At 63.9% G+C, this 47,871-nt stretch carries 35 protein-coding genes and 1 pseudogene; 14 read left to right on the top strand and 22 right to left on the bottom strand.

From position 1 onward, the window contains the following. Nucleotides 1-116: 116 nt before the first annotated feature. The 5 genes from MST27_RS21560 to MST27_RS21540 all read right to left on the bottom strand — a co-directional run bounded on the left by MST27_RS21560 (nucleotide 117) and on the right by MST27_RS21540 (nucleotide 4,631). On the bottom strand, nucleotides 117-1,061 hold the full coding sequence (locus MST27_RS21560) for a phosphatidate cytidylyltransferase (protein ID WP_243607939.1): 945 nt from the start codon (nucleotides 1,059-1,061) through the stop codon (nucleotides 117-119). Continuing rightward, on the bottom strand, nucleotides 1,058-1,657 hold the full coding sequence (locus MST27_RS21555; protein WP_243607938.1) for a lysophospholipid acyltransferase family protein: 600 nt from the start codon (nucleotides 1,655-1,657) through the stop codon (nucleotides 1,058-1,060). Before MST27_RS21555 ends, MST27_RS21560 begins: the two co-directional genes overlap by 4 nt. After that, entirely contained in the window at nucleotides 1,657-2,229 is a 573-nt protein-coding gene (locus MST27_RS21550; RefSeq protein ID WP_243607937.1) for a CDP-alcohol phosphatidyltransferase family protein, read from the bottom strand. The genes MST27_RS21555 and MST27_RS21550 overlap by 1 nt, the downstream gene beginning before the upstream one ends. Before the next feature lie 192 nt (nucleotides 2,230-2,421). Then, the gene (locus MST27_RS21545) at nucleotides 2,422-3,078 is read right to left on the bottom strand and encodes a DUF2931 family protein (protein WP_243607942.1); all 657 of its coding nucleotides are present in this window, start codon (nucleotides 3,076-3,078) and stop codon (nucleotides 2,422-2,424) included. Beyond that, entirely contained in the window at nucleotides 3,078-4,631 is a 1,554-nt protein-coding gene (locus MST27_RS21540; RefSeq protein WP_243607936.1) for a phospholipase effector Tle1 domain-containing protein, read from the bottom strand. Before MST27_RS21540 ends, MST27_RS21545 begins: the two co-directional genes overlap by 1 nt. Before the next feature lie 450 nt (nucleotides 4,632-5,081). Between MST27_RS21540 and MST27_RS21535 the strand changes: the two genes are divergently transcribed. The 3 genes from MST27_RS21535 to MST27_RS21525 all read left to right on the top strand — a co-directional run bounded on the left by MST27_RS21535 (nucleotide 5,082) and on the right by MST27_RS21525 (nucleotide 9,265). Next, nucleotides 5,082-5,660, top strand: a complete 579-nt coding sequence (locus tag MST27_RS21535) for an antibiotic biosynthesis monooxygenase (protein WP_243607935.1) — start codon at nucleotides 5,082-5,084, stop codon at nucleotides 5,658-5,660. A 160-nt stretch (nucleotides 5,661-5,820) separates the two neighbouring features. Next, nucleotides 5,821-6,906: a polyamine ABC transporter substrate-binding protein gene (locus MST27_RS21530; RefSeq protein ID WP_243607934.1), complete on the top strand. Its 1,086-nt coding sequence runs from the start codon at nucleotides 5,821-5,823 to the stop codon at nucleotides 6,904-6,906. Beyond that, the gene (locus MST27_RS21525) at nucleotides 6,893-9,265 is read left to right on the top strand and encodes a putative bifunctional diguanylate cyclase/phosphodiesterase (RefSeq protein ID WP_243607933.1); all 2,373 of its coding nucleotides are present in this window, start codon (nucleotides 6,893-6,895) and stop codon (nucleotides 9,263-9,265) included. The genes MST27_RS21530 and MST27_RS21525 overlap by 14 nt, the downstream gene beginning before the upstream one ends. 335 nt (nucleotides 9,266-9,600) lie before the next feature. On the opposite strand, the gene MST27_RS21520 is transcribed toward MST27_RS21525, so the two are convergent. Continuing rightward, entirely contained in the window at nucleotides 9,601-11,001 is a 1,401-nt protein-coding gene (locus MST27_RS21520) for a sigma-54-dependent transcriptional regulator (protein WP_243607932.1), read from the bottom strand. Then, nucleotides 10,994-12,481, bottom strand: a complete 1,488-nt coding sequence (locus MST27_RS21515) for a sensor histidine kinase (protein WP_243607931.1) — start codon at nucleotides 12,479-12,481, stop codon at nucleotides 10,994-10,996. The genes MST27_RS21520 and MST27_RS21515 overlap by 8 nt, the downstream gene beginning before the upstream one ends. Before the next feature lie 149 nt (nucleotides 12,482-12,630). Here MST27_RS21515 and MST27_RS21510 point away from each other — a divergent pair, with 149 nt between their 5' ends. Beyond that, complete coding sequence (locus tag MST27_RS21510) at nucleotides 12,631-13,023, top strand: DUF4168 domain-containing protein (RefSeq protein WP_243607930.1); 393 nt, start codon at nucleotides 12,631-12,633, stop codon at nucleotides 13,021-13,023. 63 nt (nucleotides 13,024-13,086) lie between these two features. Here MST27_RS21510 and MST27_RS21505 read toward each other — a convergent pair whose 3' ends face one another. From MST27_RS21505 to MST27_RS21495, 3 genes are all read right to left on the bottom strand, one after another. Further along, on the bottom strand, nucleotides 13,087-13,545 hold the full coding sequence (locus MST27_RS21505) for a YehS family protein (RefSeq protein ID WP_243607929.1): 459 nt from the start codon (nucleotides 13,543-13,545) through the stop codon (nucleotides 13,087-13,089). Nucleotides 13,546-13,677: 132 nt separating this feature from the next. Continuing rightward, on the bottom strand, nucleotides 13,678-14,016 hold the full coding sequence (locus MST27_RS21500) for a c-type cytochrome (RefSeq protein ID WP_243607928.1): 339 nt from the start codon (nucleotides 14,014-14,016) through the stop codon (nucleotides 13,678-13,680). Nucleotides 14,017-14,084: 68 nt separating this feature from the next. Beyond that, nucleotides 14,085-15,359 carry a PQQ-dependent sugar dehydrogenase gene (locus MST27_RS21495; RefSeq protein WP_243607927.1) on the bottom strand — a complete coding sequence of 425 codons (1,275 nt, stop codon included), beginning with the start codon at nucleotides 15,357-15,359 and terminating at the stop codon, nucleotides 14,085-14,087. A 300-nt stretch (nucleotides 15,360-15,659) separates the two neighbouring features. Here MST27_RS21495 and MST27_RS21490 point away from each other — a divergent pair, with 300 nt between their 5' ends. The 3 genes from MST27_RS21490 (at nucleotide 15,660) to MST27_RS22530 (ending at nucleotide 21,195) form a co-directional block, all read left to right on the top strand. Next, the gene (locus tag MST27_RS21490; RefSeq protein ID WP_243607926.1) at nucleotides 15,660-16,391 is read left to right on the top strand and encodes a carbonic anhydrase; all 732 of its coding nucleotides are present in this window, start codon (nucleotides 15,660-15,662) and stop codon (nucleotides 16,389-16,391) included. 163 nt (nucleotides 16,392-16,554) lie between these two features. Next, nucleotides 16,555-18,174: an NAD(P)/FAD-dependent oxidoreductase gene (locus MST27_RS21485; protein WP_243607925.1), complete on the top strand. Its 1,620-nt coding sequence runs from the start codon at nucleotides 16,555-16,557 to the stop codon at nucleotides 18,172-18,174. Nucleotides 18,175-18,393: 219 nt separating this feature from the next. After that, nucleotides 18,394-21,195, top strand: a complete 2,802-nt coding sequence (locus MST27_RS22530) for an AsmA family protein (protein ID WP_243607924.1) — start codon at nucleotides 18,394-18,396, stop codon at nucleotides 21,193-21,195. Between the two features lie 21 nt (nucleotides 21,196-21,216). Here the strand turns inward: MST27_RS22530 and MST27_RS21475 are convergent, their stop codons facing one another. From MST27_RS21475 to MST27_RS21455, 5 genes are all read right to left on the bottom strand, one after another. Then, nucleotides 21,217-21,942 carry a substrate-binding periplasmic protein gene (locus MST27_RS21475; RefSeq protein ID WP_243607923.1) on the bottom strand — a complete coding sequence of 242 codons (726 nt, stop codon included), beginning with the start codon at nucleotides 21,940-21,942 and terminating at the stop codon, nucleotides 21,217-21,219. 20 nt (nucleotides 21,943-21,962) lie between these two features. Further along, on the bottom strand, nucleotides 21,963-23,306 hold the full coding sequence (locus MST27_RS21470; protein ID WP_243607922.1) for a GGDEF domain-containing protein: 1,344 nt from the start codon (nucleotides 23,304-23,306) through the stop codon (nucleotides 21,963-21,965). Beyond that, complete coding sequence (locus MST27_RS21465; RefSeq protein WP_243607921.1) at nucleotides 23,303-24,070, bottom strand: substrate-binding periplasmic protein; 768 nt, start codon at nucleotides 24,068-24,070, stop codon at nucleotides 23,303-23,305. The genes MST27_RS21470 and MST27_RS21465 overlap by 4 nt, the downstream gene beginning before the upstream one ends. A gap of 256 nt (nucleotides 24,071-24,326) precedes the next feature. Further along, entirely contained in the window at nucleotides 24,327-24,650 is a 324-nt protein-coding gene (locus tag MST27_RS21460) for a hypothetical protein (protein ID WP_243607920.1), read from the bottom strand. 126 nt (nucleotides 24,651-24,776) lie between these two features. Next, the gene (locus MST27_RS21455; protein ID WP_243607919.1) at nucleotides 24,777-25,595 is read right to left on the bottom strand and encodes an HDOD domain-containing protein; all 819 of its coding nucleotides are present in this window, start codon (nucleotides 25,593-25,595) and stop codon (nucleotides 24,777-24,779) included. Nucleotides 25,596-26,149: 554 nt separating this feature from the next. Between MST27_RS21455 and MST27_RS21450 the strand changes: the two genes are divergently transcribed. From MST27_RS21450 to MST27_RS21435, 3 genes and pseudogenes are all read left to right on the top strand, one after another. Beyond that, nucleotides 26,150-26,596 (top strand): DUF2147 domain-containing protein, encoded by a 447-nt coding sequence (locus MST27_RS21450; protein ID WP_243607918.1) that lies wholly within the window; start codon nucleotides 26,150-26,152, stop codon nucleotides 26,594-26,596. Between the two features lie 1,740 nt (nucleotides 26,597-28,336). Continuing rightward, nucleotides 28,337-29,472, top strand: a pseudogene (locus MST27_RS22715) (serine hydrolase domain-containing protein). A 147-nt stretch (nucleotides 29,473-29,619) separates the two neighbouring features. Further along, nucleotides 29,620-30,333, top strand: a complete 714-nt coding sequence (locus MST27_RS21435) for an NADPH-dependent F420 reductase (RefSeq protein ID WP_243607915.1) — start codon at nucleotides 29,620-29,622, stop codon at nucleotides 30,331-30,333. 958 nt (nucleotides 30,334-31,291) lie between these two features. On the opposite strand, the gene MST27_RS21430 is transcribed toward MST27_RS21435, so the two are convergent. Next, on the bottom strand, nucleotides 31,292-32,023 hold the full coding sequence (locus tag MST27_RS21430; protein WP_243607914.1) for a response regulator: 732 nt from the start codon (nucleotides 32,021-32,023) through the stop codon (nucleotides 31,292-31,294). Further along, the gene (gene dcuS, locus MST27_RS21425) at nucleotides 32,020-33,615 is read right to left on the bottom strand and encodes a DcuS/MalK family sensor histidine kinase (RefSeq protein WP_243607913.1); all 1,596 of its coding nucleotides are present in this window, start codon (nucleotides 33,613-33,615) and stop codon (nucleotides 32,020-32,022) included. Before dcuS ends, MST27_RS21430 begins: the two co-directional genes overlap by 4 nt. 287 nt (nucleotides 33,616-33,902) lie before the next feature. Here dcuS and MST27_RS21420 point away from each other — a divergent pair, with 287 nt between their 5' ends. Then, nucleotides 33,903-35,216, top strand: coding sequence for a 2-hydroxycarboxylate transporter family protein (locus tag MST27_RS21420; RefSeq protein WP_243607912.1), 1,314 nt, complete (start codon nucleotides 33,903-33,905; stop codon nucleotides 35,214-35,216). A 72-nt stretch (nucleotides 35,217-35,288) separates the two neighbouring features. Here the strand turns inward: MST27_RS21420 and MST27_RS21415 are convergent, their stop codons facing one another. Beyond that, the gene (locus tag MST27_RS21415; RefSeq protein WP_243607911.1) at nucleotides 35,289-37,520 is read right to left on the bottom strand and encodes a TonB-dependent siderophore receptor; all 2,232 of its coding nucleotides are present in this window, start codon (nucleotides 37,518-37,520) and stop codon (nucleotides 35,289-35,291) included. A 278-nt stretch (nucleotides 37,521-37,798) separates the two neighbouring features. Next, nucleotides 37,799-38,263 carry a hypothetical protein gene (locus MST27_RS21410; protein ID WP_243607910.1) on the bottom strand — a complete coding sequence of 155 codons (465 nt, stop codon included), beginning with the start codon at nucleotides 38,261-38,263 and terminating at the stop codon, nucleotides 37,799-37,801. A 324-nt stretch (nucleotides 38,264-38,587) separates the two neighbouring features. Between MST27_RS21410 and MST27_RS21405 the strand changes: the two genes are divergently transcribed. Next, nucleotides 38,588-39,139 carry an MFS transporter permease gene (locus tag MST27_RS21405; RefSeq protein WP_243607909.1) on the top strand — a complete coding sequence of 184 codons (552 nt, stop codon included), beginning with the start codon at nucleotides 38,588-38,590 and terminating at the stop codon, nucleotides 39,137-39,139. Nucleotides 39,140-39,193: 54 nt separating this feature from the next. On the opposite strand, the gene MST27_RS21400 is transcribed toward MST27_RS21405, so the two are convergent. After that, nucleotides 39,194-43,210: a DUF998 domain-containing protein gene (locus MST27_RS21400; RefSeq protein ID WP_243607908.1), complete on the bottom strand. Its 4,017-nt coding sequence runs from the start codon at nucleotides 43,208-43,210 to the stop codon at nucleotides 39,194-39,196. Between the two features lie 320 nt (nucleotides 43,211-43,530). Further along, entirely contained in the window at nucleotides 43,531-45,168 is a 1,638-nt protein-coding gene (locus MST27_RS22830) for a methyl-accepting chemotaxis protein (RefSeq protein WP_243607907.1), read from the bottom strand. A 275-nt stretch (nucleotides 45,169-45,443) separates the two neighbouring features. On the opposite strand from MST27_RS22830, the gene MST27_RS21390 reads away from it, so the two are divergent. Beyond that, nucleotides 45,444-45,638: a hypothetical protein gene (locus MST27_RS21390; protein WP_243607906.1), complete on the top strand. Its 195-nt coding sequence runs from the start codon at nucleotides 45,444-45,446 to the stop codon at nucleotides 45,636-45,638. Beyond that, nucleotides 45,631-46,215 carry an autotransporter outer membrane beta-barrel domain-containing protein gene (locus MST27_RS21385; protein ID WP_275973351.1) on the top strand — a complete coding sequence of 195 codons (585 nt, stop codon included), beginning with the start codon at nucleotides 45,631-45,633 and terminating at the stop codon, nucleotides 46,213-46,215. Before MST27_RS21390 ends, MST27_RS21385 begins: the two co-directional genes overlap by 8 nt. A 122-nt stretch (nucleotides 46,216-46,337) precedes the next feature. Here MST27_RS21385 and MST27_RS21380 read toward each other — a convergent pair whose 3' ends face one another. Continuing rightward, nucleotides 46,338-47,225, bottom strand: coding sequence for a prohibitin family protein (locus tag MST27_RS21380; RefSeq protein ID WP_243607940.1), 888 nt, complete (start codon nucleotides 47,223-47,225; stop codon nucleotides 46,338-46,340). Nucleotides 47,226-47,871: the final 646 nt, after the last annotated feature.

Genomic DNA, 47,871 nt, shown 5'->3' with positions numbered 1-47,871 from the left:
GCGCTGGCGGCTTTTGGGGACCGGTTGAGTTGAAGCGAGGCCGCCTGGTGGGGCATTTCGATCGTTGAACGATGCCAAAGCGGACCACCATTTCTTCCGATCACGACCCGAGGGCGTCACGCCGAAAAGAAGTAGCGGGTGAGATGGAAGAATACCGGCGCCGCGAAACACACCGAGTCCATCCTATCCAGCATGCCGCCGTGGCCTTTGATCATGGTGCCCCAGTCCTTCGCCTGCAGGCTTCGCTTGATCGCCGAGAGCGTCAGGCCACCCAGAAAGCCCATCACCACGATCACGAATGACATGGCCAACGACTGATAGATGCTGAACGGTGTAAGCCAGAACATGCAGCCTCCAGCCAGCACCGCCGCCAGGCCGCCGCCAACCAGCCCTTCGACCGTCTTTGAGGGACTGACGATAGGTGCCACCTTCGTTTTTCCGAACAGTTTCCCGAACACGTACTGCAGAACGTCGCTGATCTGGACGACGAACATCAGGTAGAACAGCAACAACGCGTTCTGCCCCTCGAACCCCTCCAGATCGAGAATCAGCAACGCAGGTGCGTGGCTGATGCAATACACCGTAATCATGACGCCCCACTGAATCTTGGCGACCCGCTCGAGAAAGGCATCGGTTTCCTGTGACAGCACGGCAATCGACGGCAGGAACAGAAACGCATAAACCGGAATCAGCAGCGTCACCATCGAATACCAATGGATGCCGATGAATATGTATTGCAAGGGAATGAGGATAAAGAACGCCGCGAACAGCGCGTTGTGATCGCCAAGCCTGGTTGGGGTGAGTGTGATGAACTCTCGCAGCGCAAAGAGCGAAACGAACGCGAACAGCACCACCGTTGCCGTGCTACCCAACAGGTACGAGGCGACAAAGATCGCGATCATCGACCACCAGGCGTTGGTTCTCAGGTTCAGGTTTTCGACCGTCGCAATCGCACCGTCTGTCCTGACGAAGCGCTTTAGCATCAGTCCTGTGACGGTGGCCACCGTGAGCAGGGAAACGACCCCAGCCATCAACAGATAGAACTTGTTTTCGATCATCATTCGGCGAGCCTCACTACCGCTTCGCGGGCCCGGCTCAAGAAGGGGCCGACCTCTTCGTTCTCGATGACTTCAAGCGGGTCACCGATCCGAATGGTGCAGATAATCGGCAGCGGCACATGCTTCCCTTTCGGCATCGAGCGATACAGGTTGTCCAGGTAGATGGGAACCAGCCGCGCCTGTGGAAAGGCCTTATGAAGCCGGTAAAGCCCGGATTTGAACTCGCCAGGAAGCGCCTGAAACCTGCGTGTCCCTTCTGGGAAAATGATGACCGAAGCCCCCTGAGTCATCACCTGATGCACCGGCGCCAGAGCATCTTCGCCTTCCTTGGGTTTGCGCTCGATCAGCACCGAGTTGAGCCCACGCGTCGCGATGTATCTCAGGAATCGGTTCTTACCCCAGTAATCAGCTGCGGCAAGGGGCTTGGTGTTGAGCCTGGCCTCCCTGGGCAGAGCCGCCATGATCGCCAGCGTGTCGATATGACTCGTGTGGTTGGCGAAATAGATGCGCTGACCGGACAGGTCCGGCGTGCTTTCGAAACGAGCGCTAGCACCCAGCAGTAGCCGCAGAACAGAGATCAACAGGGTGGAGAGCCACATCAGACGGTCCCCTTCAACTGGCGCGCAATAATTCGGGTGCGGGTAACGCAGGTTAAAACGGACCCAGCCGCGATAGCGACCAGCGCGAAGTACAAGGAATAGTGCGTCGCGAAGAGCAAAGACTCCGGAATATTCAACGCCAGGCCAGCCGTTATTACTGCCATCCGGTGCTGCTTGGCCATGGGCCCGACAAAGGTTTGCTGGAGCCCGAGTGATCCGCCGAAGACTCGAATATAAGCGGTCAACGCTGCGACAAGCGCGGCAAACCATCCAAGCGCCGGGGCGCCAACCGCGTAACCGAGCGCCACGATCAACAGACTGTCTGCGATGCGATCTGGAAACTCGTTATACAGGCTGCCCAAAGGTGACTGCTTTTCGCCTTCGATGGCCACCATACCGTCAAGTAGGTTGCAAATCAGCCTGAGCTGGATAAACAGAATGGCCACAACAGTAGCGAGCACACCCGCAGAGGCCACCATACTTGCAGCCGCTGCGGCTGCAAATCCGATACTGGCCACTGAAATCTGGTTAGGCGAGATATTACGCTTGATTAAAAGCGTGGTTAGTTCCATTGCCCAGCGTTTAGATCGGGATGCAATGGGTCTTCGGTTGTCTTGCATGGCGTTCCCTTACCTAGTTGTTTATCCATTTTTCAAATTAGCACCAAGGGTATCCCCGGCTTCTCTTGAACGACAGTTTACGCTCTGCCCAGCTCGTTATTTCAAGCAGTTTGGCGCGTACTTTTGTTACGCACCCCCAAGACATCACCAACTTCCGTAGGGAATGCCGTATCTTTCGATATAGCGCTTCGACTCAATGGACAACGGATAATAGCTGCCACCTGACTTTCCAAGATGTGGGCCAAGCGGTTCTATCTCCGCTTGAGCCCGGGCGACTGCGACTGGCTTGTTGCATTCATTACGAGTCCAGACTTGGATGACGCCACCCGGTGCCAGTCCTACATGTAATGCAGCTAGGTATAGAGCCGGTACCTCCGGCGTTTCCGGACAGCGTCGATGGGTGGATGTGTGCATGAGCTGCCGGGCAGCTTCAGGGATATCTATCCATGCCCGATAGGTCTGCGGCTCCACTACCGACTGCCACCGCACATAGACGCGCCTCGGTAGGTCCGCACCCGCTACAGTATGAATTCCACCCGATTTTCCACGTGGCCAACCTCTTGCGAAGTCTGCTTCTAAATTGTCGATGCCAGTCCCGACGATTCCGCCGGTGCCGTGGTTGAACACTTTACCCTGGATATCTTCAACCAGACTCGCCTCGACCCACCCCACCATGTAGAGCGGCGAGAAGAATTCCAAACTCCACCATTTGTCCTTCGGGTCCTTTTCCCCGGATAGAGGGTCAGCAGTCTGGCAGCCACTCAGAATAAATATACCCAGCAGGGTGATGACATGCTTTATCAAGGAACATTCCATTCAGCAATGTGAGGATGAAATTGGCGGGCTTCGCCAACATTGGGCGCATTAATATATACCAGCTTTAAACTGCTGGGCGCATGCTTCTTTAACGGACTATTCCAATTCGCAGAAACATGAATATAGCGCAGTCTCAACAACCGGTCTTCAGCGGGCGGGACCTGATAATTACCGTTGCTAAATCGTTCATGCAGAGCGGTTAAATCGCTTGGAACAGAATAGCTTGGATCCTTTTCATCGATTTCGTTTAACCTAACCCCATGTTTCTTGGCGAGGCTATGCATAAGCCGCAAATAGACGCGTGACAGCCCGCTACTCACCCGACGTTTGAGCTGCAGCCCGGCAAATACCTTCTTTTGCCGAGGTGCTAGACGATCACGCGGGTCAACAGGCAGTAACTGCGACTCTGGGGTGACGATTTCCAGCATGGCCGCAGGCCAGCCCGCGTCAATCATTCGCTGCCGGGCATCGGCGGCATCTTGGTAGATAGAAGTTGTCGCCACATCGACACGCTGCCCAACCACCAGCGCCTGCATGGGGCTGACCAGAACTCGCTCCTCGGCCTCGTCCAGGTAGCCGCCGCCGATGTCCGAGTGAGCACCCGGAAGGATGATTTCAGTATGGTCCGGGCTGACCTCACTCAATGGAAAATTGGCACGTGTTTCGTCGCGCGCCACTAGCTGGACCACATCCTTGAAGTATTTGCGTGGCAGGTAGAGATTCAGCCCCGGTGTCGTGGCGCTTCGGACATTACCCAGATTCGCCAAACCACCAACTGAAGCGACGGTATCGAACAGGCCGATAAAACCGACGTTGATGTCCCTTCCGTAGCGCTCGACGAAACTATGATCAAACGCGCTCGCGTGGCTCCGCAAAGCCGCTCCGAGAGGGCCCTGGTTGCCTTTGACGACTTCATTGGCGAAATGCCTCGCCGCTGCAGCACCGCGACTAAAACCGAAGACATCAAAGGTCAGGGAAATAATCTCGCCGCCGGGATTTCCCTCCTTCGCGCGCCCAACAGCTGCACCGATCATGGTGAATGCACGCTGAACACACTGTTGAACACCGGTAGCGCCCCGCCCCATGGCATACCCCAAGGCGTTGTCTTCCTCACCGTTTTGGGTACCGATACCCTCGACATAAATCCTCAATGCGACTTGACGTTGCGGGCCCGAACCCTCGGCATCAGCCCGATCGACATGGAGGCTCATCAGCTTCCGCACATTGGTCAGATCATTCCCATAACTGCTATCCGGCTCGGCCATATAGGGTTTGCAATTGGCGTCCAGATCTTCGGCCGTGATGGGATGGTGCGCGCCACATGCCAGGCCAAGCGCGGCGTTGGTGGCGTTGTTGAGCGTGCCATCGAAGAACACGCCGATACGCAAGGCCAGCTTGACCTTCTCGGGCGATCCGGCCGGCTGATTGCTGTAGCGCTCGTATTCAGCCCAGCGCTCGGCATGGATTTCGACGGGCTGAACGCCCTTGAGCTCGGCTTCGCGCTTGGCTCGAGGAATATTGGGTACGTAACCGCTCATGGTTCCACCATCCTTGGTTGGAAATCATTGTCTGTGCAAAGGCTCATGTAGGTATGCACGTCACGTGCAGTGCCCGGATGGTTAGTAACGGCGAGCGTCGGGATGGTTTCAAGCGCGCCGTTCACATTGCGCGCACCTTGCGCCTTGGTTTTGTGCCCTGACCCAAGAGACGGCAATTGGCGAGCCGCTGCTCACCCGGAAATGTCAGACGGGGATCGCAAACCCGGCCTGATGGCGGCTGGCGCAGCGCAACCGGGCCGCTGCCCCTTTCAAGTGCACCGAATCCCCGTATAGTGCGCATCGTCCTCCGCTTGCGCTGGCCTCACCGGGTCTGGCGCAGCCCGACGACCAAGGCATGAACCTTGCGTTATTCGTTGCGCAGCCCATCACCCCGGCGCTGCGTTTGCCGAATGCCCTACCCGGGTGGCCGGCCAGAACTGGAGATACACGATGTCTACCGAACCCGTCACCCTGATGGTGGCCCGCCGTGTGCGCGACGGCCGCTACCACGATCTGCTCGCCTGGCTGCATGAGGGCGAACAACTGGCCGCGGACTTTCCCGGCTACCTCGGCTCCGGCGTACTGGCGCCGCCGCCCGGCGATGATGAATTCCAGATCGTCTTCCGTTTCGCCGACGAACAGACCCTCGACAGCTGGGAGCACTCGGCGTCGCGCCGTGCCTGGCTGCAACGCGGTGGCGAACTCTTCGGTCACCCCCATGAACACCGTGCCCGCGGCCTGGACGCCTGGTTCGGTGACAGTACCCGCAGCCCGGCACCACCACGCTGGAAGCAGAGCGTGGCGATCTGGCTGGCGTTCTTTCCGGTATCGCTGGCGTTCAATCTGCTATTTGGCGGATGGCTTGCCGAGTTCGGGCTGGTCACGCGCATCCTGCTCAGCACCCTGGCGCTCACCCCGCTGATGACCTACCTGTTCATTCCGCTCTCCACGCGCTTGCTGGCGCCCTGGCTCAACAGCCCGACCCGGCCGCGGCTGCGTCACGCCAAGCAGGTGATCGGCGCCCGTTGATCGGAACGCCAGGGGGAGACCCTACAAAAGCATTGCTGTCATTCCTCTGGCGCCATTAAAGTGCCACCAATTGGCGCCGATACCTCAGGGTCGGCGTCGAGCGGTGTGTGCCAGAGCGCCGCCCGCGACCAGACGGACATTGCCAGCGGATGGACAACCGATGACCCCGAAAACGACCCCTGCCCCCTGGCGTTCGCGCAGCCTGATCCTGCTGGCGCTCGGACTGCTGTTTCCTTCGACCAGTCTGCATGCCGCCGAGCAGACCCTGACCCTGCTGACCTGGGAGGAATACCTCAGCGAAGCGGTCATCGAACGTTGGCAGGCGGAAACCGGCGTGCGCATCGAACAGATCTACTTCGACAGCGGCGACAAACGCGACGAGATCCTCGCCAAGCCCGACCATCAGATCGACGTCGTGCTTACCGAGCTGATCAGCTCCTCGCGCTTCGGCGCACGCGGCTTGCTGGACCCCCTCGACGAAAAAAGCCTACCCGGGCTCAGCCACCTTTCACCGCGCTGGCGCGACAGCTGCGGCCCTTATAGCGTGCCCTACCTGTGGGGCACGCTCGGCATCGCCTACCGCAGCGACCGCCTCGACCAGGCACCGCACTCCTGGGCGGACCTGCTCAAGCCGGCCCCTCACGATGCGCCCCACATCATCATGATGGAGGATCACGAGGACATCCTCGCCAGTCCGCTGATCCTCCAGCAGCACTCGATCAACACCTCCGACAACGACGAACTGAAGGCCGCCTACGAACTGCTTCTGGCGCAGGCGCCCGCGGTATTGACCTACGAATACGTGATCACCTCGCTGCGCAGCCAGCGCTACCTGGACCAGGCCGACATGGCGCTGGCCTACAGCGGTGACCAGCAGGTGCTCAACGAAGTCGAGGGCATCGACGGCGAGCCCTGGCGCTACGTGGTGCCCGCAGAGGGCACGCTGCTCTGGGTCGACTGCCTGTCGGTGCCGAGCATCACGCCGGACAAGGCGCTGGCGTATCGCTTCCTCGAGTTTCTCAACCAGCCCGACATTGCGGCGCTGAACGCCGCCGACCTGGGTGTAGCGACGCCGAACCGGGCCGCGCGCGAACTGCTGCCGGACGACATCCGCCAGGATCCGACTATCTATCCGCCGGAGGAGGTCCTGGCGCGCAGCCAGGTCTACGAGCCGAGGCCGCTGGAGGCTACACAGACCCGCCGCCGCATCATCAGCGCCTTGATCAACGCTCATGACGCTCGGTAAACGCGCCCTGCTGGTGATCTTCCCGGTCATTCTGATCATCCAGCTGATCGCCGCGACCACGGCCTACCTGACCCAGCGTGCCTCGCTGCTGGGGCTGGAACAGGCGCGCCTGGCGCAGCAGCTCTCGGCGCTCAAGTCGGCCTACCTCGATTACGAAGCCTTCAACCGCAGCGTGCTCTACTCGATCATCGACAGCGAAGCGTTGCTGCTTTTCCTGCGCGAATCCGACACGGCGTTTCGCAACGAGACGCTGGGGCTGCGCATCCAGCAGAGCATCCGCTCGCTGTCCAACACCAAGCTGACCTTCGTCTCCTTTGCCATCGTCCAGCCGGACGGCACGCCCGCCTATTACTTCGAAAGCAGCCTGTCGCCCTTCGCCACGATGAACGCGACCCAGCAAAGGATCGTCAGGGAGGCCCGACAGTCCTCAGCCGTCAGCGGGATGGTCTATGTGGAGGAGGCCGAGGGCGGCCCGCTCCTGCTCGACACCGATTTCATCCTGCCGGCGTCGAGCAGCCGGCCCCTGCCCAGCCAGCGCGCGGAAGCCTTCACACTGCAGCTGGCGGTACGCCCGGAGCGCTTCATCAAGCTCAAGCGCAGCCTTGAGCAGGAATACGGCGCGCCGGTGGAGATCGCGCCACAGTTGGCCCCCATCGAGCCCGGGCTGTCCGCGGACATGCTGCTCTCCCGCTCCCTCTACGCGCGCCTGACCCCGGCGCCGGAATACATTGCCGAGCGCCTGCGCACCCTGGGGCTGGCCTTTCTTGCCGGTGGCTCGCTGATGTGCCTGATCTCCATCGCCCTGCTGCTCTGGCTGATCCGCCGTTACGTCACCGGCCCTATCAGCGAACTCGACGACCAGCTCACCGACTTGCTCCTGTGCCGGCGCGCCGCGCTCGACGAACCCAGCGAGGGCGGCGAAATCGGCCGCCTGACGGTCAATATGAAGACGCTGCACGAGCGCAACACCGCCGCCCTGCAGCGCATCCAGGAAATCTCCTGGACCGACAGCCTGACCCAGATCAGCAACCGGGCTCACTTCGGGATACTTGCCAGCAGCCTGTACGAGCAGTCCATCGAGCAGCACAAGCGCCTGGCGCTGCTGTTTCTCGATCTGGACAACTTCAAGCAGGTCAACGACCAGCACGGGCACGATGCCGGAGACGCGCTGTTGCGAATGTTCGCCCGGCGCGTCCAGGGTCTGCTTCGCCAGCATCGTGTCCATCATCCGGACAGCGAGACCGCCTTCGCGCGGTTGTCCGGCGACGAGTTCGCCATTCTCCTGCAGACCGGCACAGGCGACGGCGGGCTGCCTGCACTTTGCGAGGCGCTGCTGGAGCTGTGCCGCGGCGGTTTCAGCCTGGACGATCGGGTCTATCCGGTCAGCGTGAGCATTGGCACGGCCTGGTACCCAGACGACGCCGATTCCATCACCCAGCTGCTCACCCGCGCCGACACCGCGATGTATCAGGCCAAGGCGGAGGGCAAGAGCACCGTGGTGGCCTTCAGCGCTGCACTCGAACAGCACAACGACCGCATGCGCCTGATCGAGGACGAGCTGCGCGCCCTCGATGGCGAGGCCCAGTGGCGTCTGGTCTACATGCCGGCGCTCGACCGCGAGGGTGCGGTGGTGAGTTGCGAGGTGCTGTTACGTTGGCATTCGCCGCTGCTGGGGACCGTCTCCCCTGGCGAGTTCATCCCGATTGCCGAGCGCGCCGGGCTGTTCCCGAAAATCGACAGCTGGGTCATCGATCACGCCCTGGCCGACTACCCGCGGCTGGTCGAGTTGTTCGGCCGGCAGGTGATCCTGGCCATCAATGTCTCTTCCGCCCAGCTGACCGACGACCGCATCTGCCGCTACCTCATCGAACGCGCCGCGCACCACGGCGTGGAGCCAGGGCGGATCGAGATCGAGTTGACCGAAACCTATGCGGCCGAACTGTCCAGCGACACCATGGACGTGGTCCAGGCGATCCGTCAGGCGGGTTTTCGGGTCGCCATCGACGACTTCGGTGTGGGTTACACCTCGATCCAGCAGTTGCTCGAATACCCGGCCGATACCATCAAGCTCGACATGGCGATCATCCGCCGCCTGACCCGGCCGGACATGCAGGAAAGCCTCAACGCGCTCGTCGCGTTCTGCCAGGCGCAAGGCAAGCGGGTCAATGCCGAAGGGGTCGACAGCCTGGAGAAACAGTCCGCCCTGCTGCAGGCCGGCTGCGATCTGTTCCAGGGCTACCTCATCTCCCCGCCACGGTCGCTGGCCGCGCTACGGGACTGGATGGCCGTGCGCAACCGCGCCGAAGGCGCGCTGCGCCTGGAGCAACTACCGCCTCGAGCAGAGGTGCTGGCGGGCTAGCGACAAGGGCTTGGCTGAACGGTCCACGGGCGAATGAATTCGCCCCTACAGAAGCGGGATCGGCGTTGCGGCGGGGCGGCCGTAGGGCGAATGAATTCGCCGCTACAGAGGCGGGATCGGCGTTGCGACGGGGCGGCCATGGGCGAATGAATTCGCCCCTGCGGGAGCGGGTTCGGTATCGCGGTGGGGCGGCATGGGCGAATAAATTCGCCCCTACAGGTGCGGGGTCGGCGTTGCGGCGGGGCGACATGGGTGAATGACGGGGTTCTCGGTGCGGATGTAGGGGCGAATTTCATTCGCCCATCGCGGCACGCTCGCTGCTTGCCCTATGCCGGTCAGCCTTCATCACCGTCCTGCTCCTTCTCGCCTAGGCGGCGATACAGGGTACGACGACCAATACCGAGCAGGGCCGCGGCGCGGCGTTTGTTGCCATCGACCTGCTCCAGCACGTGCTGGATGTAACGCCACTCGAGCTCCTCCAGCGTGGGCAGCAAGGGCCCGTCGACCATGCGCTCGAGCAAGGTGTCCGCCTTGGCCTGTGCGGGCCGCTCCTGGTAATGGGCGATACGTGTGGGCAGATGCTCCAGCTCGATGCTGCGGCCATGGCAGAAGGTCACGGCGCGCTCCATGGCGTTCTGCAGTTCACGCACGTTGCCCGGGAAGGGATAGCGCCTGAGCTGCTCCAGCGCCGCGGGCGACAGGCCGCGCACCGGGCGGCCATCACGCGCGGCGAAGTGCGCGACGAAGCCGGCCGCTAGCAACTCGCGGTCTTCTTCGCGATCGCGAAGCGGAGGCACCTGCAGAATGAACGTCTCCAGGCGGAAATAGAGGTCCTCGCGAAACGACTCGCGCCCGGCGGCCGTCTCCAGCGGACGGTTGCTGGCGGCGATGATGCGCACGTCCACACTGAGCTCACGCTCGCCACCGACCGGTCGGATGGTGCCTTCCTGCAGCACGCGCAGGAGTTTCGCCTGCAGCGGCATCGGCATTTCACCGATCTCATCGAGAAACAGGGTGCCGCCATCGGCCTGCTGGAAGAGCCCTTTGTGCGCGCGACTGGCACCGGTGAACGCCCCGGCGGCATGACCGAAGAACTCGCTTTCGAGCAGCTCGGCCGGCAACCCGGCGCAGTTGATCGCCAGGAAGGGCCGCCCGGCACGATCGCTCTCGGCGTGTACCGCGCGGGCGACCAGCTCCTTGCCGGTACCGCTCTCGCCGATCACCAGCACCGGGCCGGCCGCGCGCGCCAGCTGCCGGATCTGATCGAACAGCGCGCGCATGACCCGGCTGCGCCCGAGCATGCCGTGAAAGCGATCGTCGCTGAGCAGTTGCTGAAAGCGGCGCACCTCATCGCGCAGGTGCCGGGTTTCCAAGGCCCGCGACACGGCCAGGCCGAGGTGGTCCAGGTCCAGCGGCTTGGTCAGGAATTCATCGGCGCCTTCCTTCAACGCCGCCACCGCCTGCTGAATGCTGCCAAAGGCGGTGATGACGAGAAACGCCGGCGCCGCCTGCATGGCCTTGACACGCCGCAGCAGCGCCATGCCATCGGCACCCGGCAGCCGCAGATCGCTGATGACCAGGTCAGGCTCCCAGCTTTCCAGCAGCGCGACGGCGTCCTCGGCGCTGGAAACCGCACGCACCGACAGCGCACGGTCCTCCAGTTCTTCGGCCAACAATTGGCGCAGACCCTCATCGTCTTCCACCACGAGCACCCGTTGCGGGGTGCTGTCATCCATTTGCATCGTCCGGGTCCTCTTCGGCCAGCGCCAGGGAAATTCGAAACGCGGCGCCACCCAGCGGGCTTTCCACCAGCTCGATACGGCCGCCGCTCTCGGCGACCACGCCATGTGCCACCGCCAGGCCCAGGCCGCTGCCCTTGCCCACGGGTTTGGTGGTGAAGAAGGGTTCGAACAGGGCGGCGCGGTCCTGCTCGGCAACACCCGGGCCGTCATCCTCGACCTGGAACAGCAGGCAGCCCGCCTCCCGCCACCAGCGCAACCTGACCTGCCCGCCGGGGCTGGCCTGGGCAGCGTTGCGCAGCAGGTTGGTCAACGCCTGCTCGAAGCGCGGCGGGTCGACCGCGCAGTGCAGCGTCTCGGACGGCGCATCGAGCTGCAGATTCACCCGCAGCTCAGCCAGTTCGTCGGCGACCGCGGCGGCAGCCGAATGCGCGAGCACATCGGCGGGCATACGCCGCACCGGCTGCCCGGCGGCACGCCCGAACTCCAGTAGCTGACGAACGATGCCGCTGAGACGCTGCACCTGGCTGCGGATCTGCAGCAGGCCCTTGCGCTGGGCATCTTCCAGGCTTTCGCTGCGCAAAACGCGCTGGGCCTTGCCATCGATGACGCTGAGCGGGCTGCCCAGCTCATGCGCGACACCGGCCGCCAGTCGGCCTACCGCCGCCAGTTGCTGTGAGCGTCGCAGCCGCGCTTCCAGCTCCGCCTCGCGCGCCTTTTGCTCAGCCATCTGATGCTCGGCCTCGGCGATGCTGTCGAGCATCCGGTTGAGCGACTGCCCAAGCGCGGCGATTTCCTCCGGCCCGCTGTGCGGCGCGCGGTGCTCACGGTTCCCCGCGGCGACGCGGGCCATGCTCTGGGTCAGCTGCTGGAGATGGCGCCCGATGGCCGACCAGTGCCCGAGCAGAACGATTACCACGGCGACCAGTGAGAGCAGGCCGGACGAAATGCCGGCGATGAATCGCAGGCGCCGGGTGTCTCGCTCGAAGTCGCTCCAGCGCCGGGTAACCTGGAGCAGACCGTTGATACGCCCGCCGCTCTGTTCCAGCGGCAGGAAATAGGAGTACACCTCCTGCCCCCGGATGCGCTGGTAGCCGCCCTGCCGTCGGCCGTCCGCCGTGAGCGCCTGAATCGACGACTGATCCTGGTCCGGCTGCACGGCGCCGGCATAGGCCACCAGCTCGCCCTCGTCGTCATAAAGGTAGGCGCCGTAGACGCGACCAACACCCAGCACGGATTCGAGCACCTGCTGCATGGTGCGATCGTGCTTGCGTTCCAGGCTATCGCTCAGCGGCAGGCGAACCGCCCGCGCCACCAGCTCCACCTCCTCTTGCAGGCGCCGCTCACTGTTGCGCTCGACCGTCCAGAGCACCACGTAACTGAAGCCGAACATGATCGCCACCAGGGGGACCACGACCTTCAGTACCAGGGCGCCGCGCAGGGTCGGCAATCTCTGCCAAAGTGCTACATGTGTCATATTGGCACTCTAACCCAGCCGCCTGCAGAGGTCGACTTGTCCAGGACGGACGGATAAATCTTCGTGAAATCAGTTAGTTGCAGTAAACGCGCTTTCTGGCACGACCGATGCAAAGACCCTTGGCGAATTCTCAAGCGAAGGACATGACCATGACCAAGCTCCACACCCGCCTCGTCTCTTCCAGCCTTCTGGCCCTGTTCATGGCCGCTGGTGCCTCGCAGGTCTCGGCACAGCAGGCCACCCCGGCGCCCGCTACCCAGCCCGCCCCAGCCATGCAGGCCTCGGATATCAGCGACAAGCAGCTGGAGAGCTTCGCTGATTCGCTGGGCGAAATCATGGAGATCCGTCAGGACTTCACCGCCAAGCTGGAGAAGACCGGTGACCCTGCCGAAGCGCAGCAGCTGCAGCAGGAAGCCAACGAGAAGATGATGAACACCGTGCAGGACAACGACCTGAGCATCGAGGAGTACAACGCGATCAACCAGGCCGTGCAGAACGATCCGAAGCTGCGCGACAAGGTCATTTCGATGATCCAGAGCTAAGGCTCGTCGAAACGCAAAAGCCCGGCTCTTCAGCCGGGCTTTTTCATGTCTAGCTAGCGCGTGTCAGTGGCTGCGCTGCGCCAGCCCCTTGAGGAAATTACGCAACAGCTGATCGCCGCAAACCCGGTAATTGCTGTGCCCGGCTTTGCGGAAAAGCGCGTTGAGCTCCGGCTTGGACACCGGGAAATCCACCGACTTGAGGATGGCGTGCATGTCGTCTTCCTTGAGTTCGAAGGCCACGCGCAGCTTCTTCAGCACCGTATTGTTGGTCACCGGCAGCTCGATCGGTGGGGTCGGCCGGCTCTCGTCCCTGCCGCGCTTGTAGATCACCAGACCGTCGAGGAAGTGCGCCATGATCCGGTCCGGGCAGGGTTTGAACCCGGCCTCGTCGTCTTTCTTGAGGTAGGCGAACGCCTCGCTATCCGGGATATCGCAACCGGTCAACCGGGTAATCTCGGCAATCTTCGCGTCGTTGACGTTGAGGATGTAGCGCAGGCTGCGCATCACATCGTTGTTGAGCATGGAAGTTCCTTCGGTGAGCGGGCGCCGCAGCGACGCCGGATCGCGATGACGGGATGGCCGGCATGCGCGCCAGGCCTCGATGGCGCGCGAGTATAAGGCGTTGCGGCCGATGGGTGAAAAGCGCCGGTCGCGCTACTGCGGCACTTGCACCTTGACCTTGATGGCCGAATACCAGGCCGTGACCGCTGCGATATCGTCATCGCTGAGGCCGGCGGCGATGACTGTCATTTGCGGATGCTTGCGCTCGCCGGAGCGGAACGCCTCGAGCTGCCGCGCCAGGTAGAGCTGGCCGTTACCGGCCAGGTTCGGCGCATCGGCGACCTTGCTCAAGCCATCGAGCCCGTGACAAGCCGCGCACATCTTCGCCTTTGCGCGACCTGCCTCGAGGTCCGCGGCCCTCGCCTCCCCCGCGAAAACCAGACCGATCAGAGCAATCCACGGGACCAGGCGACGGCGGGTGTCTCTGCGCATGCGAACACTCCTCTCGATTGCTGGCGGGACAGTCGAGGCCGGGCACCGAGACCCGACCTGCATGCCAATCAGTTTGCACCCCCCTGGTAGGAGATGCGGTAGATCGCCCCGGCGGTGTCGTCGCTGACCAGCAGCGAGCCGTCCTTGAGCTGGGCGACATCGACGATGCGGCCGTAGTACTCGCCGGTATCCTCGTCCAGCCAGCCTTCGGCAAACGGAACGGTTTCCCCGGACGGGCCACTGCCATCGGCGGCAAATGGCGTGAACATCACGCGCGCGCCAGCCGGCACCGTGCGGTTCCAGCTACCGCGCTGGGCGCTGAACAGGCCGCCGCGGTACTGCTCGGGAAACTGCTTGCCCGTGTAGAAGGTCAGGCCCATGTCGGCAGCGTGGGCGATGGTTTCCACCACCGGCGGGGTCAGGCCCTCGGGCGGCGTCTCGTCGGCGTACTCGTTGGTGCGCACCTGGCCACCGCCGTACCAGGGCATGCCGAACTTCATTCCGGCCTTGGGCGCATGGTTGATCTCCCCCGGCGGGATGTCGTCGCCCATGCCGTCGACCTGGTTGTCGGTGAACCACAGCTCCTTCGTCGTCGGGTGATAGGTGATGCCCACCGAGTTGCGCACGCCAGTGGCATAGACCTCGCGCTTGCTGCCGTCGCGCTCCATGCGCACGATGCCGCCGATGCCGTGCTGCTCGTAGAGCTCCAGCTTGTCCTTGGGCGGCACGTTGTGCGGCTGACCGAGGGAGATGGTGAGCTTGTTGTCCGGGCCGACGGCACAGACCCGCGCGCCGTGGTTGTAGCTTTCCTCGTCCTTGGGGATCAGCTCGCCGGTCGGCACCACGATGTCGGCGGCCACGTCCGGCCCCTCGTAGAAGAACTCGGCGGCCGGGAACACGAGTACCCGGTTGTGCTCGGCGACGAAGAGAAAGCCGTCCGGGCTGAAGCAGGGTCCGGGCTGGGTGAAATCGATGGCCGGCGCGAAGCGCTTCACTTCGTCGGCCTTGCGGTTCTTGGTGCGGTCGGTGACCGCCCACAGGTCGGTCTTGCGCGTGCCGACGAAGACCACCCCACTGGACGGCCCTACCGCCATGTGCCGCGCGTCGGGCACCACGGCGTACAGTTCGATCTTGAACCCTTCCGGCAACCGGATCCGTGAGAGATTGGCGCGAATCGCATCGGCCACTTCGCCGGTCTGCGCGACGGTTTCCATCTCCAGCGACTGGCCTGTCGTTTTCATCGAGCGCATGCGTTCGAGCGCTTCGTCACTGGTGGGCGCGGCCAGGGCCGGCCCGGACAGGCACATGACCAACGCACTCAAGGCAAAGGGAACGTATTTCATAGGCACCGACCTCATGAAGAATCGTCTCGCGGACGACCTTTATTGTTGTTGTGCTCGACCACGCCTTTGCGGCTGCGCAAAAGTGCCTGAGTCCCCACTCAGCGTAGCGTCATACCGCGTCTTTACCAGACGACTGGCGCGCCGTTGCGCCGCCTGCTCACCGGCCGGTTTGTTCAAATCTCGACTGGCCCTCATTAATCATTCGGCCAAGCCCGCAAGATTGTGTTTCAAATTATTACTCCACAGCCTGCGCATGGGTTGCCCTACCCCGCCGGTTAACCACGCACCGAGGAGACGACTGTGAAACGCACTGCATTTGCCATCGGCACCCTGTTCGCCTGCGCCAACGCCTGGGCCGTCACACCCGGGACGCACTGGGATTATTCAGGCGACGTCGGGCCAGAGAACTGGGCGAAGCTCACCCCGGAATTCCATTCATGCGCCGGTCAGAACCAATCCCCGGTCAACCTGGACGGCTTCATCGAGGCCGAGCTCGCCCCCTTGGAGCTCGACTACCGTGCCGGCGCCAGCGAAGTGGCCAACAACGGCCATACCGTCCAGGTCGCCTATGAACCCGGCAGTACCCTCAGCCTGGACGGCAAGACGTTTCAGCTGATCCAGTTCCACTTCCACATGCCCAGCGAAAACCAGATCAAGGGACAGTCCTACCCGCTGGAAGGGCATCTGGTGCATGCCGATGAGTCCGGCAACCTGGCCGTACTGGCGTTGATGTTCAAGGAGGGCGAACGGAACACGGTGCTGGCCAGCCTGTGGAACGCGCCGCCGGCGGTGGGCAAGAAGCAGCCGGTATCGCCGAGCATCAACGTTCGCGACATGCTTCCGGCGGAACTGGACTACTACCGTTTCAACGGCTCGCTGACCACACCGCCCTGCTCCGAGGGGGTCCGCTGGCTGGTGCTCAAGCAGCCCATCGTCGCCTCGCATGCTCAAATCGAGGCCCTGACCCAGGCCGTCGGCCATGCCAACAATCGCCCGTTACAGCCGGTGAACGCGCGCATCATCCTGCAATAAGTCGGCGTGACGGACCGGCCGTCGCCTGCGAGGCGGCCGGCTCCAGGCGGCCTTTCCCAGTTCATGACAGTCCACAGCGGCGCCGCTACACTGCGCGCCGCGACCGCCCACGGCGGCGCGGACCGCCTCCCACCTCTGCCGGGGTCACCGGCCAGGACCTGTCATGATTCGCATCAACGAACTGCAACTGCCGCTCGATCACCCTGCCGAGGCCCTGCGCCAAGCCGTCGTTGCGCGCCTGAAAATCGCCGATACCGAGCTGCTCGATTTCAACGTTTTCAAGCGCAGCTATGACGCGCGCAAGAAGAACAGCGAGATCACCTTCGTCTACATCATCGACGCTACCGTGGCGGACGAGGCGAAGACCCTGGCGCGCCTGGCCGACGACCGCCACATCCGCGTCTCGCCGGACACCGGCTATTACCCGGTCGCCCAGGCACCGGAGGACCTGACCGAACGCCCGCTGGTGATCGGCTTCGGCCCGTGCGGGCTGTTCGCCGCGCTGACGCTGGCGCAGATGGGTTTCAAGCCGATTGTGCTCGAGCGCGGGCGCGACGTGCGCCGCCGCACCAAGGACACCTGGGCGCTCTGGCGCAAGAAGGTGCTGAGCCCCGAATCCAACGTGCAGTTCGGCGAAGGCGGCGCCGGGCTGTTCTCCGACGGCAAGCTCTACAGCCAGATCAAGGATCCGAAGTTCTACGGCCGCAAGGTCATGCATGAGTTCGTCCGCGCCGGCGCACCGGAAGAAATCATGTTCGTCAGCAAGCCGCACATCGGCACCTTTCGCCTGACCGGCGTGGTCTCGACCATGCGCGAGGAAATCAAGGCGCTGGGCGGCGAGGTGCGTTTCGAAAGCCGTGTCGTCGACCTGATCATCGACGAGGGCCGCATCCAGGGCGTGCGCCTGGCCGACGGCCAGGAACTGCGCAGCCGCTATGTGGTGCTCGCCCTCGGCCACAGCTCGCGCGACACCTTCCGCATGCTTCACCAGCGCGGCGTCTACATCGAGGCCAAGCCCTTCGCCGTGGGCTTTCGGATCGAGCACCCGCAATCGCTGATCGACCAGGCGCGCCTGGGCAAATATGCCGGCCACCCGGAACTGGGCGCCGCCGACTACAAGCTGGTCTACCACGCCAGCAACGGCCGTGCGGTCTACAGCTTCTGCATGTGCCCGGGCGGCACGGTGGTGGCGGCCACGTCCGAGCCGGAGCGCGTGGTGACCAACGGCATGAGCCAGTACTCGCGCAACGAGCGCAACGCCAATGCCGGCATCGTGGTCGGCATCAACCCCGACGAGGACTTCCCCGGAGGTCCGCTGGCCGGGGTCGAGCTGCAGGAACACCTCGAATCGCGGGCCTTCGAGCTGGGCGGACGCGATTACTGTGCGCCGGGGCAACTGGTCGGCGACTTCATCCGCGGCACGCCGTCGAGCGCCTTCGGCGAGGTCGAGCCGTCCTACAAGCCCGGCGTGCGCCTGGGGGATCTGGCACCATCGCTGCCGGACTACGTGATCGAGGCCATCCGCGAGGCCTTGCCGGCCTTCGGCAAGCAGATCCGCGGGTTCGACCGCGCCGATGCGGTACTCACCGGTATCGAGACACGCACTTCTTCGCCGGTGCGGATCAAGCGCGACAACGAGTCGTTACAGAGCATCAACACCCGCGGCCTCTTCCCCGCCGGCGAAGGCGCCGGATACGCGGGCGGCATCCTCTCGGCCGGTGTCGACGGCATCAAGGTCGCCGAAGCGGTGGCGACGGCGATGCTGGCCGATTTCACGAAATGACCGCCACGGGCGAATGGCGATGCCATTCGTCCGTTTTCGACCGATGCCTGCCTTGCCGCCAACGCCAGCACTCGCCTGTTTCAGGCGCCATCCGAAGTATCCGCCCCGCACATAACGCAGTGATCGTTTCCAGCCGAGGCATGTCGACAACCTCATAGGCATGCCGGCACGTCCAACGACAATTAGTTCGCGGAAACGAGACGGAACGGGAGGCGAAAGGTGGCGAAAGCAGCAAAGATCCTTGGGATCGTGCTTGCAGTGCTTCTGCTGTTTCTGGCTGGGGCGGCAATGCTAATCCAGACGCAATGGGCCCGTAATCAGCTCGAAGATCAGTTGAGTCAGCGGTTGGACGGTCGGTCAGTAGACATTGGCAGCCTCGACATCGACTGGGGCTCGCCGCTGGTCATCCGCGCCAGCGATATCAAGATCGCCAACCCCGAGTGGGCAGAGCAACCCCACCTACTCGAACTCGACGCGCTGAAAGCCGAGCTTGCCGTCGGCGAGCTGTTGACCGGGAATCCAGGGTTGCAACTGGTCGCGCTGGACAAACCGCAGGTCCACCTCTCCCGGCGAGCCGACGGTCAGTCCAACTGGTCGGCGCTGATGAGCGAGACTGATTCCCAGGACAAGCAGCCCTCTCTCCAACCGGACACCATCCAGATCGACAACGGCAAGCTGACCTATCGCGACGAGGCGCTGAATGTCGATCTGGCCTTCGATATCTCAACGCGGGATGACGGAGCCGAAGGTGCCTTGGCGGTCGACGGCAGCGGACAGGTACAAGGCAAACCCCTCGAGCTGACCCTGACAGGCGCGCCACCGGCCAAAGCATTGGCCAAAGACAGGTCGTATGCCGTAACGCTGAACGGCCGGCTGGGCGATATCCGCGCACGTTTCGAAGGCGAGGCTGAGCAGGTTCCGCAACTGGACGGCCTGAACGGTGAGCTGAGCCTGAGCGCGCCGGACTCCGCGGAACTGATCAGCTTCGACAATCCCGCTCTTGACGTTCCGGGATTCGAACTCACCGCAACGCTGCGGCGCGACCGCCAGCGCTGGGCGCTGGACGATATCGAGCTGCGAACCGGCGACGATCGGCTTCGTGGTTCCATAGCGGCCGAGCTGGGAGAGTCCCCGGCACTGGACCTGCAGCTCCACGGCGATCAACTCGACCTCAATCGCTGGGGAGTCATGCGCCTGCTGGAGGCCGAGCGAAGCGGCACCGCCACCCGCGAAACGAATGAAACCTTCGAACAGCAGGCGCATGACCTGTTTCAGCCACTGCGCCGCTACCGGGGCGAGGTCGACATCAGTCTGGATCGGCTTCGATATGGCGACACCTCGTTGTCCGACCTGGCGCTCAGGGGCTCGCTGGACGGGCAACAGCTGGAACTGGAGCAGCTGCGTGCCACTCAGGCCAACGGCGCCATCAGCGCCAGCGGCACGCTCGATCTCGGTTCGGACTCGCTCAGTGGAGAACTCGATTTGAAACTGGACAGGTTCGACCTCGGCCAGGCCCTCGGTCCACTGGGGTATCCAAGGCTCGGTACGCTGGATGGAGAGCTGCATGCGCAATTGGCCGATGCAGCCACTCGGCTGAGCGACACGCAGCTGCGCTACGACGCCCCTGCGCAAGATCTGCGAATCGAACTCGACGCCGAATCGACCGACTCGGGCCTGCACCTGACGGGCGACGCCTGGCGCAACCAGGTGCCGCTGCAGTTCGAATTGAATCCGGGCTCGCTGCAGAGCCTTTTCCAGGAAGAGACCTTTTCCGTCGAAGGCACGCTGCGCTCAGGCGAGAGCCAACTGACCCTCGACGGCCACATTCGGGATCCTATGCAGTTCAAGGCGGCAGAAGCGAGGGTATCGCTAGAAGGCCCCGACCTGGCCCGCCTCGACCCGCTCACCGGTTTGAATCTTCCCTCACTTGGCCGGTACTCGCTGAGCGGCCAGCTGAGCTGGGAAGATCGCCAGCTGCGCCTGCAGTCGCTCGATGGGCGCTGGGGCGAAAGCGACGTCAGTGGCGATGTCCGCCTGAGCCTCGTGGGTCGGCCGATGCTATGGGCCAACCTGCACTCCAACACGCTGCGCCTCCGCGATCTCAAATCACCCGATACGCCGGACGACTCATCAGGTGAACAATTCTTTTCAAGCGAGCCTCTCGGGCTCGACGCGCTGCGCGGCCGAGACGCGATCATCCGCTACGAAGCTGAAGAAGTGATTGCCAGAGACGTCCCGCTTAACGCGGTTGCCATGAAGGCCGAACTGGACGATGGGGTGCTGGTGATCGAGCCGCTGCAACTGGCTATCGGCCAGGGCGCCGCGGAGGGCCGGCTGAGCATCGATGCACGCCCAGAGCGGCCAACCGGCGAGCTGCGCCTGTCGCTCAACGGCGTCAATCTCACCCCGGTCCTCAAGCATGCAGACCTGTCGCAGGTCGCACAGGACTCGGCTGGCACCCTCGGCGGCAAACTGGACGTCGCGTTCGCCGGCTCATCCTTGGGCGCGATGATGGCGGACCTGCGCGGCAAGTTCGAGCTGGCGATGTCAGGCGGCCGGCTCGATTGGTTGGCGGTGGAGCTGCTCGGCCTCGATGCTGGCCAATCGGTGGTTGCCGCGCTGGCCGACACCGACCAGGTCGAGATGAACTGTGCCTACCTGCGCCTCGACGCGAACCAGGGCATAGCCACACTCACACACTTCTTCGTGAATACGACAGACAGCAACATCACCGGGGGAGGCGAGATCGGGCTCGGCACCGAGGCGCTGGATCTCGCATTCGAAACCCACGCCAAGGATTTCAGCCTGCTATCCGGAAACGCACCCGTGCAGTTGAAGGGCACGCTCAGCAATCCTCAGGTCAGCGTCGTAACCGACCAGCTTGTCGCCAAGACCGTGGCGAGTGTCGTAGGCGCCGTAGTGGCCCCTCCGCTGGCGATCCTGCCTTGGGTCGAACTCGGACTGGGCGAAGGCTCGGGCATGGGCTGTCGAAAAGCACTCAAGGAATTCGAGCGCAACTGAGCAAGAAACCTTTCGCGCCGCTCATCGCGGCTCGCTCATCAACTTCGCTACGGTGCCGTCGGCCTGCAGCTGCTCGAAGGCGGCCTGGGTCCGCAGCACGGTGTCGTCGTCGGTTTGCCGACTGTAGGCCATGTAGAGTCGCGTCGCGGTGTCAGGGGTGAAGACCTTCACCACCCGCGCCGGGTCGATGCCCGCCTCCTGACAGAGGATGATCATGTCCTGCTCGGGCATGGGCACCAGGTCGACCTGGCCGTTCAGCAAGCGCCGGAAGTTTTCGTTGTTGTGCGCCGCCACCACGATCTTGTCGAAACCGTTGGCCTGCAGGTACTGGTGGCGGACGTCTTCACGCAGCACGCCGATCCGGTAGGCCTTGGCCGTCTCGAGATCGGCGATCTGGATGTCTTCGCGCTCGCGCAGCCTGTAGAAGTGGTACTCGATGCGCATGATCTCGCCGACCCAACGAAACAGCGCCTCGCGTTCGGAGGTGCGAGCGATCAGATAGATGAGCACCCCCGGGTCGCGCAGCGCCATGTCGTAGGCGCGCGCCCAGGGGTAGAGACCGATCTGGTAGTGCTCCAGGCCCGCGCGCTGCAAGGTGGCTTCGACGACCGTCGTCGCGGTGCCGGCGATCCGGCCATCACGCAGGTAGCTGTAGGCGGTTTCTTCGGTCACCACCCGCAACTGGCTAGCCTGCGCAGCACTGCAAAGCAGGCCAAGGGAAAGGGCGATCCAGGCAATCGGGTGCATCGTGCAGTCCTCGCAGGCAATCAGTCGGAAACGCAGTCACGGCCTCGGGTCTTGGCCCGATAGAGGGCCTCGTCGGCGCGCCGCAGCAATTGATCGAAGTGGTCCATGGCCTGCAGGTCGAAGGCTGCCAGGCCGATGCTCAACGTCACCTGAGACGATACGGCCGATGCGGCATGCGGCAGCTCCCGTTCGGCCAGGCGTTTCTGCAGGTGCACCGCCGAGCGGTACGCCGACTCGGCCTCGACACCGGGGAGCAACACCACGAACTCTTCACCCCCAAGCCGCGCCACCACCTCACCGGCACGCGCGAACACCGATCGCAGGGTGTCGGCGACGGCACGCAGGCACGCGTCGCCCTGGGCATGGCCGTAGTGATCGTTGTAGCGCTTGAAGAAGTCGACGTCGCACATCAACACCGTGAGTGGCTGGCCGAGCCGCATGGCCCGGCGGAATTCGACGTCCTTGAGTTCGTCGAAATGGCGGCGATTGGACAGGCCGGTGAGCGGATCGCTACGCGACAGTTCTTCGAGCAGCACATTGGCCGCGCGCAGCTCGGCGGTGCGTTCTTCCACCAGCTCGGCCAGCCGGTCGCGGTGCGCAGCCAGCGCCTGCTCATCCTGATGCTGGCGCTCAAGGTATGCTGACAGCTTGGCCTGCAGGCTGTTGACGCCCTCTTCGAGCAGGCTCAGCTCGTCACGGCGCCTGGGCGAGCGATCCAGCCGCAGGCGCTGGTCGAGGTTTTCCGGCGCCAGCGCGGTCAGGTGGCGGGCGATCCGGCGCACATGCAGCGTCACGCTGCGGTTGAACATCCACATGATCAGCCCCGCCAGCAACAGTGACTGGATGACCTGGGTGATGACGATATCGGTGACCTCGGCGAGCATCCGCTCCCAGAGCACGCCTTCGTGCCCTTCCAGCGTCAGCTCGCCAACCGTTTCGCGTGCACCGGCGTAGGGCTCGTAGGTCAGCGGATGCCGCAGCCGCGGCGCGCGATGGTCGCCCGGCTGAACGGCCCGCTGCCGCTCGATGATTTCCGGAGCACGCCCGGCGCGAATGATCTGCAGCTCCACACGCCCGATGGGCGCGGCCCTGGCGACGCTGTCGAGCTGGGTCTGCAGCGCGTCGCTGTCCATTTCCCAGATGGCTTTCGCCAGGTTGCTCTGGAACACCTGATCGATCAGCACCAGCTCGGCATTCATCGCCGCCAGGCTCTTGTGCCAAGCCGACCAGGTGCGTACGCCGACGGTCACCAGCGTGAACAGCAGGCAGAATCCCAACGTAGCCAGCACCAGCCGGCGGCCCAGCGAGCCGGTCTGCCGCCGCACGCGCGCGCTATCGGCAGTGCCAGGCGCCCTCGCGTTCACGGCAGCCACTTGGCGGCGATGGCGTCGTAACGCCCGTCAGCCTTGACGCGCACCAGGGCCTTGCGGAAGCGCTCGACCAACTCATCGGGGGTGTTGCGGCTGAAGGCCATGCACAGGCCATCGGCGCCGCCCAAGTCATCCAGACTCAACTGCGGCACGGCGGTTTCGTCAGGGTTGTCGCTGCCCTGGCGCACGAGATAGTGGGCGTTGAGCTCGTTGGAGATCCACAGGTCCACGCGCCCGGCCTTGAGTTTCTCGTAGTTGTGCTCGTACTTGTTGCTGGACTGCAGGTTCTGGCCGATCACGAAGCCCTTGTCGACCAGGTACTGCTCGCCAACGTCTTCCTTCACCGTGGCGATCTGGTATTGGCGGGCATCGTCCAGGTTCTTCAGGTCGAAGTGCGTACCCGGCAGCGAAAAGAGGAACCAGCGTGTCGGTGCGATCACCCCGACCCACTTGAACAGCGCCTCGCGCTGGGGCGTGCGGGCGATGGAGTAGATCAGCACGTTTTCCGAATTCAGCGCGATGTCATACGCGCGCGCCCAGGGCATCGACTGAATGTGTGCCTGCTCGCCGACCTCGGCCAGCACGGCCTGGACGACCTCGGTTCCCATGCCGGTCAGCTTGCCGTCCAGGGTCATGTTGTAGGGCGGCAGCTCCTCGGTCACCACCGTAAGGGCATGGGCAGACGCCAAGGCGGCATAGCCCGTCGAGGCCAGCAAGGCCAGGGCGACGCTCAGACGGCGGAGCAGGCGTGAACTCATGGGCAACCTCGAGGGGTTTCGAAAACCCGGGCGTGCAACCTGGATGCTGGCCACCATACTGCCATCATTCGGATTTGCTTCATCAGTCTTTTTTCGGCGCCACCTATGCGGACTTGAACCCGGTGCGACCGCTTTTGCCGCAGTCCGACGTACGGCATGTCTACAGGCACGCCGGCGGTGCGGTGGCACCTCGCGCACGAGTTGAAAAGAGGGGAACGGCACCCCGGCACAAGAGGCCGGTGCCGGCCGGAACGACTCAGGGGCGCTGACGCTTGTGCTCGAAGGCCTCGACGCAGGCGGGCAGGTCGTAGAAGCGTGGCGTTCCGCCGGCACGGTTGCCGTTTTCCCCAGCGGTCTTGCGGCGGCACTCGCTCTCGGCGCGGCTGTTGCGCGTGGTTCTCATGCAGTCCTGAAACGCGGCTTCGCGCAGCGGCGCCAGCTTTGCCTCACGGGCCGACTCGCAGCGCAGGTCGAGCTCCGTCTGACGCTTGTCGAACGCCTCCCTGTCCTTCTGGAAACCCGCTTGCGTCTGCGTCGCCAACAACGCCAGCAACATCGCAGCCACACGTTTCAGCTTCATCGAATCGCTCCCTTTCGATACCGGTGGCGAGCATGGCGCGACCACCAATCGCCGGGCAATGCGCTCCGCGAAAAAAAGAAAGCGCCACGAGGACGCTTTCCTGTCTGCCGTGCGACATGTCGCTGATCAGACCATCTCGACGAAGGCCTTTGCCGTCTCGATAGCGCCCGGCAGGGATTTGCTCAGCGCCGTGCGGTCCATGTTGTCGGCCAGCGGCCCCCTGACGGATTCGAGTGCAAGCCCGATGTCACCGTTGCTCGCCTGCAGCGCCTGCGCCAGGGCGACGCTCTGCGCGACGACATAGGGCAGCGTGCTGCCGTTGGGCGCTTGCAGCGGTCGGGCCTGGTAGGCGATGGCCTCCTGCAGCACCTTCGGCAATTGCCAGCGGCGTGCCAGTTCGGCGCCCACTTCCGGGTAGCCGAAGCCGAGCTGCAGGGTCTCGTTGGCGGCGCGACCCGGGCTGGAGGTGGCACCTCCTTCGAGAGATTCGGCCAGGTGCGGCGCGCCGGTCTGGATCAGCAGCTCGCCGATGTCATGCAACATGCCGCAGGTGAAGGCGGTTTCGACGTCGGCACCCACCTGCTTGGCCAGCAGCCGGCTGATGCTGGCGACAAGAAAGCTGTGGTACCAGAACGCCTTGAGGTCGAAGCCGGCGTGCAGTTTGAACGCCGAGGTGAAAGCCGAAGCCAGCACCAGCGTACGCAGGGTGTTGAAGCCCAGGCGCAGTGCTGCGTCCTCGATGCTGGTCGATTCACGCGCGCCGCGAAAACGCGACGAGTTCGCCAGGCGCAGAACACGCGCGGAGATCACCGGATCGCAGGCGATGTTGCGCGCGACGGACTCGACGGACGTGTTCGGGTTGTCGAATTGCTGGATCAGGTCCTGGGCGACCTTGGGTACGTTGGGAAGCTGGTGAAGATTGGCGAACAGATCGTCGAGTTGCATGGGCGGCTCCTGGGGGAATGACGTCTCCATACACATCGGGTTACAAGTGCTTTTTCTGCAGCGCCGGCTGTCGGCCAGTCGGTTCGCAAGACCGTCCTGTGCCGGCGCTCACATCCGCGCGTGCATCTTCCCCGGGCTGATGCCGAACTACCGCTTGAAGACCGTGGCGACGTTGGCCGCGCTGCTGCCTCGGTGACGCTCGCGCCTTCGCGCTTCACTCCAGCGCTTTACTCGCGGCCTGCAGGGGGGTTTCGTGGCGCATTCGAACAGGCGGAACGGGCGCTGCAAGGTGGTGGCGTTGACGCCGAGCTCCCGGGCTATGCGCTCCGCCGTCCAGTCGTCTGCTTCTCCGCTGTCGAACAAGGCAGCTAGCTCCTGCAACCGCCGACGCGCTTGCGGCCCGGCGCGATCGAGCCCGCATCCGCCGCTTCGCACGCCCCGAGCGGGGCGACTGAGGCGCCCGGACGAGAACCGGCCAGTCAGCCATTCCGGGCCTCGCGACGGCGGGCGGCGGTGGTAGAGTCGGCGCTGCCTCTTTGACCACCGGAGAAACCATGCGCCCACTGTTCAACGCCCTGTTGCTGGCCCTGCCGCTTGCGCTCTCGTCACTGGCCTCCGCCGCCGACTCGCCCGCCGGGCGCTGGCAGACCATCGACGACGAAACCGGCAAGCCCAAGTCCATCGTCGAGATCCAGCAGGCTGCCGACGGTACCCTGAGCGGGAAGGTGGCGGAAATCCTCCAGTCGGACCATGGCCCCAATCCGCTGTGCACCGAGTGCGAAGGCGAGCGCAAGGACCAGCCCATCACCGGCATGACCATCCTCTGGGACCTCAAGCCGGACGGCGAGCAGGTCTGGAGCAACGGCAGCATCCTCGACCCGGCCAAGGGCAAGACCTACCGCGCCAAGGCGACGCTGCTCGACGGCGGCGACAAGCTGGAAGTGCGCGGCTATATCGGCATCGAAGCCCTCGGCCGCAGCCAGACCTGGATCCGCCAGTAAACTGCCCCGGAGGCTCTCGCCACCGCAAAGCACACAGCACATCTCGTAGGGGCGAATTTATTCGCCCAGCGCCCTTCCGCCGCCCCCTCGGGCGAATAAATTCGCCCCTACATGGATGGCGTCGATCCGCGACGCCCGAGCCAGCCGCAACGGCCCCGGTCACCTCTTCCCGGCGCAAATACCCGGCACCTCTCGTTGGGGCCAATTTATTCGCCCAGCGCCCCTCCGCCGCTCCCTTCGGGCGAATGAATTCGCCCCTACATGGATGGCGTCGAGCCGCGACGCCCGAGCCAGCCGCAACGGCCCCGTTCACCTCTTCCCGGCGCAAATACACGGCACCTCTCGTTGGGGCCAATTTATTCGCCCGGCGCCCCTCCGCCGCTCCCTTCGGGCGAATAAATTCGCCCCTACATGGATGGCGTCGATCCTGATGCCTGAGGCGGCCGCAACGGCCCCGACCACCTCGCCCAACCGCAAACAAACGGCACCTCTCGTAGGGGCGAATTTATTCGCCCAGCGCCCCTCCGCCGCTCCCTTCGGGCGAATGAATTCGCCCCTACATGGATGGCATCGATCCGCGACGCCCGAGCGGGCCGCAACGGCCCCGTTCACCTCGTCCCACCGCAGACACACGACACCTCTCGTTGGGGCGAATTTATTCGCCCTGCGCCCCTCCGCCGCTCCCTTCGGGCGAATGAATTCGCCCCTACATGGATGGCGTCGATCCGCGACGCCCGAGCGCGCCGCAACGGCCCCGTTCACCTCGTCCCACCGCAGACACACGACACCTCTCGTTGGGGCGAATTTATTTGCCCTGCGCCCTTCCGCCGCTCCCTTCGGGCGAATGAATTCGCCCCTACATGGATGGCGTCGATCCGCGACGCCCGAGCCAGCCGCAACGGCCCCGTTCACCTCTTCCCGGCGCATACACACGCCACCTCTCGTTGGGGCGAATTTATTGGCCCGGCGCCCTTCCGCCGCTCCCTTCGGGCGACTAAATTCGCCCCTACATGGATGGCGTCAATCCTGATGCCCGAGCCGGCCGCACCGGCCCCGAACACCTCGTCCTCCCCGCAAACACACGGCACCACGTAGGGCGAATATATTCGTCCAGTGCCCTACCGCCGCTCCCTTCGGGCGAATAAATACGCCCCTACATGGATGGCTTCGATCCTGAACCCTGAGGCGGCCGCAACGGCCCCGAACACCTCGTCCTACCCGCAAACACACGGCACCTCGTAGGGCGAATTTATTCGTCCAGTGCCCTTCCGCCGCTCCCTTCGGGCGAATAAATTCGCCCCTACATGGAGGGCGTCAATCCTGATGCCCGAGCCGGCCGCACCGGCCCCGAACACCTCGTCCTACCCGCAAACACACGGCACCTCGGAGGGCGAATTTATTCGTCCAGTGCCCTTCCGCCGCGCCCTTCGGGCGAATGAATTCGCCCCTACATGGTTGACGTCGATCCTGACACCGAGCCGGCCGCAACGGCCCCGAACACCTCGTCCTACCCGCAAACACACGGCACCTCGTTGGGCGAATTTATTCGTCCAGTGCCCTTCCGCCGCTCCCTTCGGGCGAATGACTTCGCCCCTACATGGTTGACGTCGATCCTGACCCCGAGCCGGCCGCAACGGCCCCGAACACCTCGTCCCACCCGCAAACACACGGCGCCTCTCGTAGGGGCGAATTTATTCGCCCGATGCCTTCCGCCGAGCCCGATGCCTTCCGCCGAGCCCGATGTCGTTCCGGCGTAGGCCGGCGCATTGCACCGCGCCGTCGACTCAAGGTCGAAACCCTATGGCCTCGACACCTCCGTATCGATTCACCTACTTCATCCATCTGCTCCATATGGCGTATCTGCTCGTCCTCAGTCCGCTGGCCACAGCCGACGCGGGCCTGAAGGAGGTGCTCGACCGGGCCGAACGTCTGGCACCGCTGGAAACCCTGATCATCGCCCGGCAAGGCGAGGTCATCCTCGAGCGCGGTTTTCGTGGCCACCGCACCACTACACCGACCAACATCAAGTCAGCTTCCAAATCGGTGATCTCCGCGCTGGTCGGCATCGCCATCGACAAGGGTGTTCTCGAAGGCGTCGATCAGCCCATCGCTGCGCTGCTGAAAGCCGACTTGCCGAGCAACCCCGACCCGCGCCTGAAGCAAGTGACGGTAGGCCACTTGCTCAGCATGCAGGCCGGGCTCGGCGCGACCTCCGGCCGCCACTACGGCGCCTGGGTGGCGAGCCGCAACTGGGTCCGCGCGGCACTGGCACGGCCGTTCGAAGGCGAACCCGGCGGGCCGATGATCTACTCTACCGGCTCCAGCCATTTGCTCTCGGCAATCCTCACGCGCCAGACCGGGCAGTCCAGCCTTCAGCTGGCGCGGCAATGGCTGGCGCCGCTCGACGGCTTTGCCATCAGTGCCTGACGCGTGACCCGCAGGGCATCTACCTCGGCGGCAACGAGATGGCGATGACGCCGCGCTCGCTGCTGGCCTTCGGCGAGCTCTACCGTCGCGGCGGGCTCACCGCGGCCGGCGAGCGACTGCTATCGCAGGACTGGATCGAGGCATCCTGGACGCCACGCACGCGCTCGCGGTACACGGGCCACGGTTATGGCTACGGCTGGTTCATCACCGAACTGGGCGGCGAAGCCGTGCGCTACGGTTGGGGCTATGGCGGGCAGATGGTCTATGTGGTGCCGGGCCTCGAAATGACGGTTGTGATGACGTCCGATACACGCCAGCCGTCGAGCGGAGCCATGGGCCATCGCGATGCGCTGCATCGGTTGCTCGGCCAGATCATCGAAGCGATCAAGCAGGCGGATGACACCCAGGCCGGGGCCGCGAACCGCCCCTGGCGCGGTGCTCAAGGCTGACGGACCGGACATGGCGCAGACACAGGTGCTTACTTTTTCGCGGCGCAGGCCCGGGGCGGCTGGTCTATAGAAGGGCGACGAAGCCCGCCCTGGCCCGAGGTGCCGTGTGGCTGGGGCTGCGATGCGCAAACGAAACGGAGGCCTTTCATGCACGCTTCGCTACGCCGTCTCATCGTCAAGGTGCTGTGTGGCCTGTTGCTGCTCGCCAGCACGGCCAGCCTGGCTCAAGATCAACCGCCCCTGCGCATCGGGATCATCGGCACGGGCGCCATGGGCAGTGCGCTTGCCCGCCTATGGGTGGAGGCTGGCCATGAGGTGATGATGTCTTCGCGTCATCCCGAGCAACTGCAATCGTTGGCAGACGAACTGGGTGAGCGCGCCCGCATCGGCACTCCCGCGCAGGCGGCGGATTACGGTGACGTCATCCTGCTGACCGTGCCCTACGGCGCGACGCCGCAGGTTGGACGGGATCACGGCACGCTGATGGCAGGCAAGGTCTTACTGGACGCCGGCAACCCGCGACCGGAACGCGACGGCCCGATGGCTGAGCAAGCGCGCTCGCTTGGCTCGGGCCTGGCCTCGCAGCGTTTCCTGGCCGGGACGCGGCTGGTCAAGGCCTTCAATGCCATATCGGCCTACCGCCTGCGCAGCGAGGCGCACCGGGACGGAGACCGGCTGGCCATCCCCCTCGCCTCGGACGACGAACAGGCGCTGGAGGTCGCCGCGCAGCTGGTCGAGGATGCCGGGTTCGATCCGGTGATCGTCGGTCCGCTCGCCAGCGCCAAACGCTTCGACTTCCAGACGGGCATCTCCGCCCGGTCACTGACGGCCCCGCAACTACGCGAAGCACTTGGGCTCTGACGCGCCTATGAGACGCGTCCACACGACCTGGACGGCGAACTCCTTCGCCCATCGAGCCCACACCACGCTCCGAAACGACGCCCCCCCGCACGGCTTCCAACCCGCATACCCGAGGCCAACCCCAATGCACGTCTGTAGGAGCGAATTCATTCGCCCAGCGCGCCCGCACCGCACTCCGAAACGACACCGGCTCGCCCGGCCTCCAACCCGCATGTCCGAGGCCAACCCCAAGGCACGTCTGTCGGGGCGAATTCATTCGCCCGTCGAGCCCGCACCGCACTCCGAAACGACACCGGCTCGCGCGGCCTCCAACCCGCATGTCCGAGGCCAACCCCAATGCACGTCTGTCGGGGCGAATTCATTCGCCCATCGAGCCCGCACCGCACTCCGAAACGACGCCACCCCGAACGGCTTCCAACCCGCATGCCCGAGGCCAACCCCGGTGCACGTCTGTAGGGGCGAATTCATTCGCCCACCGAGCCCGCACCGCACTCCGAAACGAAGCCACCCCGCACGGCTTCCAACCCGCATGCCCGAGGCCAACCCCGGTGGACGTCTGTAGGGGCGAATTCATTCGCCCATCGAGCCCGCACCGCACTCCGAAACGACGCCACCCCGAACGGCTTCCAACCCGCATGCCCGAGGCCAACCCCGGTGCACGTCTGTAGGGGCGAATTCATTCGCCCATCGAGCCCGCACCGCACTCCGAAACGAAGCCACCCCGAACGGCTTCCAACCCGCATGCCCGAGGCCAACCCCGGTGGACGTCTGTAGGGGCGAATTCATTCGCCCGTCGAGCCCGCACCGCACTCCGAAACGACGCCACCCCGAACGGCTTCCAACCCGCATACCCGAGGCCAACCCCGGTGCATGTCTGTAGGGGCGAATTTATTCGCCCATGGAGCCGCACCGCCCTGAGGGAAACGACGCAGACCTCCGCGACCTGAGCGAGGCGACTTTAATGGCCGGCTTTAGCCAACCGCTCCAACGCGGGGCGATCCAGGCAGCGGTAGCGGAACGAGGGACGACCGATCTGACCATAGTGAAAGGATTCTTCGAGCAGTTGCGCGTCGCTCAGGTGCTTGAGGTACTTGCGTACCGAGACACGCGACATGCCGGTGGTGGGCATCAGGGTTTCGCTGGTGAAGCTGCCATCATCCAGCGCCAGGATCGCCTGGGCGACCTGCGCCAACGACGCCGGGGTCAGGCCCTTGGGCAGGTCACCCGGTCGGCGGACTTCCTCCGGCGCCGGCTGGCTGAACAAGCGGTCAATGTCGCCCTGGCCGAGCTGTTCCGGCAGCCGCGACAGCGCTTCGCGGGCACGCCGGCAACTCTCCACGGCATCGCGAAAGCGCTCGAAGCTGAACGGCTTGACCAGATAATCCCGCGCACCAAGGCGCTGGGCAGCACGCACCGTCGCGATCTCCGACGCGGCGGTGATCAGCACCACATCGGTGTTGCGGTCCTGCGCGCGCACATGGCGCAACACCTCCAGGCCGGAGCGGTTGCGCAGGTAGACGTCGAGCAGCAGCAGGTCCACCGCCTCGCGCTCCAGCAACTCGAGCGAGGCCGGCACGCTTTCGCACTGACCAACCAGCTCGACGCCGTCGAGACGGGCGAGGTAATCCACATTGAGCCGCATGACCATCGGGTCGTCCTCGACGATCAGCACACGCATGGCAGTTTTCATGGGCGCTTCCCTTCCGCAGCGGTCCGATAGGGCATTTCGACCTCGAACAGGCTGCCGCGGCCTACTTCGGAATAGACCGCCAGGCTGCCACCCCATGCCTCGACCTGTTCCTGCACGGCGGCCAACCCGATGCCGCGCCGCTCGCCCTTGGTCGATACGCCCCGCTCGAAGATCTGTTCACGCATGGCGGCCTCGATACCGGCGCCGCTGTCCTGCACGTGCAGCGAGAGCAACGCCTCGTCGTAGTTCAGCGTCAGGCTGACGCGGCGCTCGTCCTGCTCGGCCACCGCCTCGAAGGCATTCTCCAGGAGGTTGCCGAGCACGGTTACCAAACCATGCACCTGGTCGGGCGCAGCGGCCGGCAGCGGATGTTCGACATCCACCTGGAACAGGATGCCGCGCTCACGCGCTTCGCTCTGCTTGCCCAGCAGAAAACCCGCCAGCACCGGCTCGCCGATGCCGTCGACCAGTGTCGTCGCGGGGGCGAGCTGGTGATCGGCGAGGTCGCGCAGGTAGGTCCGCAGGGCGTTCAGATCCCCCATCTGCGCCAGGCCGAGCAGCACGTGCAGCTTGTTCTTGAATTCATGGGTCGTCGCCCGCAGCGCTTCGGCATAGCGGCTGACACCGGTCAGCTGTTCGGCGAGGGCGTTGACTTCGCTCTTGTCACGAAAGGTCGCGATGGCCCCGATCACCTGGCCTTCATGACGGATTGGCGCACGATTGGCGAGGATTGCCAGGCCATTGAGGCTGAATTCGCGGTCGCGTTGCTCGGTGGCGCTGCTCAGAACTTCCGGCAGCCCGCTGTTGGGCAGGTATTCGGCGATCGGCCGGCCCAGGGGCGGCTTGCCCAGCCCGGTACTGGCGAGCAGCCGTTCCGCCGCCGGATTGACCAGCGTGATGCGAGCCTGATCGTCCACCGCTAGCACCCCTTCGCGTACCGAGGCGAGCATCGCCTGCCGCTCTTCCACCAGACGTGTGATCTCGTAGGGCTCCAGCCCCAGCAGTACGCGTTTGATGTAGCGCGCCAGCAAGTGCGCGGCGAACGCCGCCACCAGCATCAGCGCCAGCACGCCCAGCACCACGTCGCGGCGATGCTCGGCCAGCAGCTCGCCGAGCGAGGCCAGGGTAACGCCGACCGAGACGGCGCCAAGCACGCGCCCCGCTTCGTCCATGACCGGCGCGAACCCCCGAATGCTGGTGCCCAGGCTGCCGACCGCCCGCGAGGCATAGGTTTCGCCGCCCAGCGCGCGGTCCTCGTCACCGCCGCGGAAGGCGCGTCCGATACGCGTGGGGTCCGGGTGGGTCAGGCGCAGGCCGCGGCGATCCAGCACCACGATGAAGTCGACCCCGAGTTGCTCACGCAAGGCATCGATGTCTGCCTGTAGCGACCCGCCGTCGTCCACCGCCGATAAGGCGCGGCGCACGTCGACGCGCGCCGCGACGGTCTGTGCCAGGTTGGTCACCCGCGACGCCTGCCCCTCTTCGAGGGTGGCGCGCAGCTGCACGTTGAACAGCCAGAGCGCCATCGCGAGCGCCAGTACCACCATGACGGCGACCAGCAATGAAATCAGGGTGTTCAGGCGCAGGCGCAAGGGGGTCTCCTGAAGTTGGACGCGGGGCGCCGGGGTAGACGCCGGATCGAGCCAGCGCGCCGGCGCCGGGTCAAGCACGCGCTCGCTTTTTTTAGTTTCGTAAAGCTTTTTTAACTTCGCCAAACATTGGTACGGAAGCGTCCCTGCTTAAGCTCGCCCGGCACCTGCCCCCGCTATCCGTTCGCTTGCGTACGGTGGGCCGGCTGGCTAGCGCCCGACACGGGCAATTCCGCGAATCACCACCCGTACGTGCGCCCCCGGGCCGCCACGTTCGAAGGAGTACAACAATGAGCCGGACCACGCTGAGCGCTGCCATGCCTGACGGCAGCCCGAGCCCTTCGCTGCTTTCCCAGCGCATCTTCCATCTGCCGTTGCCGCTGTTCGCCATTGCGTTGATCGTCATGGCCGGCGCCATAGCCACCGACACCCTGCCCAGCGGCATGATCGGCGCGCTGCTGGTGATGATGCTGCTTGGCGAGCTGCTTGGTTTCGCCGGCGACCGCCTGCCGATCGTCAAGACCTACCTGGGCGGCGGCGCGATCCTGGCGCTGTTCGGTGCCGCGGCGATGGTGTATTTCGGCTGGTTGCCCGCTGCGGTTGCGGACGACGTGGCGACCTTCATGAAAGGCGGCGGTTTCCTCGACTTCTATATCGCCGCGCTGATCACCGGCAGCATCCTCGGCATGGATGCCAAGGTGCTGGTCAAGGTCGGCTCGCGCTATGCGCTGCCGCTGCTCTGCTCGGTGCTGTTCGCCGCGCTCTTCGCCATGGCCGTCGGCGCGCTGCTCGGGTTCTCCGCGCAGGACGCCGTGGTGGTCATCGCCATGCCGATCATGGGCGGCGGCATGGGCGCCGGGGCGGTGCCGATGAGCCAGATCTACGAGCAGCTGCTCGGCCAGCCGGCGAGCTACTACATCTCGATTCTGGTGCCGGCGCTGGCACTGGGTAATGTCTTCGCGATCATCATCGCCGGCCTGCTCAATGGCCTCGGCAACCGCTACCCGTCGCTGACCGGCAACGGCCAGATGATGCCCGGTGTCGACGTCGATGAGAAGGAAGGCGCCGTCACGCTTCCCGCGCTGGGGGTCGGCCTGGTCGCCGCGCTGAGCTTCTTCGTCGCCGGGCAGATTCTCGGCGAGTTCGTGCCGCTGCATCCCTATGCGCTGATGATCGTGCTGGTGGCGCTGCTGAAGGTGACCAACCTGGTGCCCGAGTCGATCAATGACGCCGCGGCGCAGTGGTTCCGCTTCGTCGCGCGCAACTGGACCTTCGCCCTGCTGTTCGGCATCGGCGTGGCCTTCACCGACCTCGGCCAGGTGATCGACGCCATCTCGCTGACCTACGTGCTGATCGTTTTCGCCGTGGTTGCCGGTGCGGCGTTCGGCGCCGGACTCGTGGGCAAGCTGGTGGGCTTCTATCCGATCGAATCGGCCATCACCGCCGGGCTGTGCATGGCCAACATGGGCGGCACCGGCGACGTCGCGGTGCTCTCCGCCGCCCGGCGCATGTCGCTGATGCCCTTCGCGCAGATCTCCTCGCGCCTGGGCGGGGCGCTGATCCTGCTGATCTCCAGCGTCGTGGTACCGGTGTTCTTTACCTGAGCCCTGCGTATCCGAACGCAAAAGCCCCGGCCTATACAGCCGGGGCTTTTCTGTTTCTGCCTCGCGATCCCGTCAGAAGCGGTACTTGGCAGACGCCGTCACGCTGCGCGGGGCACCGTAGGTCAACGCACCGTAGGCTTCGAACATGTCGAAGTATTCCTTGTCCGTCAGGTTGTCGACGTTCAGCTGCGCGGTGAGATTCTCGGTGACTTCGTAGCGCGCCATCAGGTTAACCAGCGCATAGGCCTCCTGCTCGATCTTCTCCAGATTGCCGGCCGGGTTGCTCGCGTAGGTGTAGATGCTGTCCTGCCAGTTCACCCCGCCACCGATGGTCAGCTTGTTGAAGGCGCCCGGCAGCCGGTAGGTGGTGAAGGCGCGCAGCAACTTGGTCGGGTAGCGGGTATTGACGTCATCGCCTTCGGCATCCCGCACCTTGAACTGGGTGTAGCCCGCCGCGACGCTCCAGCCTTCGGTGACTTCACCCGACACCTCCAGTTCGAAGCCCTTGCTGGTGGCGCCTTCGCTGGCCTCGTAGGCAAACTCGCCCAGGGTGCCGGGGATGACCACGCCGGTGCTCTGGCCGAGGCCGTCCTGCTTGATCTTGAAGATCGCTGCGGAGGCATTCAGTCGGCCTTCGAAGAACTCGGCTTTCAGGCCGGTTTCGTAGCTTTCGCCCACGATCGGGTCGAGCTGCTGCCCGTTGATGTCGCGCTCCGATTGCGGCAGGAATATCTCGGTGTAGCTGGCATAGGCGGACAGCTTGTCGGTCAGGTCGTAGACGATGCCGCCATAGGGCGTCAGCTCATGCTTCACGTCGATGTACGACGGCGTCCTCGAGTAGATGTCGTCGCTGGTCTTTTCATAGTTGCTGTCACGGGCCCCGATGATCACCTTGAGCGCATCGGTCACGTTCAGTCGCGTCATGCCATAGAGCCCCTTTTGCGTCACCTCGCCATAGCCGTACTCGGTCAGGGCACCCCATACCGGCGCCGGGAAATCACCGTTGTACGCATCGAAATTGGCAACGCCGCCGAAGCCGGTCTGGGCAAGCCGCGTATCGGCGTCGAAGTCCTGCTGGCTATGGACGTAGCCGAAGGCGACTTCATGCTCGCGCTCGAACAGCATCACCGGCCCGCCGAGGCGGACGCTGTAGTCGTCCTGCACGGTCCTGGTCTTGTAGGAGCCCGGAAAGGACGACATGGCCGAGCTGCCGTCGCGGCCCGGATTGCCGGAGAGATACAGAAGGTAGGAATCGGAATTGCGCTCGCCACGGTTGTAGCTCAGGCTCAGTTCCCAGGCGTTGGCAAAGCGGTGGTCGAGGTTGACGAAGTAGGTTTCGTAGGTGCTGTCCCACTTGCTCCAATCGGCGGAGGTGGTCTTGGAGCGGCTCCAATTGGTGCGGCTGCCGTCGGCATACCAAATCGGCAAACCACCCCATATGGGGGAGTCGGACTCGTTATCCTGGCGGCTCAGGCCGAACCACAGGGTGGTGTCGGGCGTCAGGTCGACGTCCAGGGTGCCGTAGAAGGTTTCGCGCTGCTTGGCCTTGCTGTCGATCCAGCTGTCACCTTCGTTGAATTCCCCCACCAGCCGCGCGCGTACCGTGCCGGCCTCGTTGAGCGCAAATGACAGATCGCCCAGGGTGCCATAGGTATCCCAGCTGCCGCCGCTGACTTCCACCGAGCCGGTCAGCTCGCGGCTGTTGGCGCGCTTGCGGACCAGATTCAGCGAGGCCGACGGTTCCCCGGCACCGGCCATCAGACCGTTGGCGCCGCGCACCACTTCCACACGGTCGTACATCGCCAGACTGCTGAAGATCTCACCGGAGCTCCAGGGCTGCTCCCAGATGGTCGGCACGCCGTCGATCATCAGCGAGTTGATATCGAAACCGCGAGCATTGAATTGCGCGCGATCCGTCTCGTAGCGGTTCACTGACACGCCGACGGTGTTGTTGACCAGGTCGAGGATCGTCTGCAGGTCCTGGTCTTCCATGCGCTGCTGGGTTATCACGCTGACCGACTGCGGCGTCTCGCGCAGCGACATGCTCAGGGGCGTCGCGGTACGCGCGGCACCGGTCGTGTAAGAGCCGGTGCCTTCTGTCACGTCAGTGACGGCCTCCCCCGTCACGGTGACGGCTTCGAGCGTGGCGGCCTGCTCGTCGGCCGTTGTGACGGCGTCCTGAGCGTTAGCCGGCAGGCCGGCGAACAGTGCACCAATGGACAGCAGGCGGATGGCGACCGACAGTGGGCGCAGCGCGGTCGGGCGAACGGCCAGGGTATCCGCCTGGCGGGGCGTGAGGGACATCGAGTGGCTTCCTTGTGATGATAGCGATTGCGAATCGTTATCATTATAGATAGCCAGCCCTCACAACCGGAAGCCCATTTGAGAATGAGTTTCGATACCGCCGAGGCTCGCGAGGGGCGATTCCTTTCCGGGGCAACCTCGCCTCACTCGTCGCAAGCTGAAGGCCGTCGGAGCGCAGCTGAAGTCCCGCGTTCGGCCCGGCCATGAAAAAGGCGCCTATCGGCGCCTTTCATATCGGACCTGATCCGGGCGCAGCACATCGCGCAAGACGGCTCTGGTCAGTTATTGGCGCGCTGCTTGGTCGAATCCAGCTCGGCCTTCTTGCCGGTAGTGACTTCGGTGATCTTCGCGGACTTTTCGATGGCGAAGTCGAAGACGTCCTGCATCCTGGCGATGGCTTCGGTGGACGTGCCGTTCAGGCCGCCGTCGGCAGCCCAGTCGAAGTTCCAGACGCCGGAGAGGCTGTCGGCGCCAGCGACATCGTGGGTCTCGATGGCGGTGAAGACATCCGGGTGGCGCTGCAGGTACTGGGCCGCCGCCGAGACGTCTGCCGGGACCTGGCCCGATCCGTTCTCGGCCAGCTTCGCCAGCTCCTGTCCGGTGATGGCAGATTTGCCTTCCTGGCGAAGATAATCGGCGAGGATCTTGCTCGACTTGGCGATATTCAGCTTGTCGTCGAACAGCGAGGTGGTGGTGTTCTGAGGCGTCGTGTTGCCGTGGGTGGGCGTTACGGTCGTAGACATCGGCTCTGCTTCCTGTTGAGGTTAGACACACCGCAAATGACAAGTCCTACGCGTCTGACCCTAGCACGCGGCCATTGGCCACCGTGGCCAGACACCACAGCATTTCGCAACAGCCGTCAGATTTCACAGCGTTTCACACGCCGCATCGCGACCCCGCCTGTACGGGTTCAGCCGGCTTGCCGCCCGGCCGGTTATCGATCCCGTCCGACGAAGCGCCGTTAACCCCATCACATCCGCTGCACCGTCAGGCGCGGGCCCCTTCAACACCGAAACGCGCTGCGCGATAGTCGCGCCTCACCACCGCTTTTCATCAAGGAAGATGCCATGGACAACGTCTACCAGACGCCCGCCGCCGAACTCGTCGAAGCGCCCGCTTCGCATCCATTCTTTGTCACCTCGACGCGCAAGATGCTTGTCCTGCACTTCGCGACTTTCGGCCTCTACACGCTGTACTGGTTCTACCGGCACTGGAAGGCGCAACGCGACGCGACCGGTGACGATCTCTGGCCCTGGGCCCGCGCTTTTTTCCAGATTTTCTTCACCCACTCACTGTGTCGGGCGATAGCCAACCGGCTGACCCGGGACGGACACGAGTCCTGGGACTACAGCGCGGTCGCGACCGTCTACGTCGTCGCCGCCGTGGCAGCGCATGTTCTGGGGCGGTTCACCAACGGATCGGTTGCCTTGGACCTGCTGACGATCGCCATCGGCCTGCTCAACGTCTTCCCGCTGATCGCCATGCAGCGCAAGGCGAATCTCGCCTGCGGTGATGAGCAGGGGCAGAGCAATGCGCGCTTCACGCCCGCCAACCTGATCTGGCTGCTCCTCGGTCTCGTCTGGTGGTCGCTCGCGATGTTCGGCTTCACCATGCAGTAAAGGCTCGGCCTGGCAGGTCCGGGACGTGATTTCCGCCCCGCCTGCCGCGACCGCTCAACCCCGCATTACCCGCCAGGCGGGCGTGTTGTCGTTGGGGTTGTAGGTCAGCTCGCTCTTGTCGAGCTTCTCCACCCCAATTGCGGTGAGCCAGGTGTCGAGATCGCCCGTGCTTATCTTGCCGTCGCGCCTGTCGTTCTTGGCCAGGTTGTCGAGCTGGTCGAAAAAGCCGCTGTTGTCGAGCAGAAAGCGTGCGGCCGCCTTCTCCTCGTCGCTGCCATCGCCATTGGCGATCTTCCCCAGATCCTTTTTGCTGACGATGGCGTCCTTGCCGTTCCAGTCGTCCCAACGCTCGCGAATGAAGTCGATCACGTCCTGATGCTCGTCGTAATAGGCCCGATCGAACTGCTCCTCGTGCGCGCCGACCATCTTCAGCCAGGTGTTGAGGTCGTTGGTGCTGACCTTGCCGTCGTGCCCTCCCTTGCCCCACTGGGTATCGAGCTGGGCGAAAAACTCGCTGTTGTCCAGCAGGAACTGCGCGGCCTGCTTTTCCTCTTCGCTGCCGTCGCCGCTGGCGATCTTCTCGAGGTCTTTCTTGCTGACGATCGCGTCCTTGCCGTTCCAGTCGTCCCAGCGCTCGCGGATGGTATGGATGACGTCACGGTGCTCCTCGTAGAAGGCCTTGTCGTATTTGGCCAGGTGCAGGTCATCGTCCAGGCGGTTGACCGAAGAGCCACCTTCCTGCGGCGTGTTCCTGAAGTTCTCCCATTCGTCTTTCTGGTAGTCGTAGATGCTCTGCCCCGGCGGTGCGTCGCGGCCTTCGTATTCGTAGAAGCTGTATCGGGCGTACTCGAGCTTGTCGCCCCAGTCGTCCTGAGCCAGCCCCAGCTCCGCCAAATCCTTGAACCACTGGCCTTCCTTGTCGGTGGCTTTCTGCTTCTTCTCGTGGTCGACGAAGATACCGATGATGCCGGTGATCAGCCCCAGGCCCGCCGTGATCAGGAACAGCGGGCCGGTCGCCCCGGCCAGCGCCCCGATGCTGGCGAACAGCCCGACGGTGCCGATGACCCCCGCTGTGGTGCCGGCTACGCCACTGATGATCTGCAGCGCCCCGTTGGCCTTGCCCAGGTCGCTGCCGTTGGCGATGGCGTCCTTGATGGTGAAGCCGCCGAGCACGATGTCGGCCACGCCCAGGATGTCCGGCGCCACGCCCAGGACCTTGGTCACGGTGCCCGCAACCCGTGCGACGGTGCCGGGCTTCACCGACGGAGTATCGGGCGTGTTGCCGGACAGCGCGTCCTGCACCGTGGTGGTGTCGATCAGGCTCGGCGCCGGTGTGGCGTTGCGGATCGAGTCATTGACCTGGCGGATGGCGTCATCGGCGATGTCGTCGGCCGGCGGGGTGCGGTTGTCGTGCGCATACATCTCGTCGAGCGCTTCGCGGTCGAGCTCGAAGTTCTCGGAGAAGCCATCGAAAAGGTCGCTGCCAGCCGGGGTGGAGCCGCCCGAACCGGCGCCGCGCATGCGCTCTTCGACCACCGCATCGAAGGCCTCGCGGCTGGGCGGCGTGATATTGCGCTCCTCGAGGTATTCCACCGCGTCCTCGTAGATGGTCGACAGCGCGTCGGTGTAGGTCGAATAGCCGGATGAGGTGATCGAGGGCGGCAGGCTGCGGTTGGCGGCGTCGTTCAGGTAGTCGCTGAAGTCACCGACGGCCTGTTCAGGCACAACGCCCAGTCCACTGGCCGCGCGCTGCTCGTTGATGCTCTGGTCGATGGCGTCCTGCGTGATGGTCAGGTTCTGCTCATCGGCAATCTGCTGCAGGCTGCTGTAGCGCGAGTAGTCGTCCGGCGGCGTTCCGCCGGAGCGGCTGATGATATCGTCGAGCAGGCGCTCGCTGGCCGCGTCGTCCAGCGTGGCGATACCCGAGGCCTCGGCGGACAACCTCACCTGATCCACCGCGTCGCCACCCCCACCGCTGTTCAGCGAGGCCAGTTCCAGCGCGCTGTTGGCGCGGCTTTGCACCTCATCAGGCAGCCCGGAGATGCCACGCTCACGCAGGAAGGCTTCGATCTTCTTGCCGAACTCACTCTCCTTGCCCCATATCTCGGGCAACGTCTTGCTCAGGCCCAGCAGTTCGGCCGTGTTGGTTTTGGTGAAGAGGTCGAAGATGCCGGTCTTGGTGAATTGCGCCCCTCCGCTGAGAAAGGTTACGAAGTCCTTGATGATGACCATGCGCTCGAGCGGCTCGTCGGACAGCTGGCCGTTTTTCGCCGACAGCATGTAGATGGCCCCGCCCAACGAGCCGAAGGCCGAAATGGTGCCCAACACGCCGTACTGGTTCAGCGTGCCGATCGCGCGGGTGAAGTCATCCTTGCTGACCTCGGCGGGGATGTACTGGGTCTTGAGCTTCTCATCGAACTCGGCCTGGGTCAGGGTGCCGTTGTTGAGCTTTTCGCTGAGCTCGACGAAGTCCGCCATCTTGGTCTTGTCGTTGAGCAGCTCGTTGTAGAACTTCTCGATGGTTTCCTGAACCCGACGCGGGATGTCGGCAGACTTGAGCACGGTCTTGATCAGCGAGCCCATGTCCCGATAGGCCATTTCCTTGTACTCGTCGGGGATCGCGTCCGGGTCGCCGACGAGCGTGTCGATCTCGACCATGATGCTGTTCTGCTTGAGCGCCGACTCGGCCTTGCGCGCACGCTCGGGGTCGAGCATCTCCAGGCTGGAAGCCAGGCGCGCCACTTCGGCCTGCGCCTCGGCACCCATGCCCTGCTTCTTCATATCCTCAAGGTATTTGACGAAGTCGAGGCTCGTCAGGGTGTCGTACAGGGTATCGGCCAGCGCGTCCTTGTCCTCGCCGCTGATTTTCTCGATGGCCTTGTCGATCTCGGCCTGAAACTCCTTGCCGATCTTGTCGTGCTCACCCTGCCCGGTGGTGAACATCTCGTTGAGCAGCTTTTCCACTTCATTGCCGTCGAGGATGTCCTGCATGTCCTCGCTGCTCAGCGTTTCGCCGTCGGTGTCGAACCGGCGCCACGTCGTGTCGCCGCCGCGGGGGTCTTCGATGTAGGGAGTGATCGAATGCCCACTCTCCATGGCCGCCTTGGCCTCGATGGCCTTGACCAGCTTGTAGATGTCGCTGTCCTTGCCGACCTTGCCGTCGTCGATGAGCTTCTTGTACTTGTCGAGCAGGTTCTTGGTGGCCAGCTCAACGACGCTCAGCGACTGCTCGTCGTCCTCGTCCGCCTTCTCGCCGCTGCTCTGGCCCAGCAGATCGAGCGTGTCGAGATCGGGCAGATCGTACGTGTCGCGCAGAGTCTGGATGCGGTCGCCGCCCTTGAGATGGTCGCTCCACATCTGCGCGACGCGGTCGTACATCTCCTTGTTCTCGAACTCGGAGACGACGTACTTCTTGCCATCCTTGGTTTCGAACTGGATGACACCGTGGCCGAACTCCTCCGGCCAGCCGAAGAAGGCGATGTCGTGCTCGGCCACATAGGTATCGGCGCCGGCCACTTCGCGACCATCGTCCGCCCGTTGCTCCAGGGTGTAACGCGACAGGCCGATCTCCTGCACCGACGCGAAGAGCTCCGGGGTGATCGCCTTGGACACCGTGACCTTCTCGCCGTCGGCGGTGGTGTAGGTCACCACCTCGGCGTCTTCCAGATTGCCTTGCCACTCGAAGCGGCGGTACTCGCTCCAGGGCAGGACCTCGGTGTTGCGATCGGCGATCGCGTTGCCTGCATCCAGAGCAGAGACGACCTGCGCCTTTTGCCCCGGCGACTGGCTGAGCTCGTGCAGGCTGACCAGAAACTTGTACAGCTCGGGGTTGACCGCACGTTCGACCAGCACACCCTGCCCGTCGAGTTCGTAGCGGATCTTGCCGTCCCGCGGCGCCTCGACGCGGGTCTCGTCGATGGGCGGCCATTTCTCGTTATCGGTCGCGGTGCGGTCGGGTTTGGGCTGCTTCTTGCCGTCCGCATTCGCACTGTTGCGCAGGATGGCGTCGAACTTGAGAGCGTCGTCACCGCCCCGGTCGACGAAAAGACTGGTCAGGTATTTCACGTTCACGGTCGTGTCCTCGCAGGAAATGGCGGCGGCGAACCCGACATCTGCGCGAGGGTAATCTCACGCCAGCGGCTGCGATCCGCGATGCGACATGCATTCTTGATCGAATGTCTTCATCCGGACGTTACGCCCAACGTTCCGTTGATGAGCGTGAAACCTTGTGAAAATGACTGAATGTCTCGCAGGGGCCTTCGGCTGGGCGGTGCGGTGATCATGCCGATCTCAAGCCCCACGGTGCCGCTGTCGTACCGAGTGCCATAAGGCCCGAAAATGAAAAGCCCCGGCCTTGCGGTCGGGGCTTTTTCGGTAGCCCTTGGGCTGGGTCAACCGCGGAAGTAGTTGACCTTGCGGTTCAGCTCTTCGGCCAGCAGGGTCAGGTCCTGGCTGGAGGACGCCACCTGATTCGACGCCGCCGAGCTGGCAACGGTCGAGTCGTGGATGCGCGTAACGCTCTGGTTGACTTCCTCCGCTACCGCGCTCTGCTCCTCGGAAGCCGTCGCGATCTGTGCATTCATCTCGTTGATCGAGCCCACCTCCTGCCGAATCTTGGTCAGCGCGTTTTCGGCCTGCAGCGTCTGCTCGACGGTCTGCTGCGCCAGCAGCTTGCTCGACTGCATCACCTCCACCGCCCTGCCAGCGCCGGCCTGCAGCGAGGCGATCATCTCGCTGATTTCGCTCGATGACAGCTGCGTGCGGTTGGCCAGCGAGCGCACCTCGTCAGCCACCACCGCGAAGCCGCGACCATGTTCGCCGGCACGCGCCGCCTCGATGGCGGCGTTGAGGGCGAGCAGGTTGGTCTGCTCGGCGATGGCGGTGATGACCTGCAGGATCTTTTCGATATCGCCGCTTTGCGCCGAGACCTGGTTGACGGTTTCGGTCGCGCTTTCCAGTACCTTGGCCAGGTTATGGATGGAGACGGCCGTTTCGCCGACGATCCGCGTACCGGTCTCGACCTGCTCGTCGGCGCTCCTCGCCGCTGCGGCGGCACGGGCAGCGAAGCTCGCCACCTCGTTCACCGTCGTGGCCATCTGGTTGATCGCCGTGGCGACCTGTTCGGCCTCGGCCGACTGGTGCTGGATCTGCTGGTTGCTGTTCGCCGAGGAGGTACGCAGTTCACCCGAGGCGACGCCGACGCCATCGGCGGCAGCGCGCACCTCGGCAATGATCGCGGTGAGGCGGCTGGCCATCTTCGCGGTCGCGCCCATGACGCTGTCCGGGTACGGGGTGACGATTACCTGGCCGAGATCGCCGTTGGCCAGATTGCCGATCACACGGGCCACCTCGTCCGGCTCGGCACCGAGGGTGGAACGCAGCTTGCGGATGATCACCACGGCGATGGCCACGCCCAGCAGAACCGCCACGCCGGTCACCGCGACGATGAGCGCGAGGAAGCCGCTGGCGGTCTCGCGGACCACGGTCACGTCCTGACTGATGCTCGATTCCTGGTGGTCGATGAATGCATTGATCAGCCGCAGCCATTCGGTATAGGCCCCGGCGACATTGTCCAAGAGGAATTCGTGGGCACGCGCCGAACCCTCGCTGAAGCGCAGTTCGACCACCTGCCGGGTCAGCGCATTGGTCTTCGCCTCGATGGTCTCGATCTGCTGCATCAGCTGCTTTTCTACGGTATCGGCGGAGGGCTGCGCGAGCATCGTCTTCATCGGCGCCGCCGAGTCGGCGTACAGCTGCGCCAGGCGCTCGATCTCCGCCACCTGCTCTCGGGCAAACGCGGGATCGGCCGCACTGACCGCATCGCGCACGGCAATGGCACGGTCGTGCACGCTGCCACGGAAGTTGATCGCATAGCGTTGTTTCAGACCAGCCTGGGAGCTGATCTGGCTCATGCTTCGGTCGATGACGTCGACTTTTAGCGCGCTGACCACGGCGACCGCCACCATCAGCGCCAAAATCACGAAAAATCCCAGGCCCAGGCGCATGGAAACCGACATCTGCTTGTTCATCGAACACCTCTTGCGGGGCTGCGCGGCAGCCAATCGGTCAGTCACTGCTGGCCCGGCATCTTCCGGGCAGGCCAAAACTTGTACAGCACAATGGCACATTGCCATTATCTGTACAACTTTATTCACTTTTGTCTGAACGCGCATGGAGTGGGCGCGCCTCAGTGCTCTTGCACGAACGCCTTGGCGCAGGCGGTGAGCGCAGACGGAACCGTGATCCCCGGCGAATTCGATCTTGGTCAGAAAACCGAGGGTTTCGCTGGACGCAGGAAACCGGCATGCAAACCATCGAGCAGTGGTTGAATGCCAACGGCACGCCTATCGAGCCCGCTTCCTCGCAGGTCGCCTACGCCGAGGCTGTCAGCGAAGACGGTAACGTGGTTGCCGCTGTGCTTCTGAACGATCACACCTTCATCGCCCGCGCTGGCGCGCCAGGCTCGGGTGGCGACATGGGCGGGATAATCGCTGGGTAAGCTCCCGGTCTATGTAACCGTCAGCGGCTTCTACTCGTATGGCGACGCCGATATCGACCGGGGCTATCGCAACGCTGGCGACATTGTTCGGTCAAGCGGCGAAACGGACGTGACCATCATCGGTAGCAAACTTCGCTTTGATTGGCTAAACGCCCTCACCCTCGGGTCCACCGCTTTCACGCCGTACACAAGCGTGAGCCATGTGGAAGCCAAATTCGATGGCTACACCGAAACGGGCGGTGGCTTCCCGGTTCGCTGGAACGACCGCACCGAGCGAACCACGACTGGCCGCGTCGGCACGGATGCCGTACATACCCTAAGCCCAACCGTGAGCTTGCTGGCCAGGCTCGAAGGGGTGCATCGGTTTGACGATAAAAGCGACGGTGCCCGCGGCGAGTTGCTTGGCCTGTCAACGTTTGAGCTTCCGGGCCAGGCCTATCGGCAAAACTGGGTTCGCTCGGCGGTCGGGGTGGAGGCCGCACTGGGTGGCGGCGTCGGATCGGTCATGCTCAACGGAACCAGCGAAGGCGGAGATGCGGACTATTGGCTGGCACTGAACTACAAATGGTTGTTATAAGCCGCTAGCCTTGAGTGATGAGAACGCCCGGTCTTTGATCGGGCGTTTTCGTTTACATCTCGCATGACTACAAACACTACGCTGCCAAACGCGGCCGCTTAAGACGGCCCACTCGCCTGGACCTAGTTGCGCCCGCTGACGTACGCATCGATGAAGGGCACAGCGCTGTTAGGGAGAACGGTGGTGGGAAGCTTGCCGTCCCAGCGCTCTGCTTTGGTCAGCTCAACCAGTGCCTGGTTCGCCTTGAGGGCGTCTGCACGCGCCTTGATGGCATCAGCTTCCGCCTCGCCGCGCAGACGGGTGGCCTCGGCTTCGGCACGCGCCCGGGCGAGCGATGAGTCAGCGGCGGCTTGTGCCTGAGTCACAGCGATTTCAGCGTTCACCCGCTCCCGAGCGAGGTCCTGCTCGCGCGTTTTCACCGCCACTTCGGCTTTCATCCGTTCCTCAATGGAACGCTCATACGCGTCGGAGAAGTCAATGTTTTCTAGCTGAACGCTGTCGATCACTACTGGCCCGGAAATGGCCTCGGTAAATGCCTTGGCATAGTCGAGGCCAAGCTGGCCCCGCTCCTGCACCGCACGAACGGCGGTATACCCACCGAAGACACGTTCGGCCTGCGTGCCAATCTGCCGGCTGATCAGCCGCTCGACCAGCGCCCCTTCGCTACCGAACTGCTTGTAGACACGCTCGACGTCATCGGGCGAGACATGCCAGGAAACCGAAATCGACATGGAGGCTGTCTGCTGGTCGCGGCTGTAGGCTTGGACGTTCTTGTAGGTGGTCGTCTGGTTCTGCACGGAAATGATCTTGACGCTATCGATCCACGGAACCTTGAAACCAAGACCCGGCCCGGCGACCGAAACAAACGCGCCGTTGCGCAGCACCACGCCGCGCTCCTTTTCGTCGATGGTGTACCAGCTGCTCATAACGCTGACGATAATCAGCAGGCCGATGGCAACGAACACGATCAGCCCCGATAGCGAAGGGATACGTGCACCAATGGAGTTAATGTCTTTCACGGGCAAGTCCTTTTGGCTCCTGAGGGGGCCGGATTATAGAGACTTACATGCGAGAAGAAGGCGAGCGGCTTCGCGGTCTTTAGAGCGCTGGCTAAGGAAATCAAGAAAGAAGGGCGCCCTTAGGCATCTTTCTTCATCGCTACGTGATCATCAGACCTTGGCGCGCTCGTAGCACTTGCGCTCGCGTTCGTTCGGTAACGGTGACGGAAAAGCCGACAGATTCATTTTTTCATGCAGGCCAGCGGTCTAGCTTGCCCTCTCCGCTCGATTCGCAGCGAGTTAATAGAGAGCTAACAGCTAATAGGGACAAGTTGGACAATAGGGGACAGACCACGATTTCGCGTCCATAAGTCGCTACATCGAATGCCTCGGACGCCCCGCCTTCCCACGCACCGCTCGACGCCCTAGAGCCTGTTCGACCTCCGATGCAAACCGGGCGTTGCCCAAGGCATAGTTGCCATTGGTTGCCGACCGAATCTGATCAACCAAGCCAGGATCAAGCTGATACCTGAAGAGCTCACGGTAGGCACTAGCTCGTAGATCGGCCGTTTCACCAAGTTGGGTATAGAGCGGATTCGCCTCGATGATTGCTGAAGGTAACCCATGCGCGTTAGGGAGACACTGCATAAATAGCCAG

The sequence above is a fragment of the Stutzerimonas marianensis genome (assembly GCF_022810315.1).
In the GTDB taxonomy this organism is placed as follows: domain Bacteria; phylum Pseudomonadota; class Gammaproteobacteria; order Pseudomonadales; family Pseudomonadaceae; genus Stutzerimonas; species Stutzerimonas marianensis.
The sequence above is the reverse complement of the archived record's forward strand: the minus strand, read 5'-3'. Positions and strand labels throughout refer to the sequence as shown.

What these genes read in the sequence shown, in the direction of transcription:
- MST27_RS21510 (WP_243607930.1), top strand. Translation starts at nt 12,631, where the DNA reads ATGACCAAGCTCCACACCCGCCTCGTCTCTTCCAGCCTTCTGGCCCTG.
- MST27_RS21550 (WP_243607937.1), bottom strand. Translation starts at nt 2,229, where the DNA reads ATGGAACTAACCACGCTTTTAATCAAGCGTAATATCTCGCCTAACCAG.
- MST27_RS21435 (WP_243607915.1), top strand. Translation starts at nt 29,620, where the DNA reads ATGCACGCTTCGCTACGCCGTCTCATCGTCAAGGTGCTGTGTGGCCTG.
- MST27_RS21465 (WP_243607921.1), bottom strand. Translation starts at nt 24,070, where the DNA reads ATGAGTTCACGCCTGCTCCGCCGTCTGAGCGTCGCCCTGGCCTTGCTG.
- MST27_RS21420 (WP_243607912.1), top strand. Translation starts at nt 33,903, where the DNA reads ATGAGCCGGACCACGCTGAGCGCTGCCATGCCTGACGGCAGCCCGAGC.
- MST27_RS21415 (WP_243607911.1), bottom strand. Translation starts at nt 37,520, where the DNA reads ATGTCCCTCACGCCCCGCCAGGCGGATACCCTGGCCGTTCGCCCGACC.
- MST27_RS21515 (WP_243607931.1), bottom strand. Translation starts at nt 12,481, where the DNA reads ATGACACATGTAGCACTTTGGCAGAGATTGCCGACCCTGCGCGGCGCC.
- MST27_RS21520 (WP_243607932.1), bottom strand. Translation starts at nt 11,001, where the DNA reads ATGGATGACAGCACCCCGCAACGGGTGCTCGTGGTGGAAGACGATGAG.
- MST27_RS21495 (WP_243607927.1), bottom strand. Translation starts at nt 15,359, where the DNA reads ATGAAATACGTTCCCTTTGCCTTGAGTGCGTTGGTCATGTGCCTGTCC.
- MST27_RS21525 (WP_243607933.1), top strand. Translation starts at nt 6,893, where the DNA reads ATGACGCTCGGTAAACGCGCCCTGCTGGTGATCTTCCCGGTCATTCTG.
- MST27_RS22830 (WP_243607907.1), bottom strand. Translation starts at nt 45,168, where the DNA reads ATGAACAAGCAGATGTCGGTTTCCATGCGCCTGGGCCTGGGATTTTTC.
- MST27_RS21455 (WP_243607919.1), bottom strand. Translation starts at nt 25,595, where the DNA reads ATGCAACTCGACGATCTGTTCGCCAATCTTCACCAGCTTCCCAACGTA.
- MST27_RS21505 (WP_243607929.1), bottom strand. Translation starts at nt 13,545, where the DNA reads ATGCTCAACAACGATGTGATGCGCAGCCTGCGCTACATCCTCAACGTC.
- MST27_RS21430 (WP_243607914.1), bottom strand. Translation starts at nt 32,023, where the DNA reads ATGAAAACTGCCATGCGTGTGCTGATCGTCGAGGACGACCCGATGGTC.
- MST27_RS21535 (WP_243607935.1), top strand. Translation starts at nt 5,082, where the DNA reads ATGTCTACCGAACCCGTCACCCTGATGGTGGCCCGCCGTGTGCGCGAC.
- MST27_RS21530 (WP_243607934.1), top strand. Translation starts at nt 5,821, where the DNA reads ATGACCCCGAAAACGACCCCTGCCCCCTGGCGTTCGCGCAGCCTGATC.
- MST27_RS21500 (WP_243607928.1), bottom strand. Translation starts at nt 14,016, where the DNA reads ATGCGCAGAGACACCCGCCGTCGCCTGGTCCCGTGGATTGCTCTGATC.
- MST27_RS21485 (WP_243607925.1), top strand. Translation starts at nt 16,555, where the DNA reads ATGATTCGCATCAACGAACTGCAACTGCCGCTCGATCACCCTGCCGAG.
- MST27_RS21390 (WP_243607906.1), top strand. Translation starts at nt 45,444, where the DNA reads ATGCAAACCATCGAGCAGTGGTTGAATGCCAACGGCACGCCTATCGAG.
- MST27_RS21450 (WP_243607918.1), top strand. Translation starts at nt 26,150, where the DNA reads ATGCGCCCACTGTTCAACGCCCTGTTGCTGGCCCTGCCGCTTGCGCTC.
- MST27_RS21555 (WP_243607938.1), bottom strand. Translation starts at nt 1,657, where the DNA reads ATGTGGCTCTCCACCCTGTTGATCTCTGTTCTGCGGCTACTGCTGGGT.
- MST27_RS21460 (WP_243607920.1), bottom strand. Translation starts at nt 24,650, where the DNA reads ATGAAGCTGAAACGTGTGGCTGCGATGTTGCTGGCGTTGTTGGCGACG.
- MST27_RS21540 (WP_243607936.1), bottom strand. Translation starts at nt 4,631, where the DNA reads ATGAGCGGTTACGTACCCAATATTCCTCGAGCCAAGCGCGAAGCCGAG.
- MST27_RS21410 (WP_243607910.1), bottom strand. Translation starts at nt 38,263, where the DNA reads ATGTCTACGACCGTAACGCCCACCCACGGCAACACGACGCCTCAGAAC.
- MST27_RS21475 (WP_243607923.1), bottom strand. Translation starts at nt 21,942, where the DNA reads ATGCACCCGATTGCCTGGATCGCCCTTTCCCTTGGCCTGCTTTGCAGT.
- MST27_RS21405 (WP_243607909.1), top strand. Translation starts at nt 38,588, where the DNA reads ATGGACAACGTCTACCAGACGCCCGCCGCCGAACTCGTCGAAGCGCCC.
- MST27_RS21560 (WP_243607939.1), bottom strand. Translation starts at nt 1,061, where the DNA reads ATGATGATCGAAAACAAGTTCTATCTGTTGATGGCTGGGGTCGTTTCC.